At 66.6% G+C, this 55,737-nt stretch carries 58 protein-coding genes (2 of these 58 only partly in view); 21 read left to right on the forward strand and 37 right to left on the reverse strand.

What is annotated here, in order from left to right; genetic code table 11:
* Positions 1-723, reverse strand: the 5' portion of a protein-coding gene (locus ACZYZ7_RS27415) for a dienelactone hydrolase family protein (RefSeq protein ID WP_450070055.1). It extends 78 nt beyond the left edge of the window; 723 of the gene's 801 nt are visible here — the first part of the coding sequence; the start codon lies at positions 721-723; its stop codon lies beyond the left edge, outside the window.
* A 23-nt stretch (positions 724-746) separates the two neighbouring features.
* Positions 747-1,385 (reverse strand): DUF4245 domain-containing protein, encoded by a 639-nt coding sequence (locus tag ACZYZ7_RS27420; RefSeq protein WP_135457548.1) that lies wholly within the window; start codon positions 1,383-1,385, stop codon positions 747-749.
* 55 nt (positions 1,386-1,440) lie between these two features.
* On the opposite strand from ACZYZ7_RS27420, the gene glpX reads away from it, so the two are divergent.
* Both glpX and ACZYZ7_RS27430 read left to right on the forward strand, forming a co-directional pair.
* The gene (glpX, locus tag ACZYZ7_RS27425) at positions 1,441-2,469 is read left to right on the forward strand and encodes a class II fructose-bisphosphatase (protein WP_135457550.1); all 1,029 of its coding nucleotides are present in this window, start codon (positions 1,441-1,443) and stop codon (positions 2,467-2,469) included.
* Positions 2,470-2,496: 27 nt separating this feature from the next.
* Positions 2,497-3,912, forward strand: a complete 1,416-nt coding sequence (locus ACZYZ7_RS27430; RefSeq protein ID WP_450070056.1) for a class II fumarate hydratase — start codon at positions 2,497-2,499, stop codon at positions 3,910-3,912.
* Between the two features lie 86 nt (positions 3,913-3,998).
* Here the strand turns inward: ACZYZ7_RS27430 and ACZYZ7_RS27435 are convergent, their stop codons facing one another.
* From ACZYZ7_RS27435 to ACZYZ7_RS27495, 13 genes are all read right to left on the reverse strand, one after another.
* The gene (locus ACZYZ7_RS27435) at positions 3,999-5,723 is read right to left on the reverse strand and encodes a GAF domain-containing sensor histidine kinase (RefSeq protein ID WP_450070057.1); all 1,725 of its coding nucleotides are present in this window, start codon (positions 5,721-5,723) and stop codon (positions 3,999-4,001) included.
* Positions 5,724-5,766: 43 nt separating this feature from the next.
* Positions 5,767-6,189: a pyridoxamine 5'-phosphate oxidase family protein gene (locus ACZYZ7_RS27440; protein WP_135460228.1), complete on the reverse strand. Its 423-nt coding sequence runs from the start codon at positions 6,187-6,189 to the stop codon at positions 5,767-5,769.
* Positions 6,190-6,278: 89 nt separating this feature from the next.
* Positions 6,279-6,920 carry a hypoxia response regulator transcription factor DosR/DevR gene (dosR, locus tag ACZYZ7_RS27445; RefSeq protein WP_135457556.1) on the reverse strand — a complete coding sequence of 214 codons (642 nt, stop codon included), beginning with the start codon at positions 6,918-6,920 and terminating at the stop codon, positions 6,279-6,281.
* Positions 6,921-6,930: 10 nt separating this feature from the next.
* Positions 6,931-7,380 (reverse strand): universal stress protein, encoded by a 450-nt coding sequence (locus ACZYZ7_RS27450; protein WP_450070058.1) that lies wholly within the window; start codon positions 7,378-7,380, stop codon positions 6,931-6,933.
* 23 nt (positions 7,381-7,403) lie between these two features.
* On the reverse strand, positions 7,404-8,387 hold the full coding sequence (locus tag ACZYZ7_RS27455; RefSeq protein WP_450070059.1) for an Acg family FMN-binding oxidoreductase: 984 nt from the start codon (positions 8,385-8,387) through the stop codon (positions 7,404-7,406).
* Between the two features lie 77 nt (positions 8,388-8,464).
* Positions 8,465-9,349 carry a polysaccharide deacetylase family protein gene (locus ACZYZ7_RS27460; RefSeq protein WP_450070060.1) on the reverse strand — a complete coding sequence of 295 codons (885 nt, stop codon included), beginning with the start codon at positions 9,347-9,349 and terminating at the stop codon, positions 8,465-8,467.
* A 79-nt stretch (positions 9,350-9,428) separates the two neighbouring features.
* The gene (locus ACZYZ7_RS27465) at positions 9,429-10,742 is read right to left on the reverse strand and encodes a PhoH family protein (protein ID WP_135457564.1); all 1,314 of its coding nucleotides are present in this window, start codon (positions 10,740-10,742) and stop codon (positions 9,429-9,431) included.
* 200 nt (positions 10,743-10,942) lie between these two features.
* On the reverse strand, positions 10,943-11,770 hold the full coding sequence (locus ACZYZ7_RS27470; protein ID WP_450070061.1) for an acyl-ACP desaturase: 828 nt from the start codon (positions 11,768-11,770) through the stop codon (positions 10,943-10,945).
* 68 nt (positions 11,771-11,838) lie between these two features.
* On the reverse strand, positions 11,839-13,302 hold the full coding sequence (locus ACZYZ7_RS27475) for a glycine hydroxymethyltransferase (protein ID WP_450070062.1): 1,464 nt from the start codon (positions 13,300-13,302) through the stop codon (positions 11,839-11,841).
* 10 nt (positions 13,303-13,312) lie between these two features.
* Positions 13,313-13,837: a hypothetical protein gene (locus ACZYZ7_RS27480; RefSeq protein ID WP_450070063.1), complete on the reverse strand. Its 525-nt coding sequence runs from the start codon at positions 13,835-13,837 to the stop codon at positions 13,313-13,315.
* Positions 13,838-13,880: 43 nt separating this feature from the next.
* Positions 13,881-14,201: a hypothetical protein gene (locus ACZYZ7_RS27485; RefSeq protein WP_450070064.1), complete on the reverse strand. Its 321-nt coding sequence runs from the start codon at positions 14,199-14,201 to the stop codon at positions 13,881-13,883.
* A 283-nt stretch (positions 14,202-14,484) separates the two neighbouring features.
* Positions 14,485-14,895 (reverse strand): hypothetical protein, encoded by a 411-nt coding sequence (locus tag ACZYZ7_RS27490; protein WP_450070065.1) that lies wholly within the window; start codon positions 14,893-14,895, stop codon positions 14,485-14,487.
* A 230-nt stretch (positions 14,896-15,125) separates the two neighbouring features.
* On the reverse strand, positions 15,126-16,346 hold the full coding sequence (locus ACZYZ7_RS27495; protein WP_450070066.1) for a DUF885 domain-containing protein: 1,221 nt from the start codon (positions 16,344-16,346) through the stop codon (positions 15,126-15,128).
* Positions 16,347-16,376: 30 nt separating this feature from the next.
* Between ACZYZ7_RS27495 and coaA the strand changes: the two genes are divergently transcribed.
* Positions 16,377-17,315, forward strand: coding sequence for a type I pantothenate kinase (gene coaA, locus ACZYZ7_RS27500; RefSeq protein ID WP_135457578.1), 939 nt, complete (start codon positions 16,377-16,379; stop codon positions 17,313-17,315).
* A 59-nt stretch (positions 17,316-17,374) separates the two neighbouring features.
* On the opposite strand, the gene ACZYZ7_RS27505 is transcribed toward coaA, so the two are convergent.
* The 4 genes from ACZYZ7_RS27505 to ACZYZ7_RS27520 all read right to left on the reverse strand — a co-directional run bounded on the left by ACZYZ7_RS27505 (position 17,375) and on the right by ACZYZ7_RS27520 (position 20,651).
* The gene (locus ACZYZ7_RS27505) at positions 17,375-17,788 is read right to left on the reverse strand and encodes a hypothetical protein (protein WP_463742219.1); all 414 of its coding nucleotides are present in this window, start codon (positions 17,786-17,788) and stop codon (positions 17,375-17,377) included.
* Between the two features lie 120 nt (positions 17,789-17,908).
* Entirely contained in the window at positions 17,909-18,334 is a 426-nt protein-coding gene (locus ACZYZ7_RS27510) for a hypothetical protein (RefSeq protein ID WP_463742220.1), read from the reverse strand.
* A gap of 136 nt (positions 18,335-18,470) precedes the next feature.
* Positions 18,471-19,844, reverse strand: coding sequence for a hypothetical protein (locus tag ACZYZ7_RS27515; RefSeq protein WP_463742221.1), 1,374 nt, complete (start codon positions 19,842-19,844; stop codon positions 18,471-18,473).
* 15 nt (positions 19,845-19,859) lie between these two features.
* Entirely contained in the window at positions 19,860-20,651 is a 792-nt protein-coding gene (locus ACZYZ7_RS27520) for a (2Z,6E)-farnesyl diphosphate synthase (protein ID WP_463742222.1), read from the reverse strand.
* Positions 20,652-20,707: 56 nt separating this feature from the next.
* Between ACZYZ7_RS27520 and trhA the strand changes: the two genes are divergently transcribed.
* Positions 20,708-21,451 (forward strand): PAQR family membrane homeostasis protein TrhA, encoded by a 744-nt coding sequence (gene trhA / locus ACZYZ7_RS27525; protein ID WP_463742223.1) that lies wholly within the window; start codon positions 20,708-20,710, stop codon positions 21,449-21,451.
* A gap of 68 nt (positions 21,452-21,519) precedes the next feature.
* Here the strand turns inward: trhA and ACZYZ7_RS27530 are convergent, their stop codons facing one another.
* Genes ACZYZ7_RS27530 through mca form a run of 4 tightly spaced genes read right to left on the reverse strand, consistent with a single transcriptional unit; the run spans position 21,520 to position 25,069 of the window.
* Positions 21,520-21,894, reverse strand: coding sequence for a nuclear transport factor 2 family protein (locus ACZYZ7_RS27530; RefSeq protein ID WP_135457589.1), 375 nt, complete (start codon positions 21,892-21,894; stop codon positions 21,520-21,522).
* Between the two features lie 10 nt (positions 21,895-21,904).
* Positions 21,905-23,944 (reverse strand): thioredoxin domain-containing protein, encoded by a 2,040-nt coding sequence (locus ACZYZ7_RS27535; protein ID WP_463742224.1) that lies wholly within the window; start codon positions 23,942-23,944, stop codon positions 21,905-21,907.
* Entirely contained in the window at positions 23,904-24,206 is a 303-nt protein-coding gene (locus ACZYZ7_RS27540) for a hypothetical protein (protein ID WP_463742225.1), read from the reverse strand. Before ACZYZ7_RS27540 ends, ACZYZ7_RS27535 begins: the two co-directional genes overlap by 41 nt.
* On the reverse strand, positions 24,203-25,069 hold the full coding sequence (gene mca / locus ACZYZ7_RS27545) for a mycothiol conjugate amidase Mca (RefSeq protein ID WP_135457595.1): 867 nt from the start codon (positions 25,067-25,069) through the stop codon (positions 24,203-24,205). The genes ACZYZ7_RS27540 and mca overlap by 4 nt, the downstream gene beginning before the upstream one ends.
* A 104-nt stretch (positions 25,070-25,173) precedes the next feature.
* On the opposite strand from mca, the gene ACZYZ7_RS27550 reads away from it, so the two are divergent.
* From ACZYZ7_RS27550 to ACZYZ7_RS27560, 3 genes are all read left to right on the forward strand, one after another.
* Entirely contained in the window at positions 25,174-25,596 is a 423-nt protein-coding gene (locus ACZYZ7_RS27550; protein WP_135457597.1) for a DUF4307 domain-containing protein, read from the forward strand.
* A 233-nt stretch (positions 25,597-25,829) separates the two neighbouring features.
* Positions 25,830-26,324 carry a transcription elongation factor GreA gene (gene greA / locus ACZYZ7_RS27555; protein ID WP_135457599.1) on the forward strand — a complete coding sequence of 165 codons (495 nt, stop codon included), beginning with the start codon at positions 25,830-25,832 and terminating at the stop codon, positions 26,322-26,324.
* A 35-nt stretch (positions 26,325-26,359) separates the two neighbouring features.
* Positions 26,360-27,031 (forward strand): GOLPH3/VPS74 family protein, encoded by a 672-nt coding sequence (locus ACZYZ7_RS27560; protein WP_135457601.1) that lies wholly within the window; start codon positions 26,360-26,362, stop codon positions 27,029-27,031.
* Here ACZYZ7_RS27560 and ACZYZ7_RS27565 read toward each other — a convergent pair.
* From ACZYZ7_RS27565 to ACZYZ7_RS27585, 5 genes are all read right to left on the reverse strand, one after another.
* Positions 27,028-28,182, reverse strand: a complete 1,155-nt coding sequence (locus tag ACZYZ7_RS27565) for a cystathionine gamma-synthase (protein ID WP_135457603.1) — start codon at positions 28,180-28,182, stop codon at positions 27,028-27,030. The two genes, ACZYZ7_RS27560 and ACZYZ7_RS27565, sit on opposite strands and share 4 nt — an antisense overlap.
* A gap of 12 nt (positions 28,183-28,194) precedes the next feature.
* Positions 28,195-28,932: an RDD family protein gene (locus tag ACZYZ7_RS27570; protein ID WP_463742226.1), complete on the reverse strand. Its 738-nt coding sequence runs from the start codon at positions 28,930-28,932 to the stop codon at positions 28,195-28,197.
* 81 nt (positions 28,933-29,013) lie between these two features.
* Positions 29,014-30,108, reverse strand: a complete 1,095-nt coding sequence (locus ACZYZ7_RS27575) for a hypothetical protein (RefSeq protein WP_450070071.1) — start codon at positions 30,106-30,108, stop codon at positions 29,014-29,016.
* A 267-nt stretch (positions 30,109-30,375) separates the two neighbouring features.
* Positions 30,376-31,770, reverse strand: coding sequence for a cystathionine beta-synthase (locus ACZYZ7_RS27580; RefSeq protein ID WP_463742227.1), 1,395 nt, complete (start codon positions 31,768-31,770; stop codon positions 30,376-30,378).
* 29 nt (positions 31,771-31,799) lie between these two features.
* Positions 31,800-32,837, reverse strand: coding sequence for an alpha/beta hydrolase (locus ACZYZ7_RS27585; protein ID WP_463742228.1), 1,038 nt, complete (start codon positions 32,835-32,837; stop codon positions 31,800-31,802).
* A gap of 192 nt (positions 32,838-33,029) precedes the next feature.
* On the opposite strand from ACZYZ7_RS27585, the gene ACZYZ7_RS27590 reads away from it, so the two are divergent.
* Positions 33,030-34,004: an SGNH/GDSL hydrolase family protein gene (locus tag ACZYZ7_RS27590; protein WP_450070073.1), complete on the forward strand. Its 975-nt coding sequence runs from the start codon at positions 33,030-33,032 to the stop codon at positions 34,002-34,004.
* A gap of 44 nt (positions 34,005-34,048) precedes the next feature.
* Positions 34,049-35,266, forward strand: coding sequence for an acetyl-CoA C-acetyltransferase (locus ACZYZ7_RS27595; protein WP_135457610.1), 1,218 nt, complete (start codon positions 34,049-34,051; stop codon positions 35,264-35,266).
* An 89-nt stretch (positions 35,267-35,355) separates the two neighbouring features.
* Here the strand turns inward: ACZYZ7_RS27595 and ACZYZ7_RS27600 are convergent, their stop codons facing one another.
* Positions 35,356-36,237 (reverse strand): hypothetical protein, encoded by an 882-nt coding sequence (locus ACZYZ7_RS27600; RefSeq protein WP_463742229.1) that lies wholly within the window; start codon positions 36,235-36,237, stop codon positions 35,356-35,358.
* 219 nt (positions 36,238-36,456) lie between these two features.
* Positions 36,457-37,305, reverse strand: a complete 849-nt coding sequence (locus ACZYZ7_RS27605) for a Bax inhibitor-1/YccA family protein (RefSeq protein ID WP_450070075.1) — start codon at positions 37,303-37,305, stop codon at positions 36,457-36,459.
* Between the two features lie 176 nt (positions 37,306-37,481).
* Between ACZYZ7_RS27605 and ACZYZ7_RS27610 the strand changes: the two genes are divergently transcribed.
* The 3 genes from ACZYZ7_RS27610 (at position 37,482) to ACZYZ7_RS27620 (ending at position 41,044) form a co-directional block, all read left to right on the forward strand.
* A complete protein-coding gene (locus ACZYZ7_RS27610; protein WP_135457615.1) occupies positions 37,482-38,531 on the forward strand; it encodes an enoyl-CoA hydratase/isomerase family protein in 1,050 nt (349 codons plus the stop codon).
* Complete coding sequence (locus ACZYZ7_RS27615; RefSeq protein WP_418046051.1) at positions 38,528-39,304, forward strand: enoyl-CoA hydratase; 777 nt, start codon at positions 38,528-38,530, stop codon at positions 39,302-39,304. Before ACZYZ7_RS27610 ends, ACZYZ7_RS27615 begins: the two co-directional genes overlap by 4 nt.
* Positions 39,305-39,385: 81 nt before the next feature.
* On the forward strand, positions 39,386-41,044 hold the full coding sequence (locus tag ACZYZ7_RS27620; RefSeq protein WP_450070163.1) for an alpha/beta hydrolase: 1,659 nt from the start codon (positions 39,386-39,388) through the stop codon (positions 41,042-41,044).
* An 11-nt stretch (positions 41,045-41,055) separates the two neighbouring features.
* Here ACZYZ7_RS27620 and ACZYZ7_RS27625 read toward each other — a convergent pair whose 3' ends face one another.
* A complete protein-coding gene (locus ACZYZ7_RS27625; RefSeq protein WP_450070076.1) occupies positions 41,056-41,424 on the reverse strand; it encodes a rhodanese-like domain-containing protein in 369 nt (122 codons plus the stop codon).
* A gap of 2 nt (positions 41,425-41,426) precedes the next feature.
* A complete protein-coding gene (locus ACZYZ7_RS27630; RefSeq protein ID WP_450070077.1) occupies positions 41,427-41,951 on the reverse strand; it encodes a cysteine dioxygenase in 525 nt (174 codons plus the stop codon).
* Positions 41,952-42,069: 118 nt separating this feature from the next.
* On the opposite strand from ACZYZ7_RS27630, the gene lpqV reads away from it, so the two are divergent.
* A complete protein-coding gene (gene lpqV / locus ACZYZ7_RS27635; RefSeq protein WP_450070078.1) occupies positions 42,070-42,528 on the forward strand; it encodes a lipoprotein LpqV in 459 nt (152 codons plus the stop codon).
* Here the strand turns inward: lpqV and ACZYZ7_RS27640 are convergent.
* Positions 42,525-44,234 (reverse strand): SulP family inorganic anion transporter, encoded by a 1,710-nt coding sequence (locus tag ACZYZ7_RS27640; protein ID WP_450070079.1) that lies wholly within the window; start codon positions 44,232-44,234, stop codon positions 42,525-42,527. The two genes, lpqV and ACZYZ7_RS27640, sit on opposite strands and share 4 nt — an antisense overlap.
* 66 nt (positions 44,235-44,300) lie before the next feature.
* Between ACZYZ7_RS27640 and ACZYZ7_RS27645 the strand changes: the two genes are divergently transcribed.
* Positions 44,301-45,275: a patatin-like phospholipase family protein gene (locus ACZYZ7_RS27645; RefSeq protein WP_450070080.1), complete on the forward strand. Its 975-nt coding sequence runs from the start codon at positions 44,301-44,303 to the stop codon at positions 45,273-45,275.
* An 83-nt stretch (positions 45,276-45,358) separates the two neighbouring features.
* On the opposite strand, the gene ACZYZ7_RS27650 is transcribed toward ACZYZ7_RS27645, so the two are convergent.
* Together ACZYZ7_RS27650 and ACZYZ7_RS27655 are read right to left on the reverse strand one after the other, a co-directional pair.
* Positions 45,359-46,216, reverse strand: a complete 858-nt coding sequence (locus ACZYZ7_RS27650; protein WP_463742230.1) for a patatin-like phospholipase family protein — start codon at positions 46,214-46,216, stop codon at positions 45,359-45,361.
* A 35-nt stretch (positions 46,217-46,251) separates the two neighbouring features.
* The gene (locus ACZYZ7_RS27655; protein ID WP_463742231.1) at positions 46,252-47,106 is read right to left on the reverse strand and encodes a class II glutamine amidotransferase; all 855 of its coding nucleotides are present in this window, start codon (positions 47,104-47,106) and stop codon (positions 46,252-46,254) included.
* A gap of 72 nt (positions 47,107-47,178) precedes the next feature.
* On the opposite strand from ACZYZ7_RS27655, the gene ACZYZ7_RS27660 reads away from it, so the two are divergent.
* A complete protein-coding gene (locus ACZYZ7_RS27660) occupies positions 47,179-48,234 on the forward strand; it encodes a zinc-binding dehydrogenase (protein ID WP_463742232.1) in 1,056 nt (351 codons plus the stop codon).
* Between the two features lie 4 nt (positions 48,235-48,238).
* Here the strand turns inward: ACZYZ7_RS27660 and ACZYZ7_RS27665 are convergent, their stop codons facing one another.
* Both ACZYZ7_RS27665 and ACZYZ7_RS27670 read right to left on the reverse strand, forming a co-directional pair.
* Positions 48,239-49,288, reverse strand: a complete 1,050-nt coding sequence (locus tag ACZYZ7_RS27665) for an NAD(P)H-dependent amine dehydrogenase family protein (RefSeq protein WP_135457637.1) — start codon at positions 49,286-49,288, stop codon at positions 48,239-48,241.
* A gap of 77 nt (positions 49,289-49,365) precedes the next feature.
* Positions 49,366-50,280, reverse strand: coding sequence for a trypsin-like serine protease (locus ACZYZ7_RS27670; protein ID WP_090427779.1), 915 nt, complete (start codon positions 50,278-50,280; stop codon positions 49,366-49,368).
* 372 nt (positions 50,281-50,652) lie between these two features.
* Between ACZYZ7_RS27670 and ACZYZ7_RS27675 the strand changes: the two genes are divergently transcribed.
* From ACZYZ7_RS27675 to ACZYZ7_RS27700, 6 genes are all read left to right on the forward strand, one after another.
* Complete coding sequence (locus ACZYZ7_RS27675) at positions 50,653-50,922, forward strand: hypothetical protein (protein ID WP_090428913.1); 270 nt, start codon at positions 50,653-50,655, stop codon at positions 50,920-50,922.
* Between the two features lie 93 nt (positions 50,923-51,015).
* The gene (locus ACZYZ7_RS27680) at positions 51,016-51,465 is read left to right on the forward strand and encodes a hypothetical protein (protein WP_090427776.1); all 450 of its coding nucleotides are present in this window, start codon (positions 51,016-51,018) and stop codon (positions 51,463-51,465) included.
* Positions 51,466-51,924: 459 nt separating this feature from the next.
* The gene (locus ACZYZ7_RS27685) at positions 51,925-52,386 is read left to right on the forward strand and encodes a helix-turn-helix transcriptional regulator (protein ID WP_463742233.1); all 462 of its coding nucleotides are present in this window, start codon (positions 51,925-51,927) and stop codon (positions 52,384-52,386) included.
* Positions 52,387-52,551: 165 nt separating this feature from the next.
* On the forward strand, positions 52,552-53,349 hold the full coding sequence (locus ACZYZ7_RS27690) for a helix-turn-helix domain-containing protein (RefSeq protein ID WP_450070085.1): 798 nt from the start codon (positions 52,552-52,554) through the stop codon (positions 53,347-53,349).
* Between the two features lie 4 nt (positions 53,350-53,353).
* Positions 53,354-54,235 carry a DUF4436 family protein gene (locus tag ACZYZ7_RS27695; RefSeq protein ID WP_450070086.1) on the forward strand — a complete coding sequence of 294 codons (882 nt, stop codon included), beginning with the start codon at positions 53,354-53,356 and terminating at the stop codon, positions 54,233-54,235.
* Between the two features lie 422 nt (positions 54,236-54,657).
* Positions 54,658-55,737, forward strand: the 5' portion of a protein-coding gene (locus ACZYZ7_RS27700) for a lipid-transfer protein (RefSeq protein WP_090428904.1). 111 nt of this gene lie beyond the right edge of the window; 1,080 of the gene's 1,191 nt are visible here — the first part of the coding sequence; its start codon is at positions 54,658-54,660; the stop codon falls past the right edge of the window.

Raw genomic sequence — 55,737 nt, forward strand, 5'->3', positions numbered from 1 at the left:
CACCTGATCGGTGAGCACCGAATGCGCGGACGCCGGGATGCCGTCGGCGTTGCCCTTCTTCGAGTCGATCTCGATGACCTCGAATGCGTCGCCGAGCCGCGCCTTGAGGGTGGCGAACCGCTCCCCCGGCGCCAGCCGGTCCTGGCTGAAGCGCAGCGCCAGTGCGCACAGGCCGTCATTGGCGGCGCGCTGTTCGATGATCTTGAGCTCGGCCTCCGACATGCCCGGATCGCGTTTCTGCGCCGCGGTCAGGGCCACCGGCACCGACGGCTGGCTCAGCACCGGGGCCAGCACGCTGTCGTCCACCGCGGCGGCAAGTGCGAACCCGCCGGTGAAGCACTGCCCGATGACGCCGACGCCCTTACCGGGTGTGTTGGCGTTCAGATCGCGGGCCAGCGCCCGCAGGTAATGCGCGACGGGCCGGTCGGCGTTCGTCGCGAAGGCGGCGAATTCCTTTGTCACACAGGCCTTCAGCATGACTGGGATGGCACCCGGACGCACCGCGGCCGCGCCGGGGGTGCCGAACAACGACGGGGCGGCCACCGTGAAGCCGTTTTCCACCAGGTGGTTGCCCAGCGCGAGCACCCCGGGATGCAGGCCGGGAATCTCGGGAATCAGGACCACACCGGGGCCTTCGCCCTTGCGGTACACGTCGTAGGTCTGATCGGCGGCGGTGAATGGGGCGGCGGTCCACCCGGTGAGATCTGCAACTGGCGACGACAACACGGGCTCCATCCGTTAGTGCGTCACGGCCTCTTGGTCGGCAGCGGCGACTGCTTCTGCGTCGCACTCGCCAGCGTACGGTACTCATCAGTACCACCGGCGCCTGTGATCGCAACCTGTGCCGGTCCGCTCAGCCTCGTCGTCCACACCGGTTCCGGGTCGCTGCTCTCGTAGACCACCCAGGTCACCCCGTCGACATCCTCGGTGCCCGACGCATACGAATCCGGCTTGATCGAGGCCACCAGGGCGGCCTCGTCGGCATTGCTCTGGGTCAGGCTCAGATACTTGCCATTGGGCGCCAGATAGCCGATACGCGAGGACACCGCGCGGCCATGCTGGCCGCCGGGCAGCGTCATACCACCGTCGATGCCGTGGCGACTGCCGGAGTTGGGATGCCAGCCCTCGGGCAGCTGAGGCAGCCGGATCGGAATCTTCAGGGCGTCCGCGTCAGCCTGCAGTGCGGCCGGCGCATCGAATTCCGGAGGCGGACCCGCTCCGGGCCCACCGGCCTGAAACGAGCACATACCCAGCATTCCGGCCAGTACGATGCAGGCCACGACCAGCGGAGCCATCGACCAGAACATATCCCGGCCGTCCTGCAACAACCGCGACTTTTCCGGCTTGGGGACCGGGGTTGGCTCAGACGTCGGCTCGGAGGACATGCTCGTCAGTATCCCAGCTCCCAAACGTTGACCACGTTCTGGGACAATCTGGGCCATGAGTCCCACGCGGGGAGAAGCCCCGGATCGCAACCTTGCCCTCGAACTCGTCCGGGTGACCGAGGCCGGTGCCATGGCAGCAGGCCGCTGGGTCGGCCGCGGCGACAAGGAAGGCGGCGACGGGGCCGCTGTCGACGCCATGCGTGAGCTGGTCAACTCGGTATCGATGCGCGGCGTCGTGGTGATCGGCGAGGGCGAGAAAGACGAAGCACCGATGCTCTTCAACGGTGAAGAGGTCGGCAACGGCGACGGACCGGAGTGCGATTTCGCCGTCGACCCGGTCGACGGCACCACGCTGATGAGCAAGGGCATGCCCAACGCCATCTCGGTGCTCGCGGTCGCCGAGCGGGGCGCCATGTTCGACCCGTCGGCGGTGTTCTACATGAACAAGATCGCCGTCGGCCCGGAGTGCGCCGACGCCATCGACATCACCGCCCCGATCGGCGAGAACATCCGGCGGGTGGCCAAGGTGCGTGGAGCGTCGGTGAGCGATCTCACCGTGTGCATCCTGGACCGGCCGCGCCATGCCCAGCTGATCGACGATGCCCGTGCCGCCGGTGCCCGCATCCGGCTGATCACCGACGGCGACGTCGCCGGCGCGATCTCGGCCTGCCGACCCAACTCGGGCACCGACATCCTGGCCGGCATCGGCGGGACACCCGAGGGCATCATCGCCGCGGCAGCGATCCGCTGCATGGGCGGCGCGATCCAGGCGCAGCTGGCCCCGACCGACGACGCCGAACGCCAGAAGGCCATCGACGCGGGCTACGACCTGGACCAGGTCCTGTCGACCGACGACCTGGTCGCGGGCGAGAACGTCTTCTTCTGCGCGACCGGCGTCACCGACGGTGATCTGCTCAAGGGCGTGCAGTACTACCCCGGCGGCTGCACCACCCAGTCCATCGTGATGCGGTCCAAGTCCGGCACCGTCCGGATGATCGAGGCCTACCACCGGCTGACGAAACTCAACGAGTACTCGGCCATCGACTTCACCGGCGACAAGACCGCCGCCTACCCGCTCCCGTAACTCCGAAGTCCTCCGAGAAAGGCACGTATGAGCACCGACAACGCTGTCGAGACCGAATACCGCATCGAACACGACACCATGGGCGAGGTCCGGGTGCCGGTCAACGCCCTGTGGCGGGCACAGACCCAGCGCGCCGTGGAGAACTTCCCGATCTCCTTCCGCGGCCTGGAGCGCACCCAGATCCGCGCGCTGGGCCTGCTGAAGGCGGCCTGCGCACAGGTCAACAAGGACCTGGGCCTGCTGGCCGCCGAGAAGGCCGACGCCATCATCGCCGCGGCCGGTGAGATCGCCGACGGGCTGCACGACGACCAGTTCCCGATCGACGTGTTCCAGACCGGCTCGGGCACCAGCTCCAACATGAACGCCAACGAGGTCATCGCCTCGATCGCCGGCCGCAACGGCGTGACCGTTCATCCCAACGACGACGTGAACATGTCGCAGAGCTCCAATGACACGTTCCCGACGGCCACCCACATCGCGGCCACCGAAGCCGCTGTGCGCCACCTGATCCCGGCACTCGAGATCCTGCACGAGTCGCTGGCTGCCAAGGCCAAGCAGTGGAAGACCGTGGTGAAGTCCGGCCGCACCCACCTCATGGACGCGGTGCCGGTGACGCTGGGCCAGGAGTTCGGTGGCTACGCCCGTCAGGTCGAGGCCGGCATCGAACGGGTCAAGGCCACCCTGCCCCGCCTGGGTGAGCTCGCCATCGGCGGCACCGCCGTGGGCACCGGGCTCAACGCCCCCGACGGCTTCGGCCCCAAGGTGGTCGAGGTGCTGGTCAACCAGACCGGTCTGGCCGAATTGCGCACCGCCGCTGACTCCTTCGAGGCCCAGGCGGCCCGCGATGGGCTGGTCGAGGCGTCCGGCGCGCTGAAGACCATCGCCGTCTCACTGACCAAGATCGCCAACGATGTGCGCTGGATGGGCTCGGGCCCGCTGACCGGCCTGGGCGAGATCCAGCTGCCGGATCTGCAGCCGGGCAGCTCGATCATGCCGGGCAAGGTCAATCCGGTTCTGCCCGAGGCGGTTACCCAGGTGGCCGCCCAGGTCATCGGCAATGACGCCGCCGTCACCGTCGGCGGGCTGTCGGGCGCCTTCGAGCTCAATGTGTACATCCCGATGATGGCCCGCAACGTGCTCGAGTCGTTCACCCTGCTGGCCAACGTGTCGAAGCTGTTCGCCGCCAAGTGCATCGACGGTCTGGTGGCCAATGAAGACCACCTGCGCACCCTGGCCGAGTCCTCCCCGTCGATCGTGACGCCGCTGAACTCGGCGATCGGCTACGAGGAGGCCGCCAAGGTCGCCAAGCAGGCCCTGAAGGAGAAGAAGACCATCCGCCAGACCGTGATCGACCGCGGCCTGATCGGCGACAAGCTGTCGGAGGCCGAGCTGGACAAGCGCCTCGATGTGCTCGCCATGGCGAAGGTCAAGGACGCCGAGTAGCCCTCACCTTCTCTGCGCGAGCAGACGCAAAAGCACCCGAAAACCGGCGTTTTCGGGTGCTTTTGCGTCTGGTCGGCGTATGGCCGCTACTCGGGAAGCGGTGCGGCCCAACGCAACACGGTCCCGCCACCGGGCCGGTCGGTGATCGTGAACTGGCCGTCCGCGCTCAACGCGCGGGCCCGCAGATTCCCCAGCCCGCTCTCGGTGACCTCGGCGGCGATCCCACAGCCGTTGTCGGACACCTCGATGGACAGGTCGTCGGCCACCTCCACGAGAACGGTGAGTTCACTTGCCCCCGAATGACGTACCGCATTGCTGATCGCCTCGCGCAGCACCGCCTCGGCATGATCGGCCAGGGTCGCCTCGACCACTGACAGCGGGCCGACGAACCGCGTGCTGATGTGTATCGGCGCGTCGGCGAACTGGGCGATCACCTTGTCGAGCCGCTGCCGCAGCCGCGTCGTGCCGGCCTGCGCACCGTGCAGATCGAAGATCGCGGTCCGGATCTCCTGAATGACCGCCTGTAGGTCATCGACAGTTCCCATGAGCCGTTGTTGCACCTCCGGAGACTGCGCCCGCGGGATCGTGCCCTGCAGCGACAGGCCCACCGCGAACAGCCGCTGGATCACGTGATCGTGCAGGTCCCGGGCGATCCTGTCCCGGTCGGCCAGGATCTCCAACTCCTGCACGCTGCGCTGAGAGCTGGCCAGCTGCCAGGCCACCGCGGCCTGGTCGGCGAACGCCGCGGCCATGTCGAGCTGCTCGGCGGTGAAGCTCCGGGCGCCGTCGGCGCGCACGGCCACCAGCACACCGGCCACCGTGTCGATGGCACGCAGCGGCAGCACCAGCGCCGGGCCACCCGCGCCGTCCAACTCGAGGCGGTCGAGCCGGTGCGGGGTGCCGTCGCGGAACGCCGCGCCCACCGCGTCCTCCGCTCCGTGCGGGCCCACCGGAATCGAGTCGACCGTGGTCGGACTGCCCGCGGTGGCGGCCACCACGAGGGTGTCGGCCTCACCGGCGGGGACCTCGCTGCCGGGCACGGCGACCACGATCCGGTCGGCACCCGTCAGTTTGAGCGCCTCATCGGCCACCATGCGGAACACCCTGGCCGGATCGGTACCGCCGAGCAGTTCGGTGCCGATATCGCGGGTGGCCGCGATCCAGGCCTGCCGGTCTCGGGACAGTTCGTAGAGCCGGGCGTTCTCCACCGCCACCCCCGCAGCCGCGGCCAGGGCCTCCACGAGCACCTCATCGTCCTCACTGAACGGCTGCCCGTTGGTCTTGTCGGTGAGGTAGAGGTTGCCGAACACCTCGTCGCGGATCCGCACCGGGACACCCAGAAAAGTCCGCATCGGCGGGTGATTGGGCGGGAACCCGACCGAGGCGGGATGTTGGCGGATGTCGTCGAGCCGGATCGGTTTCGGATCGTCGATCAGCACACCCAGCACGCCACGCCCTTCGGGCAGATGCCCGATCACGGCCCGGGTTTCGTCGTCGATGCCCTGATAGACGAACTCGGTCAGCTCATGCTCGTCGCCACGGACACCCAACGCACCGTAGCGGGCGTCGACCAGCTCGATCGCCGTCCGCACGATGGTGCTCAACGTGACCTCGAGGTCCAGGCCCGACGTCACCGCGAGCATCGCCTCGACCAGGCCGTCGATCCGGTCGCGGCCGGTGATGATCTCCTCGACACGGTCCTGGACCTCGGTGAGCAATTCGCGCAACCGCAGCTGCGAGAGCGTGTCCCTCAACTGCGGAGTCCGCTGTTCATCGTCGGGGTGCGCACGGTGACCAGTCACGTCCACCATGCTGGCACTACCGGCCGCAGCGCACCAAGCTCGTCCGGGGTCGTCACTCCGCGGCCGGTTCAGGTCCGAACCGGAAGCGGCGGCCGGTGACCCGGACCGGGGACACCCGCACATAGTGCGTTTTCGACGTCGCAGTCCACGGCAGTAACTGCGCCTGTTCGGCTTCGGCCAGTTCCTCGTCCGTACGCAGGGTGCGTGCAACACCTCGCACGATCACGCTCCAGCCTTCGGCCGCGGTGTGATCGTCGGCTTCGAACACCACCTGGTTGTTGATGGCCGCGCTGATCAGCTTCGTCCCCGCCGCGGTGCGGAACAGGATGGTTCGGTTCTGCACCACGAAGTTCACCGGGAAGACGTGCGCCTCGTCGTCGACTGCGGTGACGAGGCGGCCGAGCGACACACTGCCCAGCAGTTCCCAGCACTCACGCTCGGACAGGATCGTGACCGGCTCACTGCGCGTTGACATTCCGATTCCCATAGCCGTGAGGCTATTGCCGCGCAGTTCGCGGCACCATGGGCGAAAGCCCTATCCGCCGGGGACCAAAGACCCTGGCATCACTGGTGATCACGACGATCGAGCGTGGAGGCGAATACCGCGGCCTGCGTGCGGCGTTCCATGCCCAACTTGGCCAGCAACCGCGACACGTAGTTCTTCACGGTCTTCTCGGCCAGGAACATCCGGGCCGCGATCTGCCGGTTGGTCAGCCCCTCCCCCAGCAGGTCCAACAGCACCCGCTCCTGCTGCGTCAGCCCGGCCAACGGGTCGGAGCGCTCGGCGTCGCCCCGCAGTTTGGCCATCAGCGCCGTGGCGGCGCGGTTGTCCAGCAGCGACTTCCCGGCCCCGACGTCCTTGATCGCCTGGGCCAGTTCCATGCCCTTGATGTCTTTGACCACGTAGCCGCTGGCGCCGGCCAGAATGGCATCCAGCATGGCTTCGTCGGACGTGAACGACGTCAGCATCAGGCAGCGCAGATCAGGCATGCGCGACAGCAGTTCCCGGCACAGCTCGATGCCGTTGCCGTCAGGCAACCGGACATCGAGCACCGCGACATCGGGCGCCAGCGCAGGCACCCGGGCCAGCGCCTGGGACACCGAGTCGGCCTCGCCGATCACGTCCAGCTCCGGGTCTGCACTGAGCAGGTCGATCAGCCCGCGGCGAACCACCTCATGGTCATCGACCAGAAAAACTCTGATCATTCCCCGAGTCTCACAACCGGGGGCGCCGATCGCAAGTGAGCACCGCGCAACCCGAGCGCGCCAACACCGCCTGCAACCCGGCCGAATCCGGGTGGTCGGCACCGAGCACGAGCACCTGGGCCGACTCCGGATGTACCGCCAGGTATTCCGCAACGCTGTCGTAGCCGTCGATGCTCTGCACATCAAGGTCTGGCGAGCGCTTCAGCGCACGGGTCAGCCGGCGCTCGAGCTGTGCGGCCGACAGGCGGTCGCGCTCAGCGACGGCGGTCGCGTCGTACATCTCGCGGTGCCGGGCTCCCCAGGTGGTCAGCACCCGCAACGGCGCGCCGCGCCGCACGGCTTCGTCGATCGCGGTGTGCAGGGCGTCGTTGCTGGAGGTGCGGCCGTCGGCTTCGACCACGACGGCCGCACCAGCGGTGGGAGCAGTGGTGGAGGCGGGATCGATCAGGGTGTCGGTCATGGGTCAGCTCCTATTTGGGACGGTCAGGATTCGAAGGTCAGGAAGGCCTCGACGGCGCGGCGCGGAGTCGGCGGTGGCGCGTCGGTGATCGTCGGCGCGATACCGATCCGGACCAGCAGCTGCGGGCAGGCGTCGCGGCCGATCAGGGTACCGATGATGTCGCGGCTGGCGTGCAGCTCGGTCACGTGGCTCACCGGGCAAGTACTCAGGCCCGAGAGCGTGCATTCCAGCAACAGCGCCGAGAGGGCCTCGCCCGCATCGAGGGCGTCGGCCCGGCTGTACCCGTCCGTGGACAGCACGACCAGGGTCGCCGAATCGTCGCGGACGTTGGGACGCCGATCGGTGTGTGCGGTGACCGGGAACGTGCGTGCCACCGCGACGCGCTCGCTTTCGGCCGCCGACACCAGCGAGCTCTGCGGGATACCGTCTTCGGTTGCGAACGGTGTTGTCCACCAAGCAAGTTCAGCGTGGTAGGCGGAGTCGTAGAGGCGCAGCGACTCGGTCAACGCCGCGGCTTCGGCCACCGTTTCGCGCGCGTCCTCGGCCAGCACGTCCAGATGCACCGGGCCGTCGGGCAACCGCGCCCGCAGCAACGCTTCGAAGGCATCCCAGTCCGCGTACCCGGTCATCGGCAGGCGGTCGGTGCGCCGAGCCAGGATCGCATCGGCCCGCCGGCGGTGGGCGTCGGTGACGAACTCCATCGGCGAGAACTGAAGCGTCGCCAGATGATCGGGGTCATTGGGATTGGGGAAGCGGTCGACAGCGGTGGCCCACCCGGCTGCGGCCATGGCAGCCCGCAGATGGTCCAGCAGCACACCGCAGCTGATGATCGCCTCACGCGAGGAGCGGTCGGTTGCGGTCACCACCCGACTGGGGTCGAGGTGCAGATGCAGACAATCACGTTGAGCCACCAGCCGCCACGGTTGGGTGTTGTGCAGAGAAGGCGCACGCGATGCCAGCTGCACCGCACGGGTGAGGGTCGCTGTATCGAACATCGTGTCGGGCATGCTTCTAGCCTCGTCGTGCCCGAGCCCGTCGGTTAGGGTCTTTGGTCCTCAACCCGACGCGATGTGTATCTCAGTTGTCAGGCCCCGTTGTTGGGGCCACCCGAATTCGCCCCGGGGATGTCGGTGATCGGGAAGTTCGGCATCGGCGCGGGCGAGGGGGTCGCGGGCAACGACGGGGTCTCTTCCGGCGGAATATCCTTGATGGCCTCGGCCGGCGGCACGGGCGGGCCGTTCTCGCGGCTGCCGTAGCTGGTGCCGGGCTCGCGCTCACCGAGCATGTGGCTGACGGTCACCAGGTGGTAGCCGTTGGCCTTGAGAACCGGGATGAACTGCTGCACCAGGTCCACGGTGGACGAGTAGGTGTCATGAAAAAGTACGACGTTGTTGGGCCTGATCTGCGTCATCAGCATGTAGCGGGTCGCAGCGGTGTTGGCGTCGTTGGCCCAGTCGAACGGGATGACATCCCAGTTGATGTCGGCCAGCCCCTGCTTGCGGGCCTCGGCCAGCACCTCGTCGTTGACCAGTCCGCCTGCCGTGCGAACCAGCTTCGGCCGTTGGCCCGTCGCGGCCTCGATGGCGTCACTGGCCTTGCTGAACTGGGCCGGGATCTCCTCGGGCGGAATGGTCGTCATGTTGGGGTGTTCCCAGGTGTGGCTGCCCAGTTCCATCCCGGCCTCGACCACCCGCTTGGCCCCCTCGGGGTTGGCGGCGACCTTGTTGCCGATCTCGAAGAACGTGGCCTTGGCGTCGTTGTCCTTCAGGATCTGCAGGAGCCGGTCGGTGTACGGGCCGGGCCCGTCGTCGAACGTCAGCGCGACGCACCGCTCCTTGGAACAGTCCACGTCATCCGGGTCGTCCCGGCGGATGTGCCCGGTGAGCACCCCCACCACCAGGACCACGACCGCGGCGGTCACGCCGACTGCCGTCCACCGCCACGCCTGACTGTTGGGGAGCCTCGCCACTCCGGCAGCCTACCGGCTGGTGATTTGTGCACCTCCCGTAACGCCTGCCGTTACGGGAGGTGCACAAATCACTCCGAACTCAGGGCAGCGCGCCGGGGCTGAACTCCTCCAGCATCTCGGTGACGAGCGCGGCGATCGGCGAACGTTCGCTGCGCTGCAGCGTGACGTGGGCGAACAGCGGGTGCCCCTTGAGTTTCTCGATCACCGCCGCGACGCCGTCGTGGCGACCCACCCGCAGGTTGTCCCGCTGGGCCACGTCGTGGGTAAGCACCACCCGCGAGCCCGCGCCGAGCCGCGACAGCACGGTCAGCAGCACATTGCGTTCCAGTGACTGCGCCTCATCGACGATGACGAACGAGTCGTGCAGGGACCGGCCCCGAATGTGGGTCAGTGGAAGCACTTCCAGCATTCCGCGGGACAGCACCTCGTCGAGGACCGCGGGGCTGGCCAACCCTTCGAGGGTGTCGAAGACGGCCTGAGCCCACGGACCCATCTTCTCGCTCTCACTGCCGGGCAGGTAGCCGAGATCCTGTCCACCGACCGCATAGAGCGGACGGAACACCACGACCTTGCGCTGAGTTCGGCGTTCCAGCACGGCTTCCAGGCCCGCGCACAGGGCGAGGGCGGATTTGCCGGTGCCGGCCTTGCCGCCGAGCGAGACGATGCCGACGGAATCGTCGAGCAGCAGATCGAGGGCGACGCGCTGTTCGGCTGACCTTCCCCGGAGGCCGAACACTTCGCGATCACCGCGCACCAGCTGCACCCGCTTCTCGGCGTTGACCCGCCCGAGCGCCGAGGAACTACCGCCCAGCAACCGAATTCCGGTGTGGCAAGGCAGATCCCGAGCCTCGGTCAGATCGATCTCGCCGTCGGCGAACAGCGTGTCGATATCTCCTGCCGCCACGTCGAATTCGGTCATCCCGGTCCAGCCGGACACCACGACATCCTGTGCGTGGTACTCGTCGGCAGGCAGGCCAACCGCACCGGCTTTCACGCGCAACGGGATGTCCTTGCTCACCAGCGTGACATGCTTGCCCTCCGCAGCGAGATTGGCCGCACACGCGAGGATCCGGGTGTCGTTGGTCTCGGTACGGAACCCCGTTGGCAACACCGACGGATCGATGTGATTCAACTCGACCTGTAGCGTGCCGCCTTCTGCGCCAACAGGAATCGGCTGATCCAGCCGTCCATGCTCAAGCCGCAGATCATCGAACATCCGCAGCGCCTGCCGGGCGAACCAACCCAGCTCGTGGTGATGCCGTTTGGCCTCCAGCTCGCTGATCACGACCAGCGGGACCACCACTTCGTGCTCGGCGAACCGGGTGCATGCCCATGGATCGGACAGCAACACGGACGTGTCGAGCACATAGGTACGGACAGGAGTATCAGTCACGTGGCGCTCCTAGAACCCGCGCGGCCCCACACGAGTTGCTCGGTGGACACTGCGGCACCAGGACCGGAGCCGGTCCTCTCGTGATCTAACCGATCGGTACCGTCCGGACAGCAGAGCATGTCGCTAGCCATCGGATTCGACGCTACTCCCGCCTCGGCGGGGTTGCTGGCTGGCGCGCCGCGTGTGGGGCGCCCGGCGCGTTACGTGTTGATGAACTCCTGGAGCTGCGGCTCATCGGCCAGCCCCCAGGCGCTGATCCGGTCGGAGATGACCTGCGCCAGAGCGGCCTTGTCGAAGATGCCGACCTCGGCCACCAGAGCGACCTTGTCCTGGTATGCGTCGATGTCGGCGCCGATCACGTCGAGGTCGCGGGCCCGGGCCGCGATGGCCGCCACGGTCTCGTCGCGGTGGGTGCCCAGCAGGTGTGCCACCAGGTTGGCGAAGAACAGCTCGTGGCGCTCTTCGTCGAGGACGATGCGGTCGACCATCGCGCCCAGCACCGGCTCGGCGATCTGCGCCCGCAGGTTGCGGGTGAACACCGCATGCGCACGCTCGAAGAACGCCATGAACACCAGCGTCTCGATCTGGCTGTAGCTGTCGGCGCGGTAGCCCTTCATCACGTGCTCGACGCGGACGTCCTCGTTGGCCGTCGGGTCGATCTCGCGGGTGACGACGAGGTAGTTGCGCAGCGCGACGGCGTGCAGGTGCTCCTCGGCGGTCCAGCGGCCGAGGAACCGGCCCCACTTGTCCTCGAGGATGAAGTGCTCGACGAGCTCGCGGTGATAACCGGACAGGTTGTCCTTGGTGATCAGCAGGATCTCCAAGGCGTCGGTGACGTTCTTGGGAAGCGTCACCTGCGAGGGATCCCAGTCCTGGCCACCGAGGAAGGCGAAATTCTCGCCCTGGTCGAACGGCACGTAATCGTGCGCGTACCAGAGGTCCTCGGTATCCAGGTGGCGGCGCAGCTCGGCCTCGACAACCGGCTCGAGCTCCAGGGTCAGCGCATTAGCTACAGGTTTCTGTGCCATGCGGTAACTGTAACCCGGGTTTACAGGTTTCTGAAACTCAGGTCACGTGTGATGTAGCCCGCTCCGGTTCAGAGGGTGAGGCCCGGGTACAGCGGGTTGGCGTCGAGCAGCTCGGCCGAGGCAGCGCGCACGCGCTCGGCGGTGCCGTCGGCCACCTTGTACTTGGCCTTGGACGATCCATCGGCCTGCGTGTTGGACAGCACGTCGACGATCAGCTCGGCCACGCGATCGAAGTCGTCGGCGCCGAATCCGCGGCTCGTCAACGCCGGGGTGCCCAGCCGGATGCCGCTGGTGTACCAGGCGCCGTTGGGGTCCGCCGGGATCGCGTTGCGGTTGGTGACGACGCCCGCATCCAGCAGGGCGGACTCGGCCTGGCGGCCGGTCAGACCGAACGAGCGCACATCGAGCAGCACCAGGTGGTTGTCGGTGCCACCGGTCACCAGGCCCGCGTCACGCTTGACGAAGCCGTCCGCCAGCGCCTGGGCGTTGTCGGCGACCTGCTGGGCGTAGGCCTGGAAGGCCGGTTGGCGCGCCTCGGCCAGGGCGACGGCCTTGGCCGCCATCACGTGGCTCAGCGGCCCGCCGAGCACCATCGGGCAACCCTTGTCCACCGCCGGGGCGAATTCCTCGGTGGCCAGCACCATGCCCCCGCGCGGGCCGCGCAGCGACTTGTGCGTGGTGGTCGTGGTGACGTGGGCGTGCGGCACCGGGTTCTCGTCACCGGTGAACACCTTGCCCGCGACCAGACCGGCGAAGTGCGCCATGTCGACCATCAGGGTGGCGCCGACCTCGTCGGCGATCTCGCGCATCTTGGCGAAGTTCACCCGGCGCGGGTAAGCCGAATAGCCGGCGACCAGCACCAACGGCTTGAACTCGCGGGCCGCGGCGGCCACCGCGTCGTAGTCCAGGAAACCCGTATCGGGGTTGGTCCCGTAGCTGTGCTGATGGAACATCTTGCCCGAGATGTTGGGCCGGAAGCCGTGGGTCAGGTGCCCGCCGGCATCCAGGGACATGCCGAGCAGACGCTGGTTGCCCAGCTTGCTGCGCAGGGTCTCCCAATCCGCCTCGGACAGGTCGTTGACGTGCTTGGCGCCGAGCTCGGCCAGGCCTGGCGCCTCCACCTTGGTGGCCAGGATGGCCCAGTAGGCAACGAGATTGGCGTCGATCCCGGAGTGCGGCTGGACGTAGGCGTAGGGGGCGCCGAACAGTTCGCGGGCGTGCTCGGCAGCCAGGGCCTCGACGGTGTCGACGTTCTGGCAGCCCGCGTAGAAACGGTGCCCGACGGTGCCCTCGGCGTACTTGTCGGAGAACCAGGTGCCCATGGTGAGCAGCACGGCCGGGGAGGCGTAATTCTCGCTGGCGATCAGCTTGAGCGAATCACGTTGATCGGCAAGCTCTTTGCGGGTTGCTGCCGCGATCCTCGGCTCGACGGATTCGATAACCTGCAGTGCGGCCTGGTAGGCGGCGCTTGAGGTGTCGGCGTAATCAACGCCGGAAGCCGCGGGCAAGGTGGATGACGAGTCTGCTGCCATGGCATTCAGCCTAGTCGGAGCGGTGGTAGCCGTTCATCGGGCCCGGGCCTGGGTAACCGGGCAGATGACCGGGGTACGGGTATGGCGGCTGAGGCGGCTGTGCAAGCGCCAGACCTCGGGTGAGCTTGGTGAGCAGCACGAACCAAGCGGCAACCCCGACGACTACCGATGCCGCCCACAGCAGACTGCTGACGGTTTCCATGCGCGGCCCCTCGCCGATCACCTTCATCAGGACCGACGGGAAGGTGTCGGGGCTGTCTCCGCCGTCGACACAGGCGAGCCCGAACACGAACATCGACACCCACAGGATGACCTGCGCCCAGGCCTGGCCGGAGGTGAGTTCCCGGCCCGGCAGTTTACGCATCATCCTGCTGGTCGCCACCAGGCAAAGTGCCAGCCACGGTGCGGCGAGGACGCCGAACACCACCATCCAGCCGAGCTGCGCAAACAGTCCCCGACCGATCACCATCCACGCCAACAAGAGCATGTTGAGCGGCATCGCCAGCGCGGGGATGTACAGCCGAAACTCAGACACCCTCCGAGCCTAAGCCCGCAATGTCGACGGGATCAGCGGCAGATCACTTGGGGTGGCTCCAAGCGCCGCCGCCCTTGCCGTTGGCGAAAGCGCCGCCCGGCCAACCCTTACTCCAATCGTGACCAGCCCAGGCACCTCCGGGCCACCCCTTGCTCCAGTCCCAGCCGGCCCACGCTCCGCCGGGCCACGGGATCTTGAGACCAGGTGTCGGCGGGGACACCGTGTGGCCATTCAAGACGACGACAGGATCGGCATTGGCCACCGCTGCGGGTCCGACGAATCCGGCCAGCCCCATCGAGCCCGCCACCACGACCACGCCGGCCATCACCTTGATCCGGTTCGATTTCGTCCCTGTTGCAGCCATCTCGACTCCCTTTGCCGCCATCCGGTTTCGCCGCCGCGATTCTCAGCAAATATTTTACGCTTCGCCGAAAGGGCCTATCAAGCAGCCGGCCGGCGCGGGCCCCATGACCCGCGGCAGCGCAAATCAAGGTCAGTATTTGCGCTTTCAAATGGCTTTTCAGCGGAGGAGCTAGACCCGCCCGGACATGCCCCCAGCTGGCGCGAGCGCGGAATCCGGAGCAGTCCACAGCAAAGTTTTGAGCCAGGCGGACAATTGAGTCCGCCCGGCTTCTCGGGTTGTCAGATCAGTCGCGGTGAAACCACGCGCCACCGGCCTTGCCGTGGATGGCGGCGCCGCCGCCCTTGCCATTGGCGAAACCGCCGCCGGGGTATCCCTTGCTCCAATCGTGGCCGGCCCACGCACCGCCGGGCCACGGGCTGACGAGGGGCGGGAGCTGTGTGCCACCAGATACGCCGGGAATGCTGGGGATGCCGGAGATGGCGGACGTCACCGGATCGCTACCGACCTTCGTGAAGGGAGCTTTTTTGCCGCCGGGACTGACCGGCGCCACCGGATCACTGCCGACCTTCGTGACGGGTTCGGCATTGGCCACCGCGCCCGAGCCGAGGATCCCGGCGAGCGCCACCGCGCCGGCCGCCACGATCACGCCGGCCACGCGCTTGATCTTGTCCAGTCTTTCCCTTGTTGCTGCCATGGTTTTTTCCTTTGCCCGACCCGGCACCGTCACCGGGCCCTACGGCAACAATGTTACTGACCGGTAACTAAGCGATTCAAGCGCTTGAGACCACCGTCATATCGGCGAAGAAACGAAACGTAGAACACTGTCAGGCAAATGCCAGGCGCCCCTCAGGGCGGCGTTGAAATCGTGTCTAGGGCTTTGCTGTCGGGCGCCACGCACCGGCGGCCCGCGACTCGGGCGCGAGCCTAGGCCGTCCGCAATGTCGACGGGATCAGCGGCTCGTCGAGCAGCCGACCGAAGCGTTGGGTCAACGTCACACCATCGGGCCGGTCGTCCAACCACGCCCGCAGCAACCGGTAACCCTCGATGTAGGTGCTGGTGTAGGCCCGCCACAGCGGCGAGGACAGGAACCGCAGCGACTGTCTGGCGCGGTCGTCGTCGACCAGCAGCCACCGCTTGAGGAACTCCGCCACCTCGTCGACGTCGCGATGCTCGTCGTGCAGCATCAGCGCCGCGTCCTGGCGCACATCGGCCAGCCCGGCCACCGCCTCCGAGATCGCCTCCGCGCGTTCCCCGTCGAACCGCAGCCCCAGGTCGGCGTAGATGTCGGCGGCCCATGCCCCCCAGCCCGGCCCGACGATGGCATGCAACGCCAGGTCGGCCAGGCCCTCGGCCATCAGGCACTGCGGGGTGTTGACGAGGAAGATCGTCTGTTCCAGTTCGCCGTCGCGAGCCACCAGGCCGGCCTCTTTGCGGCAATGCTCGGTGTGATGGCCCGGGTAGGACTCGTGGGCCACCAGCCGGGGCAGGTTGGCCATCTGTTGTTTGAGGTCGGCGTTGACCGCAACGGTGGACTTGTAATCGCCCAGGTAGTAGTTGAACCCCGACCACGGCTTGTCGGTGACCACCTCATAGGTGATGGTCTCGGTCTCCGGCAGGGGGTACGCGGCACGCACCTTGTCTCGCAGGGCCGACGAGAACGCGTGGATGCACTCCTCCAGCCGGGCCGGCGGGATCTCGTCTCCGGTGCGGTGGGCCTGAATTCGCTCGGTCAACGGGCCGGTGCCGCCGAGTGCGTCGTCGAGTTTGGCGTGCGCCTGGCGGTACTTCTCGGGGTCGCCCTTGCTGATCCGCACGTCGAAATAAGCCTGTACCTCGTCGACGAAACCGACCTGCTCACCGGCGAACTTGCGGCCCGCGCAGTTGAGCGCGCGCAGATGCGCGGCAATGTATTCGGCGCGGTCGTGATCGAGATCGTCAGGGATCTGGGTCAGTAACCGATCAGCCTGGCGGGCCAGCTCGGCCGGGTCCGGCGCGGGCTCGTTCTCCACCGCGCGGCGCAGCTGCGGGTCACCGGTGAAGGAGTCGACGTAACCGTCCTCGACCCGGTCAAAGCGCAGGCCGAGCAGCAGGTACTCGCGGATCAGCTCCGCTGAGTCTGACTTTTTGTCGATCCCATTACCCATGCCGACAACCGTAGATGCAAGACTGACCGAATGCCGCGGCCGAGCGAGCCGAGCCCCTATGTGGAGTTCGACCGAAGTCAATGGCGTGCACTGCGCATGTCGACACCGCTGAAACTCAACGAGGACGAGCTGCTGCGCCTGCGCGGTATGGGCGAGAAACTCGACATCCTCGAGGTCGAAGAGGTCTATCTGCCCCTGGCCCGATTGATCCATCTGCAGGTGGCCGCCCGGCAGCGCTTGTTCGCCGCGACGGCGGAGTTCCTCGGTGAGCCGCAGCAGAATCCGGACCGGCCGGTGCCGTTCGTCATCGGCGTCGCGGGCAGTGTGGCGGTCGGAAAATCGACCACCGCCCGTGTGCTGCAGGCCCTGTTGGCCCGCTGGGGCCACCATCCCCGGGTCGACCTGGTGACGACCGACGGATTTCTCTACCCGAACAAGGAGCTCAACCGCCGGAACCTCATGCACCGCAAGGGGTTCCCGGAGAGCTACGACCGGCGCGGGTTGATGCGGTTCGTCACCGCGGTGAAATCCGGGGCCGACGAGGTCTGTGCGCCGGTGTACTCACACCTGCTCTACGACATCGTGCCGGGCGAGAAGCAGGTGGTGCGGCACCCGGACATCCTGATCCTGGAAGGGCTCAATGTCCTGCAGACGGGGCCGGCACTGATGGTCTCGGACCTGTTCGACTTCTCGGTGTACGTCGACGCACGTATCGAGGACATCGAGAAGTGGTACATCTCCCGGTTCCTGACCATGCGTTCGACGGCGTTCGCGGATCCGGCCTCACACTTCCACCACTACTCGACGCTGACCGATGAGCAGGCCGTGTTCGCCGCGCGCGACATCTGGCATTCGATCAACCGGCCCAACCTGATCGAGAACATCCTGCCGACCCGGCCGCGGGCCACCCTGGTGCTCCGCAAAGACGCCGACCATTCGATCAACCGGCTGCGGCTGCGCAAGCTCTAGCCGGAGCACAGACACCAGATCGCCCAGAACCACAACGGTTCTGGGCGATCGCAGGTCGATCAGGCCGTGATCCGCTTGACCCCGACGTACTGCAGTTCGGCCATCGCCAGCGTGTAGATGCCGGTGCCGATGACGACCACGACGCCCGCGGTGGTCAGCGCCATGGTGAAGACAGCCACCAGGGCGATCACCGTGCAGGCCGCGTTGGCGACCACCGTGCCGATACCCGCGGGACGCACCCGCTCGATCCCGGCCAGGGCGAACACCGCGATGCCGTAGACGACCGAGAACACGCCGACGCCGTATTCGACGGATTTCGGCAGCCCGGTGAGATCGGCGAAGTACCCGGCCGCGGCCAGCAGTGCGATCCCGGCGATGCCGACGAGGACTGCGTCGAGCCGCATGGCCAGGCGCAGCAATGAATCGGTTCCCTTCCTGGTGCCAGCGGATCCGGTGGCGGTGATGGCGGTCATGATTCTCCTTCTCTCTGGTGGCGATAACTTGTCGTGCTTTCACTTCGAGCGGTGGAGCACGGTGCGGGGATACGCGCCGTAACCTCTTGCGGCGGCACCCCGCACCGGCTCGGGAAGGAGTCACGCCAGACGGCGCACTCCGCGGTACTGCAGCCAGGCCAACACGAAGGTGGCGCCGACGAATCCGAGCACCAACTCGTCGCCGGTCCCGGTCAACGACAACCAGCCGGTCACGATGGCGACGACCGTGGTGATCGCGAATGCCACGTTGCCGGCGAGGACGACGATGCCCACACGCCGGACCCGCGAAACCGCGGCCAGGACGTACAGCAGGGCGCCATAGCCGACCAGGGCGGCGCCGACGAACCACCCGGTGGTGGCGGACAGGCCCGCGATGCGGGCCAGTTGATCGGCGGCCATGGCGACCAGCAGGCCGACGCCGGCGCACACGGTGGCATCTGCGCGCAAAGCAAATCGCAGCAGAACATCTTCCGTAGCCGCTCCGGCGGTGGCGTCGGATTGGGGTCGGTTCAGGATCGCGGTCATATCGGGCTCCTCGGCGATGAGGGTGTCGATTGGTGGAACACCTCCGACCCTGCCCAGAAGGTGCTGCCAGATCGACGCCAAACACTGCCAAGCGCTGCCAAGCCCAGGTCAGCGCCGCTTCTGGAGGGGGAGCTCCCTATCGGCCGCCGGAGCCGACCGCCGGCGCCAGGTCACCACGCAGGTCCGCCGCGATCACCCGCGCCGCGGCGTTCTGCCAGTTGTGGAGTGAGCGCTGTGGCACTTCGGTGACAAGCCACTGCCACGCCTGCCGCGCGACCGGGTCGAGACCGGCGGCGGTGGCGTTCTGCGCGTAGGCGCGGACCCCGACGACGTAGGGGAAGTACAGCGAGTTGTAGTGGCGCCATTGCTCGGTGGTGCCGAAATCGCCGCCGTCGCGGGGCTTGAGTGCGGCGATGCGGTCAGCCAGCAGCGCCTTGAGTTCGTTAGCCCGTTCCAGCGGCTGGTCCGGTGCCCCGCGCTGTACCAGCCGGGCGTCGATGGCGGGCAGCGCGGTCAGCGGGCTGGCCACCAGTTTCGACAGATCGGCGTAGTGGCCGAGGGCACGTCGCGTGAGTCGGGCGAAGGCGTCGTCGTCGATGCCGCCCAGCGGATGATCCGATCGCAGCGGCAGCGCGGCCTCGGTCTGGCGCAATGCCTCGCGGTCGGCGCGCAGATCCGGGGACCGGGCGAAGGCCAACCGGTCGAACAGCCCGGCCAGCGGATCGGCCAGCACTTCCACCGCGACCGCGACGGCCAGGCTGGTGAACAACAGGATTGTCATGACCGTGCGGCCGGCTCCGGCGTCGAGCACCGTCATGCCGATCAGCGCCTGGGCCGCGAACGGAACCGCGATCACCAGCGTGCCGATGATCGAGCGGCGCATGTCCGCTCGTAACGCCTGGCCCTCGTCGAAGGCGTCCCAGATCGCGACCGCCACACCGAGCAGTGCGACGTCGAACCCGGTGGAGGCCAGCGCCAACCAGCTCGGCACCAACCCGAGCGGGATCACCAGGATCGCGTTGCCCAGCGCGAAGAACAGCGTCGCGACGATGATGAAGCCCACCACCGATCCGGGTTTCGCGCCGCCGAGCACGGCTTTGACCATGGCGCCGAGCGAGGACAACGAGATCACCGCGAACATCACCCAGTGACCGGTCCGCAGCGGGCCGTCGACGCTGCCCGCGAGCCCCGCCCCGGCGAACGCCAGCACTGCGACGGCGAAGATCGCCGCGATCTCACCCACGCGGGACCGGAAGGTGTCGGCCGGGCGGGCAAGTTCGACCATGACCGCGAACCAGGCGATACCCGGCAATGCCACCAGATAGATCTCGATGCGGCTGAGCACTTCCGAGCCGGTGACCAGCCGGACCGCGTCGAGCGCGACCACGACCGCGAAGCTCGTCAGCCCGATCGCCGCGAGGACGAGGACGGGTTTACGCGGGTCGCGGGCAAGCAGGTATAAACCCAGCCACCAGCTGAGGGTGAAGACCACTGCCGACAGCGCAGCCATGTCTCAAGTTTGGCACTACTTGCCGAATCTGCGGTGCCGGGCCGTGTAATCGCGCAATGCGCGCAGGAAGTCGACGCGACGGAAGGCGGGCCAGTACGCCTCGGTGAACCACATCTCCGAATATGCGCTCTGCCACAACAGGAATCCGCTGAGGCGTTGCTCACCTGAGGTGCGGATGACGAGATCCGGGTCGGGTTGGCCTGAGGTGTACAGGTTCTCGGAGATGCCGTCGACCGTGACCGCGTCCACGAGTTGTTCGGCGGTGGCACCGTTGGCCAGTTCCTTCGACAGCAGCGAGCGCACGGCGTCGACGATCTCCTGACGGCCGCCGTAGGCCACGGCCACGTTCACATGGAACTTCCCGCCCCTGCCGGTGGTCGATTCGACCGCCTCGCGCAGTCGACGGGCCGGCTCCTCCCCCAACAACTCCAGGTCACCGACGGTGCGCACCGTCCAGGTGTTCGACGGGGCGCAGATCTCCTCGACCACGTCGGTGATGATCTCGAGCAGGGCGGACAGCTCTTCGGGATCGCGCTGCAGGTTCTCGGTCGAGAGCAGGTAGACCGTCGTCATCTCGATGCCTGCGGCCTGGCACCAGCGCAGCATCTCGGCGATCTTGGCCGCGCCCATCCGGTAGCCGATGCTGACGTCGTCGTAACCTGCGTCACGCGCCCAGCGGCGGTTACCGTCGCACAGCACCGCGATGTGGCGAGGTAGCTCAGATCTGGACTGCGCCAGTTCCTGACGCAACCGCATCTCGTAGAGCCGATAGGCCGGTTCCTTGAGCCGCGGGGGAATGATGTCCACGAGAGTCCAGACTACTGTGAGCGTCGGGGTACACCATGTTGTTCAACGGAGGTGACATGACCGCGCCGACGGGTAGCACCAAGCCCTACCGCTCAGCTGCCGCACTGAACCGGCCTGCAGAAGATCTGCCTGAGGCGGTCGCCGAGGGCGTCGCCCAGTTCCTGGGCAAGCCACGCGCACGGGGCTGGATCCACGTGTATTCGGCGGTGGTCGCATTCATCGCCGGTGCGGCTCTGGTGTCGGTGTCATGGTCGGTGGAATCCACCCGAGCCGGGCTGGCCACGCTGCTGTACACCTTCACGATCGTGGCGATGTTCACCGTCAGCGGCACCTATCACCGGGTGAACTGGAAATCCGCCTCCGCCCGCAAGTGGATGAAGCGCCTCGATCACTCGATGATCTTCATCTTCATCGCCGGCAGCTACACCCCTTTCGCGCTGCTGGCTCTGCCCGAATCCAAAGGCATGGTGCTGTTCTGGATCGTCTGGGGTGGGGCGATCGCGGGCGTGCTGCTCAAGATGTTCTGGCCGTCGGCACCACGCTGGCTCGGCGTACCGCTCTACATCCTGCTGGGCTGGGTCGCGGCCTGGTTCATCGGACCGATCATGCACGGGGCCGGGGTGGCGGCGGTGGTGCTGTTGATCGTCGGCGGCGCGCTCTACAGCATCGGCGGCGTGCTCTACGCGCTCAAATGGCCCAACCCCTGGCCCACCACGTTCGGCCATCACGAGTTCTTCCACGCCTGCACCGCGGTCGCGGCGATCTGCCACTACATCGCCATGTGGTTCGCCGTCTTCTGATCCGTCAGCACGCCAGAAACACAAAAGCCCCGCACCGTCACACGACGATGCGGGGCCTTCGACCGGAGCTAGAGCGTGACGGTGTCTGCCTGTGACCAGTAGGCCTTCATCGCGCTGATCTTGCCGTCGCCGTCGAACACCATCACGTCGATGGGCTCGATCTGCATGCTGGTGGTGCCGAAGTCCATCGTCAGCCGGAAGTGGAACGCGGCCTCGTGGCCGGCCACCCGGAGCGTCACCAGCTCGGTCTTGCCCTTGATGTTCTCGACGTTGGCGTAGAAGCCGCGGATGGCGGCCCGTCCGATGTGAACCTCACCGCCGCCCACCGGATCCTCGACGGTCGCGTCGTCCGCATACAGCTCGGCGATCTCGTCGGCACTTCCGCTGGCGACCAGGTCGAGGTAGCGCTTGACGGTCTGGGTGATTTGCTCGGCGTTGGGCATGGCCGCGAGGCTACACGGCGCCACTTCCGCCGTCCGGAGGTTCACCACCCAGCGAGACTGCAAGTTCCCCGACGGTGGTGACGGGCAGGTCGCACACCGTGCCGCGACACACATAGGCGGCGTCGGCGCCGTCCACCCGGTCGCGCCCCCGAAGCAACGGCGACGAGTCTGCGGAACCTGGGGCACCCCCGACGACCAGTGCCCCACCGGGGGCCAGCCGGCGCGCGGCGGCCAACAGATCAGAGGACGGATCGCCGGCCACCGCGACCTGGATCGGTCCGCACACCTGCGCCTCCGCGACCGCCAGCCAGTGCCCGCCGGACCGGGCCGCACGGGCCAGGATCGGCGTGGCCGAGGACAACGTCGCCTGTGCTGCATCCACATACCGCTGCGACCCCGTCAGGTAGCCCGCCGCCTGCAGGGCCTCAGCGATCAGTGAGGCGCCCGACGGCGTCGCGCCGTCAATCGGGTCGGCGGGGCGCACCATGAGTTTCTCGGCGTCGTCGGCGGTGTCGAACCAGCGACCCGGCTGATCGGGATCCGCAAAATGGTCGAGGGCGATATCCAACAACCCAACCGCCTCGGACAACCCGAAGCCGGTGAGCTGGTAGAGCGTGAGCAACGCGGTGGCCAGCGCCGCGTAATCCTCCAGGATGGCCGCGCTCTCCCCCACCCGACCGCCAAGGCCGGCACGGCGCAGCCGACCGTCCACCACGTGCAGGTCAAGCAATCGGCGCGCGCAATCGAGTGCCGCAGAAAGCAATTCGGGTTGCTCGAGGGCCACCGAGGCTTCGGCCAACGCAGTGATGGCCAGCCCATTCCAAGCGGTCACCACCTTGTCGTCGCGCGCCGGCTGGGGTCGCAGCGCGCGGGCCGCCGACAACGCCGTACGCACCGACTCGAAACGAGCCTCATCGTCGGGATCGCGATGCAGTTGCAGCACCGAGGCACCGTGCTCGAACGTCCCGTCGACCGTCACCCCGAAAAGTGAAGCCGCCCAATCTCCGTCGTCATCCCCCAGCACCGAGCGCAGTTCGGCGGGGGTCCACACGTAGGTCAGACCTTCGCGCCCACCGGCGTCGGCGTCCAGCGACGAGGCGAACATGCCGCCGGCCCCCAAGTCCGACATGATGAAGGCGGCTGTCTGTCCAGTCACCCTGCGTGCCAACGGATCCCCGGTCCGACGCGCCAGGTGCGCGTAAGCCCGGAGCAGCAACGCGTTGTCGTACAGCATCTTCTCGAAGTGCGGCACCACCCAGTGCGGGTCGATGCTGTAGCGCGCGAATCCACCGGCCAGCTGGTCGTAGATGCCGCCGCGGGCCATCGCCGTACACGTGCGCTGCACGGCCGTCAGCGCCGGCACGGATCCGGTGCGTTCGTGGTGACGCAGCAGCCCTTCCAACAACGCCGAGGGCGGGAACTTCGGCGCGCCGCCAAAGCCCCCGTATGTCTCGTCCTCGTCGTGCAGCACCGCAGCCACCGCGTGATCGCACAGTTCCGGCCCCACCGGCGCCCCGCCGCCCGGCAGTCCGGCCGACATCGACCGCAATTCGGTGGCGATCTGATCCGAGGCCCGCTCGACCTCGTCGCGCCGATCCCGCCAGGTTTCGGCGACCGCGTCCAGCAGTTGCAGGAACCCCAGCTTCGGGTAGTACGTGCCGCAGAAGAACGGCCGGCCGTCGGGGGTCAGGAAGCAGGTCATGGGCCAGCCGCCCTGCCCGGTCAACGCGACGGTGGCGTTCATGTACACCGCGTCCAGATCGGGACGCTCTTCACGGTCGACCTTGATGCAGACGAATCCGTCGTTGAGCACGGCTGCCACTTCCGCGTCGTCGAACGACTCATGCGCCATCACGTGACACCAGTGACACGCCGCGTAGCCGATGGACAGCAGGATGGGGACGTCGCGCGAGGCGGCCTCAGCGAGCGCTTCGGGCGTCCATTCCCGCCAGTGCACCGGATTGTCGGCGTGCTGGCGGAGGTACGGGCTGGTGGACCCGCCGAGGGTGTTACCCGCCACCCGGCTCACGTGGCTGACCTTGGTGGTCATCGGGAGTGCTGTTCGCCGCGTCGCCATCCGCGTCCTCGGCCGTGCCCTCGTCGGCGGCCTGATCGGGCTCGGGGTGTTCCCGGTCGAAAGACTCGGGCAGCTTGCGCAGGTGCCGGTTCATCGACCAGACCAGTGCGAAGGTTCCGATCAGCAGCGCCACCGTGATGAGCAGGCCGAGCGGGGTCGCCTTACCGAACTCGGGTCCGGTGTTGCGGGGCTCGTCGGCGAGCAGTGTGACCACTGCAGTCATTGTGTCGATCATTTCTCAATCCCGGTGAACAGGTCGTCTTCCGGCAGATTCACCGGCACACGCGACCGCGCCAACTCGAACTCCTCAGTCGGCCAGAGCCGCTGCTGCCACTCGATCGGCGCATGGAAGAAATCGCCTTTCGGATCGATCTGGGTCGCGTGCGCGCGCAGCGCATCGTCGCGCTGACTGAAGTACTCCGAGCATTCAACACGGGTGGTGACCCGCTTGGCGAATATGTCGTGATCGGGTTCCCAGTGCTCCAGCCATTTGCCGAAGGGGCCCGTCCTACCGTTCTTGGCGAACTCGTCCTGCAGCAGTTGCATGCGCTGGCGCAGGAAGCCGTGGTTGTAATACAGCTTCGACACGCTCCAAGGCGTCCCGGCCTCGGGATACTGCCGGTGGTCGGCGGCCGCCTCGTAGGCCGCCACCGACACCTCGTGACAACGGATGTGATCGGGGTGTGGGTAACCGCCGTTCTCGTCGTAGGTGGTCAGCACATGCGGCTGGAACTCCCGGATGACCCGGACCAGCCGGCTGACCGGCTCGGCGATCGGCACACACGCGAAACAGCCGTCCGGCAGCGGGGGCAGCGGGTCGCCCTCGGGCAGGCCCGAGTCCACGAAACCCAGCCAGTGATGCTCGACACCGAGGATCTCGGCCGCCTTGGCCATCTCGTCGCGGCGCACCTCGGTGATCCGGCCGTGGACCTCGGGGAGGTCCATCGCCGGATTGAGAATGTCGCCGCGCTCGCCACCGGTGAGCGTCACGACCATGACGCGCACACCTTCAGCCGCATAGCGTGCGGTGGTTGCCGCCCCCTTGCTGGACTCGTCGTCCGGGTGGGCATGCACCGCCATCAACCGCAGTTCACTCATTTCGCTTTCATCTAACTACGGCGTCCTCTTACCTAATCCCTCTACCCGACCTTCAGCCCTGGGCTGCGGTGACGTGTCTGTCTGGCCCTATAGTTCCAGTTCTGATGATCGAACGCCCCGCCGCCCGCTACGGATCCCGCCAATTGTCCCGCCGGACCCGGCGATGGATCACGTTCGCACTGGTCGGCCTGGTGGTGGTGGCGGGTGTGATCCTCGCGGTCGTGGCCTTCCAGCGATTGGGCACCGGCGAGGTGAAAGGCGAGCTCTCGGCCTACGAACTGATCGACAACCAGACCGTCTCGGTGACGATCGGGGTGACCCGTCCCGACCCGTCGAAGCCGGTGGTGTGCATCGTCCGGGCCCGCTCGATCGACGGCAGCGAGACCGGCCGGCGTGAAATCCTGGTCGGCCCGTCCGACCACACGGTGGTGCAGGTGACCACGGAAGTGAAATCCAGCCGGACTCCCGTGATCGGCGACGTCTACGGTTGCGGGACGGATGTGCCGTCCTACCTGGTAGCGCCCTGATTCTGACGTCCGCAACCCACGTCTGACAGCGATTAAATGAAGATTCGTTGGCCGCTCGGTGGTACGATTGTGCGATACACGGTTCCTCGCTGGGGCCGTGTATTGCTGCATTAGCACTCGGTTAGGTGCCGACGCCCGCGGCAATACACGCGCCTTCCCCGGCGGAAACAACGGACTTGGTACGCGAGGAAGGCGCATCAGCGCCTTAGCAAGATAGACAGGAGCGCGAGAATATGACCGACACACAGGTCACCTGGCTCACTCAGGACGCATTCGACCGGTTGAAGGCGGAGCTGGATCAGCTGATCGCCAACCGGCCGGTGATCGCCGCCGAGATCAACGACCGTCGCGAAGAGGGCGATCTGCGCGAGAACGGTGGCTATCACGCCGCCCGCGAGGAGCAGGGCCAGCAGGAGGCCCGCATCCGCCAGCTGCAGGAGCTGCTCAACAACGCCAAGGTCGGTGAGGCTCCCAAGCAGTCCGGCGTCGCGCTGCCCGGTTCGGTCGTCAAGGTGTACTACGACGACGACAAGAAGGACACCGAGACGTTCCTGATCGCCACCCGCCAGGAGGGCATCAGCGACGGCAAGCTCGAGGTGTACTCCCCCAACTCACCGCTGGGCAGTGCCCTCATCGACGCCAAGGTCGGCGAGTCGCGCACGTACACCGTGCCCAACGGCAACACGGTCAAGGTCACCCTGATCAGCGCCGAGCCCTACCACGCCTGACGGGGCGGCCCGGGCGAAGCAGTACAGTCGGGGAAATGGCGCAAATCGCCGAAGACCTGTTCTTGCTGTTGCTGGACAACGCAGCCGCGCAGCCCGGGCTTGACCGTCACCGCAGGGAGAAAGTACTCAGCGCCGCGGTACTACTGGATCTGGCATACGCCTGCCGGATCCGCCCCGCCATGGCCGGCGAACCGATCGAGGCCGGTCGGCTGATCGCGTTGGCCGGTGATTGGCCCGTCGATCCGGTCGGTGACCCGGCGTTCGAACTACTGCAACGCCGGCCGCTTGCGGCCGATACCGCGTTGACCAAGCTGAGCAAGCACATCCAGCCCACCCTGGAGCAGCATCTCGAACGCCTCGGACAGATCCGCCGAGTCCGGATGCCCGGCAAGGGCTTTCCGGGTATGCCGGTGTACTGCTGGCCGCTGACCAACCGGGATCGGGTGAGTCAGACACGGGCGGCCCTGCTGGCCACGTTGTTCGACGGCCACAATCCGGTACCGGCGATCGCCGCGATCATCTGCCTACTGCATGCGGTTGACGGCCTGGGCGCCGTACTGAGTCTCAACGACCGGGGCTGGCGCTGGGTACATGCCCGATCCACCGAAATCGCCACGGGCATTTGGGTGGACGAGACCGCGTCGGCACTGCCGGAGATGAATCTGGCAGTGACGACGTCGGCGTTGCGTCCGGCTCTGATGAGCTAGGACAGGGCCTGCTCCAGGTCGGCCAGCAGATCGGCGGCATGCTCGATACCCACCGACAGGCGCACCAGGTTGTCGGGCACCTCCAGCTGCGACCCCGCGGTCGACGCGTGCGTCATGGCACCCGGGTACTCGATCAGCGACTCCACCCCGCCGAGCGACTCGGCGAGAATGAAAAGCTCAGTACGCGAGCACAATTCACGTGCCGCACGGGGCCCACCGCGCAGCTGCAGGCTCACCATGCCGCCGAAACCGGACATCTGCCGCGCAGCGACATCGTGGTTGGGATGGCTGACCAGACCGGGATACAGCACGGTCTCGACCGCGGGGTGACCGTCGAGGAATTCGGCGATGAGCGCGGCGTTTTCGCTGTGCTGACGCATCCGCAGCACCAGAGTCTTGAGCCCCCGCATGGTCAGGTACGCGTCGAACGGACCCGGCACCCCTCCGGCGCCGTTCTGCAGGAATGCGAATGCCGCGTCGAGCTCCTCGTCGTTGGTCAGCAGCGCACCACCCACCACATCCGAGTGCCCACCGATGTACTTGGTGGTCGAGTGCAACACGATGTCGGCACCCAGGAGCAGCGGCTGCTGCAGCGCCGGGGAGGCAAACGTGTTGTCCACCAACACCTTGACGCCCGAGGTCGCAGCGATCTGCACGATCCCGGCGATGTCGGCGATACTCAGCAACGGGTTGGTCGGTGTCTCCACCCAGATCATCCGGGTACGCGGGGTCAGGGCCGACCGCACCGCGTCCAGGTCGCTCAGCGGGACGGGGGTATGCGTGACGCCCCACTGCGAGAACACCTTGTCGATCAGCCGGAAGGTGCCCCCGTAGGCGTCATCGGGGATCACCACATGATCGCCGGGCCGCAGCACCGCGCGAAGGGCACAGTCGGTGGCGGCCATGCCCGAGCTGAATGCTCGCCCGTAGGCGGCTTCCTCGACCGCGGCCAGTGCCGATTCGAGGGCGGCCCGGGTGGGGTTGCCCGTCCGGGCGTACTCGAATCCGCCGCGCAATCCGCCGACGCCGTCCTGGGCGAAGGTCGAACTGGCGTAGATCGGGGTGTTGACGGCTCCGGTGCCCGGGTCGGGCCGGTAACCGGCGTGGATGGCTTTTGTGGCCAGACCGTGCCACTTGCGCTGTTCGCTCATAACGTAGTGAGCCTATCGGGGCGGGTACACGTACGGATTCGGGCCGCCCTGCGGGCCGGGATACGCGGTGGGCGCGGGAGTAGATACCGGGGCGGGCAGGCACACCGTGGTCAGCATCTTGTCGGCGATGGTCTGACGCTTGCCGTCCCACAGCGGCATCAGGTAACCGATGTAGAAGATGCTGTCGAGGAAGTGTGCGATCTGGCGCAGCAGTGACATACCCAAACCGATCGGCTGGCCGGTCTTCTCGCTGACCACCTTGAACTTCATGACCTTCTTGCCGATGCTCTGCCCGGTCTTGCCCTGTCGGTGGCCGAAGTTCCACACCAGGTAGGCCATCGGCAGCAGACCGAAGAACGCGAAGGTCACCAGGAGCAGTACCGCGACTGCAGCGCCGGAGGGCTCACCCTGTGAATCCTCCGTCGCCGTGGCAGCCATCACGCTTGCCATGAGGACCCCGTACCCGACCATCACGATCACGATGATCGGAATCTGATCGATCACCGAGGCCAGCACGCGGTCCAGCCACGGCGTGTATGCGTTCGGATTCGGCACCGGCTGGCCGTAGTTCCACTGCGGCGAGGGGCCGGGCGCCGGGTAGGGCGACGGTCCGGGTGTCGGGTAGCCGGTGGGCCCGGGGCCGTACGGATTGCCCTGCCCCGCAGTGGGATAAGGGCTGGGGTACGGATTCATCCCCGGGGTGTTGGGGTCGGCGATATATCCAGACCCGGGCGGCGGCTGCAGTGTCATGAACAAATGATGTCACGCAGCACAACGCCCACGGCGCAGACATTTCTGCCGTACGCGCCGTGGGCGTTGAATTCGGTTCTGCTACTGGGACAGCGGTGCCACCGGGCCGCCGCTGAGCCGGCGCCAGGCGTACACCTGGATGAGAAGGATCAGCGGGATTCCCACGATCAAGCCGAGCCCGCACGGGATCGACCCGACAATGGAGATGGCGATCATCACGAGCACCGTGACCAGCACCGTGCCGAATTTGGGCTTGACGAGGTTGAAGCTCGCCTTGACCGCGTCGACACCTTTGAGATTGCGGTCGACAGCTGCCACGGTCGTGAACAGGAACAGCACACCGAGAAGCAGCTCGGCGATCCACGCCAACGGCATGCTCAGGAACACGAGTCCAGGCATCAGGATCGTGGGGAGGAACAGCACCAGGACGACCGCAAAGATGATCAGTCCGACAAGCACAGTCGCGAGGATCACGTTGCCGACGTTGCGCGGCTTGAAGAACGATCCGATCGTCACCGGCTGCCCGTTGGCGATGTCGAGCAGGCCCGCGGTGTAGGCCGCCGCGATCCATCCGCTCATGATCAACAGCACGATTCCGCCGATGAACATCACGACGCCGCCGGCGACACCGAGATTGCTCGACGCCGAGACGCCGAAGCCCGAGTCATAGGACTCGTAGCTGCTGGTGGTGTCGGGCGAGACGGCGGTCGCGATCACCATGAAGATGGCGTAGACGGCACCGATCGCGGCTCCGAACACCAGCCCCGGCACGATCAATTCGACCGGATGCTTGAGGAACTTGTTCCAGGCCCACGAGAAAGCGTCACCGACGCTGTACGGCGCACCGCCGAAGCCGGGGCCACCTGCGGGCGGGTATCCGGGGGCCGGGTATCCAGGCGGCGGATAGCCGCCCGGAGGCTGGTAACCACCGGGAGGGGGAAATCCACCAGGCGGCGGGTAGCCGCCACCCTGCGGCGGGGGCGGGGGCGGGTAACCACCCTGTTGCGGCGGAGGTGGGTAACCACCGGGAGGGGGAAATCCACCGGGCGGCGGGTAGCCACCCTGTTGGGGCGGCGGCGGTGGTGGATAGCCGCCCTGCTGGGGCGGCGGCGGGGGCGGATACCCACCCTCTGGCGGCGGCGGGTAACTCCCGGGCGGGGGCGGTTGATCGGTCACGTCGAAAGCTCTCCTCATCTCGGATAGCGGTCCGCGAATGGACGCTACTTTCTGCCAGCACCTAGATCTACAGACTGCTTCACAGGCAGATTACGCACCGTCAACCCAGTTGGACAGGTCAACACGAGCGCATTCGCTGGGTGCAGAAGGACGTTCGTCGCTTTGGGCGGTGATGGTGACTGAGTTTGCCGGCCCTAGGCCAGCTCACCCTAGCTGAGAAGTTGCTGGAGGCAAGGTATTCCACGCGGCGCGATGCCCCCGATGTGTCTAGTGCCGACCGCCGCCCTCGGACAGGAACCCGAGCAGATCGTGGCGGGTGAGCACGCCGACAGGCTTGCCCTCCTCGACGACCATCACCGCGTCGCACTCGCGCAGCGTCTTGGCGGCCGTGGAAACCAACTCCCCCGCACCGATAAGCGGCAACGGCGGGCTCATGTGTTCCGCGACCGCGTCGGCCAACTTCGCCCGGCCCTCGAACACCGCGGACAGCAGTTCCCGCTCTGACACGCTGCCGGCGACCTCGCCCGCCATCACTGGAGGCTCGGCGCCGACCACCGGCATCTGGGAGACGCCGTATTCGCGGAGGATGCCGATCGCGTCGCGCACCGTCTCCGAAGGGTGGGTGTGCACCAGGTCGGGCAGCGCGCCGGACTTGCCGCGCATCACGTCTCCGACGGTCGACTGCTCGATCGAACCGTCCAGCCGGTTGCGCAGGAATCCGTAGGACGACATCCATGCGTCGTTGAAAATCTTTGAGAGATAACCGCGTCCGCCGTCGGGCAACAACACCACGACGACCGAGCCCGGGCCGGCCTTGCGGGCCACCTCGAGTGCGGCCACCACGGCCATGCCGCAGGATCCGCCGACCAGCAGCGCCTCTTCGCGGGCCAGCCGTCGGGTCATGTCGAACGAATCGGCGTCGGAGACGGCGATGATCTCGTCGGGGACCGAGGGGTCGTATGCCGACGGCCAGAAGTCCTCGCCGACGCCTTCCACCAGGTAGGGACGGCCCGTCCCGCCGGAGTAGACCGAGCCTTCCGGATCGGCGCCGATGATCTTCACCTTCCCGTCCGATACCTCCTTGAGGTACCGGCCGGTGCCGGTGATGGTGCCGCCGGTGCCGACGCCGGCCACGAAATGCGTCACCGTTCCATCGGTGTCGGCCCAGATCTCCGGGCCCGTGGTCTCGTAGTGGCTCTCCGGCCCCATCGGGTTGGAGTACTGGTCCGGCTTCCAGCCGCCGTCGATCTCCTCGACGAGGCGGTTGGAGACGCTGTAGTAGCTGTCCGGGTGGTCCGGCGGTACCGCCGTCGGGCACACCACGACCTCGGCACCGTAGGCGCGCAACACATTCTGCTTGTCCTCGCTGACCTTGTCAGGGCAGACGAAGATGCACTTGTATCCGCGCGTCTGGGCCACCAGCGCCAGACCCACCCCGGTGTTGCCGGACGTCGGTTCGACGATGGTGCCGCCGGGCTTGAGCTCACCGCTGGCCTCGGCGGCGTCGATCATCTTGGCCGCGATGCGGTCCTTTGAGCTGCCACCGGGGTTCAGGTACTCGATCTTGGCCAGGACCACCCCCGAGCCTTCGGGGACAACTGAGTTCAGCTGGACCAGCGGGGTATTGCCGATGAGCTCACTGATGTGCCTGGCGATGCGCATACGTCAATGGTCTCAGGCCCGCCGAAAGCTCACCAGGTGGCCTCTCGAATGTATTCGCCGATCTGACGCAACGAGCGCTTCGCTTCCGACGCCAGAGGCGCCGCGAGCTGGAAGACATGCATCTGACCGGGCCAGATCCGGAGCTCGACGGGAACCCCCGCCGCGGCCAGCATGTGCGCGGCTTTTCGCGCATCGCTGAGCAGAACCTCCGAGCCCGACGCGTGGATCAGCGTGCGCGGCAGACCGGGCTCGACATGATCGAGCGGCTCGTAGACCTGCTCACCCTTGCGTCTGGCCGCGGCCTCGATGAGCTCGACGAGGGCTTCGAACGCCTTGGCCGGGAACATCGCCTCCGAGTGCATGTTCGGGTGGTTGGCCCGGGACTCGTTGTCGATCTCGAACAGCGGCGACATCGTCACCAGCGCGGCCGGCATCTCGCCCTCGTCGACCAGGCGCTCGGCCAGTGCCAGCGACAGATAGCCGCCTGCCGAGTCGCCGGCCAGCACGATCTGGTCCGGCTGGTAGCCGGCCAGCCGCAGCCAGCGGTACGCGTCGTAACAGTCGTCGATCGCGGTGCCCACCGAGTGCTTGGGCAGCATGCGGTAATCGACCACGAGCACCGGGCTGTCGGCGTATCCGGACAGAGCCGTGACGATCCCGGAGTGGGTATTGGCCCCGCAGGCCAGGAACGCACCGCCGTGCAGATAGAGGATGACGCTGCGTTTTCCGTCGGCGGGAAGGACGCCGTCGGCCCGCACGAGCTGCGCCTTGCAGTTGGGCAGCGCGATGGTGGCCTTGATGGTCCCGGGCGCCGGGCGGATCAGCCGGGCGGCGAAATTGACCAACCCGAACGGCCACGGCAGATGCGGTACGTGGCTACCAATTACCAGGGTCGGCTTGATTGTCAGCATGGCCGCCAGCGAAACCAATCGGCCTGCCAGGCTCGGGCCGTCCTCGACCACCTCGACGGGCGCGCCGTCACTGACCGGGAACCTACGCCCGCGGTGGGCCCTGGCTGGGCTTATGCCGGCATGATGCGACCTGGATATCTCGCTCGGTGCAGTCATCGTCACCACTTCCTACGTCTTTGTAGTGCTAGGTGAGCTTCGTCACTCAGACAACCCGGGTAACTTAGCTTGACATCCGTAAACAGTTCAACAGTCAAATAAACTGATTTGATACCGGACTTGATACAGCACCGTGATCGCCACGCTGAAGCGCCACGCGGAGAACCCGTCTGACCCACCTAGACTGGTCACGTGGGTTCAAGCCGAAGTGCTCCTCACGTGCGCGTCCCGCGCCGTTCGACCATCGCCCTCGCCGCTGCGGCGACGCTGGCGTCAACTGGATCGGCTTATATCGGAGCACGCAACCTGCTCAGTGGGCAGGCTGACAAGGCCCGTCAGGTCATCCCCAAGTCCTGGGACATCCCACCCCGCGCCGATGGCGTGTATCTCCCCGGCGGCGGGCCGGTCGAGAAGTGGGAACGCGGAGTCCCGTTCGACCTGCACCTGATGATCTTCGGCGACTCCACGGCCACCGGATACGGCTGCCGCGTGCCCGACGAGGTGCCAGGAGTGCTGATCGCGCGCGGTGTGGCCGAGCAGTTCGGCAAACGAGTCCGCTTGAGCACCAAGGCGATTGTCGGCGCCACATCCAAGGGGTTGTCCGGCCAGATCGATGCCATGTTCGTCGCGGGCCCACCGCCGGATGCCGCTGTGATCATGATCGGCGCCAACGACATCACCAAACCCAACGGCATCGGGCCGTCGGCGCGACGGGTCGGCGACGCTGTGCGCCGGCTACGGGCGGCGGGAGCCGTCGTCGTGGTCGGCACCTGCCCCGACTTCGGGGTGATCACCGCCATCCCTCAACCGTTGCGCACCGTCGCGCGCAACCTCGGCCTGCGCCTTGCCCGCGCCCAGGCCGGCGCCGTGCGAGCGGCCGGCGGCATACCCGTGCCGTTCTCCGATCTCCTGGCCCGGGACTTCCACAAGGCCCCTGACCTGCTGTTCTCCGAGGACATGTTCCATCCGTCGGCGGCCGGTTATGCACTGGCGGCCAAGCAGTTGCTGCCTGCGCTGTGCACTGTCCTCGGCGAGTGGGACGGCGACGAGGCGCTGGAATCCGGAGCCGCCGACACCCGGACACTGTTGACCCGGCTCGGCGGAGTCAGCAGGCTGTGGCGCCGCTCAACCGGGGTGCCCGCACCCATCGTGGTGCACGCGGGCTAGTTTCAACCTGAGTTTTCTAAGCCATTCGATTAGCAGGAGCCGTCATGCCTGAAGCCGTCATCGTTGCCACTGCCCGCTCGCCGATCGGCCGGGCCGTCAAGGGCTCACTGGCCACCATGCGTCCCGACGACCTGGCCGCGCAGATGGTCAAGGCCGTTCTCGACAAGGTGCCCGCACTGGATCCGCGCGACGTCGTCGACCTGATGATGGGCTGCGCACAGCCCGCCGGTGAGGCCGGCTACAACATCGCCCGCGCCGTGGCCGTCGAGCTCGGCTATGACTTCATGCCGGGCACCACCGTCAACCGCTACTGTTCCTCGTCGCTGCAGACCACCCGGATGGCGTTCCACGCGATCAAGGCCGGCGAGGGCGACGTGTTCATCTCCGCAGGCGTCGAGACCGTGTCGCGCTTCGGCGTCGGAGCCGCTGACGGCGCCCCGAACAGCAAGAACGCGTTGTTCGCCGACGCTCAGGAACGAACCGCCAAGCAAGCCGAGGGCGCCGACTCCTGGACCGACCCGCGCGAGAACGACCTGCTGCCCGACGTCTACATCGCGATGGGCCAGACCGGCGAGAACGTCGCGCTGCACACCGGCATCAGCCGCGAGGACCAGGACCACTGGGGCGTGCGGTCGCAGAACAAGGCCGAGGAGGCCATCAAGAACGGCTTCTTCGAGCGCGAGATCGTTCCCGTGACGTTGCCCGACGGCACCGTGGTCTCCACCGATGACGGCCCGCGTGCCGGCACCACCTACGAGAAGATCAGCCAGCTCAAGCCGGTGTTCCGGCCCAACGGCACCATCACCGCCGGCAATGCCTGCCCCCTGAACGACGGCGCGGCCGCCGTGGTGATCATGAGCGACACCAAGGCCAAGGAACTGGGCCTGACCCCGCTGGCCCGCATCGTGTCCACCGGCGTTTCCGGCCTGTCGCCGGAGATCATGGGCCTCGGCCCGATCGACGCCGTCAAGCAGGCGCTCGGGAACGCGAAGATGGAACTCTCCGACATCGACCTCTACGAGATCAACGAGGCGTTCGCGGTGCAGGTCCTCGGTTCGGCCCGCGCACTCGGCATGGACGAGGACAGGCTGAACGTCTCGGGCGGCGCGATCGCGCTGGGCCACCCGTTCGGCATGACCGGTGCCCGTATCACCGCGACGCTGCTGAACAACCTGCAGACCTACGACAAGACCTTCGGCATCGAGACCATGTGTGTCGGTGGCGGCCAGGGTATGGCGATGGTTGTGGAGCGCCTGAGCTAGTTCGCCTTTGCACCTTTGCACCTTTGCCGAGTCTGCGTACAGATCGGGATTTCACCCGATTTCGCGATCTGTACGCAGACTCGTTGCACTCACGGCAGGGTGACTTGCCTACCAGCGAGTGCGTCGCGGACCCGCCGCAGGATCTCGGACGGCCGGTCCTCTGCCACCACTCTGATGATGATCCAGCCCATCCGCTCCAGCTCGGCGATCCGGCGGATGTCCTTCACGTACTGCATGCGATCACTGCGATGTTGGTCGCCGTCGTACTCCACCGCGACCATCCATTCGGCCCAACCCATATCGAGGTAGGCGAACGGATAGCCATTTGCCCCCACCACGGGGATCTGAGTCTGCGGGCGCGGTAGACCGTCGTCGATGAGGAGCAGGCGCAGCCAGGTTTCTTTCGGGGATTGGGCCCCTGCATCGAGCATCGGAAGCACCCTCTCCAGTTGGCGCAGTCCGCGGGCTCCGCGATGCCGTGCCGCCACTTCTTCGACATCGCCAACCTTGAATCCTGTTGCCCTGGCGAGGGAATCGAGCCGGGCCACCGCGCGACCGATCCCCGGGGTGCGGCCGATGTCGAAGGCAGTCCGCTCCGGTGTCGTCACGGGAAGCTCGTGGACCTGTCCGATCTCGGTCGGCTGCAAGCACATTGCGGATGTCCGCACGCCGCGCGGGCACCGGGCATTGACCCACATCAACTCGATCGGTGCGGAATCGTCGACCCATTTCGCCCCGTGCAAGGCCGCCGCGGTGATACCTGCCAGCACTCCCTGGCGGTGCGACCACAGCCATGCCGCCCTGGCCCGATCAACCAGCCCCGGGCTGAAGTCCCGGGCCACATAGACATCAGGGAAGACGGCGCGGAAGTTGGCACGCAACTGGTGCTTGCGGATCAGACCGGCCCGCAACGCTTCTGAGCCGATGAACGGACTGTCGAAGATGCTCACGGCGCCTACGGTGCGAGGCATCCCCGACAGCCACCATTCATGAAAGCGTCGGCGAGCCACGGCTGTGGATGAAATCGACTCTGTGTACAGGCCTCCGAGCCTGCGCTCAGAGCACGGTTTCGCGCGATTTCGCGCTCTCAGCGCAGACTCGGCGCTCTCAACGCAGACTCGGCGCTTGCCCGAAAAATGCAAAAGAAAAAGGCGCCCGCAATCGCAGACGCCTTTCTCGGGGCAGGGTTGCTAGTCGTTGTTGAAGTACGACAGCAACCGCAGGATCTCGATGTACAGCCAGACCAGGGTGACGGTCAGGCCCAGGGCGATGCCCCATGCGGCCTTCTCCGGAGCACCGGCGCGGATCATCTGGTCCGCTGCGTCGAAGTCGATCAGGAAGCTGAACGCAGCCAGGGCAATGACGAACAGCGAGAACGCGATGGACAGGCCACCGCCCGAACGCAGGCCCAGGCCTTCACCGCCGCCAACACCGAACATTGCGAGCACGAAGTTCACCAGAACCAGTGCCAGCACGCCGAACATCGCTGCGACGATCATCCGGGTGAACTTGGGCGTCACGCGGATGGCGCCGGTCTTGTAGACCACGAGCATGCCGATGAACACACCGATCGAGGCCACCACGGCCTGGAAGATCATGCTGGGCCCGCCGCTGGACACCAGGTTGGCGAAGAGGAACGACGCCGCGCCGAGGAACAGACCCTCCAGCGCCGCGTACGTCAGCACGATGGCCGGGTTGTCCTGCTTGCGGCCGAAGGTGGCGATCAGCACCATGACCAGACCGCCGAGGCCACCGATCATGGTGAACGGCATCATCAGGGCCGTGTTTCCGGCCACCAGGAAGTAGGACACGACCGCGACGGCCGACACGACGGCCAGCGTGATGCCGGTCTTGGTGACGACGTCATCGATGGTCAGCGGCCGAGAAACACCGGTCTGGGGCTGCTCCAGGTACTCCTGCGCGTAGGGCTGCGCATGCACCTGCTGTGCACCGAAGCCGGCGGCTCCGGTACCGAATTGTGCGTATCCGCCCTGCTGCTTCGGCAGGCTGCGGAATACCGGGTTGCTGGTTTCGCGCACCGTCGGGTTCCTCTCCTATGAGATGTTCGGTAACGAACTATCTGGCTCAACGATCGATGTCCCTGGCGGGTTCCCGTCGAGGCCAAAAAGACTCTCAGGAAACTTCCAGGTTTGATCTTGAGGCAAACCCTACCCGTAGCGCACCGTCCCTGGGAGGCCGAACTAGATTGCATCTCGTGACAGAAAACGAGGACGTCCTAGTAAGTGTCCGCAACGGCGTCGGGATCCTTACGCTGAACCGGCCCAAGGCGATCAACTCGCTCAACGATGCGATGGTCGCGGGCATGTCCGAGGCACTGCACGCCTGGGAGAACGACGACTCCGTTCACACCGTGCTGCTGACCGGCTCTGGCGAACGCGGCCTGTGCGCGGGCGGAGACGTCGTGGCGCTCTATCACAGCGCCCGGGAGGGCGGCGCCGACGCGCGCCGGTTCTGGTACGACGAGTACCTGCTCAACGCCTACATCGGCAGCTATCCGAAGCCGTACGTGGCGTTGATGGACGGCATCGTGATGGGCGGCGGCGTGGGTGTGGCCGCGCACGGGACGGTTCGGGTGGCCACCGACACCACCAAGATGGCGATGCCCGAGGTCGGCATCGGCTTCATCCCCGACGTCGGTGGCACGTACCTGTTGTCGCGGGCTCCCGGCGCGCTCGGATTGCACGCCGCGCTCACCGGTGCACCGTTCTCCGGTGCCGACGCGATCGCCATGGGTTTCGCCGATCACTACGTGCCCCATGACAAGTTGGCCGACTTCATCGAGTCCGTCATCGCCGACGGCGTCCAGAACGCGCTGGCTACCTATGCCATCGAACCGCCCGCCAGCCCACTGCTCGAGCAGCGCAGCTGGATCGACGAGTGCTATGCCGGCGAATCCGTGGCAGACATCATCGCCGCACTGCGCGGTCACGGCGCAGGACCAGCCGGCGATGCCGCCGACCTCATCGCCACCCGCTCCCCCGTTGCGCTGGCCGTCACGCTCGAAGCGGTGCGCCGGGCGGCCAAGCTGGAGACACTGGAGGACGTGCTGCGCCAGGAATACCGGACCTCGTGCGCATCGGTGAAGTCCCATGATTTCGTCGAGGGCATCCGGGCTCAGCTCGTCGACAAGGACCGCAACCCGCAGTGGTCACCTTCCTCGATCGCAGCGGTCACCCCCGCTGACGTCGAGGCGTACTTCGTTCCGGCAGACCCCGACCTGACCTTCCAGGAGGAGAACAAATGAGTGAGTTCGAGACCATCCTGGTGACCCGCACCGATCGGGTCGCCACGATCACCCTCAACCGGCCCAAGGCGCTCAACGCGCTCAACACCCAGGTGATGACCGAGGTGACCACCGCCGCAGCCGAACTCGACCGTGACCCAAGCGTCGGCGCCATCATCGTCACCGGCAACGAGAAGGCCTTCGCCGCCGGTGCCGACATCAAGGAGATGGCCGAGCTGTCGTTCGCCGACGTGTACTCGGCCGATTTCTTCGAGCTGTGGTCGAAGTTCGCGGCCACCCGCACCCCGACGATCGCCGCGGTCGCCGGGTACGCGCTGGGCGGCGGCTGCGAGCTGGCGATGATGTGCGACATCCTGATCGCCGCGGATTCGGCGAAGTTCGGTCAGCCCGAGATCAAGCTGGGTGTACTGCCCGGCATGGGAGGTTCGCAGCGGCTGACGCGGGCGATCGGCAAGGCCAAGGCGATGGATCTGATCCTCACCGGCCGCACCATCGACGCCGTGGAAGCCGAGCGCGCCGGCCTGGTTTCCCGCCTGGTGCCCGCGGACTCACTGATCGACGAGGCCCTTGCCGTGGCCGAGACCATCGCCGGGATGTCACTGTCGGCCTCTCGGATGGCCAAGGAAGCGGTCAACCGCGCCTTCGAGTCCACCCTGGCCGAGGGATTGCTCTACGAGCGCAGGCTGTTCCACTCGGCGTTCGCTACTGCCGATCAGAAGGAAGGCATGGCGGCGTTCTCCGAGAAGCGCGCCGCCAACTTCACGCATCGCTAAAGTCGACGGGTGACCGACACCGACTCACCCACTCCGGCCACCGAGACCGCCGAGGCTCCGCCCAAGCCTCCTGCTGAACCGGTGGCCGGGCCGGCGCCCCAGCCAGTGTGGTGGTCACGCCACTACACGTTCTTCGGCACCGCGCTGGGTCTGGTGTTCGTCTGGTTCTCGCTGACGCCGTCGCTGCTGCCCCGCGGCCCACTCTTCCAGGGCCTGGTCAGCGGGGCGGCCGGCGCGACCGGTTACGGGATCGGCGTTTTCGGGGTGTGGCTGGTGCGCTACATGCGTTCGGCGGACACCAGCCCGCGGGCGCCGAAGTGGGCCTGGCTGTCGCTGCTGGTCGTCGGAGTCATCGGCCAGGTCCTGATGATCGTCTACTTCCACGTCTGGCAGGACGAGATCCGTGACTTCATGGGTGTGCCCCGGCTGAAGTTCTGGGATCACCCGTTGACGGCGGTGCTGTCGCTCGTGGTGTTGTTCGCGTTCGTCGAGGTGGGCCAGCTGATCGGCAGGCTGGTGCGTTTCCTGGATCGCAAGTTGGATCGCTTTCTGCCGCCACGGGTTTCGGCCGTTGTGGTGGTGGCGTTGCTGCTGGCGTTGAGCATCGCACTGCTGAACGGTGTGGTGGTCCGGGTCGCGATGGACACCATCAACCGCACGTTTGCGGCCGTCAACGACGAGAACGATCCTGACTTCCCCGCCCCGATGTCACCGCTACGCTCAGGCGGCCCGCAGTCCCTGGCCAGCTGGGAATCGCTGGGCCATCAGGGCCGGGTTTTCGTCTCGGCCGGCCCTACCGTGCAACAACTTTCGCGGTTCAGCGGCAAACCCGCGGTCGAACCGATCCGGGCCTACGCGGGCCTGCATTCCGCTGACGGCATCAAGGCCACCGCGGCCTTGGCGGCCAAGGAATTACAGCGCACCGGCGGGCTGAACCGTGCGGTGATCGCAGTGGCCACCACGACGGGCACGGGCTGGATCAACGAGGCCGAGGCCTCGGCGCTGGAGTACATGTACAACGGCAACACCGCGATCGTCTCGATGCAGTACTCGTTCCTGCCGAGCTGGCTGTCGTTCCTGGTCGACCAGGAGAACGCGCGCCAGGCCGGACAGGCGCTGTTCGAGGCCGTCGACGCGTTGGTCCGTGCGATGCCCGAGGACAAGCGCCCGAAGTTGGTGGTGTTCGGGGAAAGCCTGGGATCGTTCGGCGGCGAGGCCCCGTTCCTGTCGCTGAACAATCTGGTCGCCCGCACCGACGGCGCGCTGTTCTCGGGACCGACGTTCAAGAACACCATCTGGACGACGCTCACCCGAGATCGCGACGCCGGTTCACCGGAGTGGCTGCCCATCTACGACAACGGCGAGAACGTGCGATTCGTCGCGAAAGACGAGAATCTGAACCGGCCCGACGCGCCTTGGTCCCATCCCCGCGCGGTGTATCTGCAACACGCGTCCGACCCGATCTCCTGGTGGACGCCCGACCTGCTGTTCGCCAAGCCGGACTGGCTGCGAGAACCCCGTGGGTATGACGTGTCCCGCCGCATGGAGTGGATTCCGGTGGTGACGTTCCTTCAGGTGTCAGCGGACATGGCAGTGGCCGTGGACGTTCCCGACGGACACGGCCACGTCTACGTGCAGAACGTGGCCGATGCGTGGGCCGCAGTACTGCAGCCCACGGGCTGGACCCCGGAGATGACCGCAAAGCTGCGCCCCATGCTGAGCAGCAACGAGAACGCCTGAGCGACCGCGGTTTACACCTGGCCGGCAGCAACCAACGCGTGATAGCCGCCGACGACGTCGGTGGACCGGTGCAGACCGAGGTCGATCAGCGAGGCGGCGGCCAGGCTCGAGGTGTAGCCCTCCGAGCACAGGATCACCCAGTAGACGTCGTCGTCGACGGCCTGCGGGATCCGCGCGTCACTGGTCGGATCGCAGCGCCACTCCAGCACGTTGCGCTCGATGACCAGCGCTCCGGGCACCGAGCCCTCGGCTGCACGTTGGGCGGCCGGGCGGATGTCGACCAGCACGGCACCGGAATTCAGCGCCTCCGGAAGCTCGGTAGCGGGCAGCCGGCGCAGCCGGGTGCGGGCCTGCGCCAGCGCGGTGTCGATGCGGCTCATCGCTATCCCTCCGGCGCGTCGGTGAGTTCGGTGCGGTTGCGCCGCAATGTGTTCTGCGGTGTGACCTCGTAGTAGGACATCGCGGTCAGCGGCGGTGAGTAGGCGTGCACGCTCAGCGTCGGCCCCGACACCGCCACCGGCCCGGGTGCATGCACCACGTCGTGAACCCAACCCAGCGGGAACGCCGCCTGATCCCCCGCCGAGAGCCGGCGCTGCCGCAACAACTCGCCGTCCCAACGGGTTTCGCGCAACGAACCGGACACCACGGTCAGAGCACCCAGGGATCCGCCGTGGTCGTGCAGTTCGGTCGACTTGTCGGGCACCCAGCTGATCAGCCAGACCTCAATTTCGTCGTCACCGGACAACCGGGTGTACCACCGGTCCTCCTTCGGCAGGCCCCGCAGCAGCCGGTCGTAGCGGCCGGACAACACGTCATCAGCGGCGCGGTCGGTGGCGTGCAGCAGGTCGGGCAGTCGCAGCCGGGTGGGCGCGGAGACAGCAGGGACGGGCGCGAGCGTGGACAGCATCAGAGGAACTCCAAGGACGGCGGCGGAACAGGGCAGACGGGCGCGCTAGCAAGCCCGACAACACTCCTGGAATCCGGTCCTTTCCGTCACGGCCGCCAGTGTTGCATAGATTGGCGGCATGCGCCGTTACACGTGGACCACACTCCTGACCGCCGGAGCCGCAGCAGCAGCCGGCCTGAGCCTGCTGATCGGATGCTCGACGGAGGCCGGCAAGGACCAGTCCGGGGCATCCACGGCACCTTCCCCACAGGCGACGACGACCACCGAATCGCCGACTCCGAAGCTCAAGCCCGGCGAGATCGCGACGTCCCCCGCCGGGGTCACAACCGCCATCGGCGCCGACGCACAGTCCACCGAGGAGGAGTACTTCCAGGCCTGTCACGTCGCCAAGCTCTGGATGCAAGCGAAGGGCGGGGATCTGAAAGCGCAGATCGAGCCGTACCTGGCGAGCGTGCAGGCACCCGACGCAGCACCAGGACCGGGCACGTACAACGTGGCCTGGGCCCAGCTCGAACCGGGCCGTCAGGCTGCCGTCATCGTCGCGGCGCAGGCAGCGGCCGACGAGCTCTGCAGCTAGTTCGAATCACGCTGCGGCAAATCCCCCGATTCGCCGCCCTGGGCGGCCACCCAGGCGCGGCCCCGCTCGACGGCCTCGTCGAGCGCGCCGAAGATGCGGTCTGAAGCGGGCACGACACCGTCGTCCCCCAGCAGGTCATCGAGGCCGCCGCGCCGCAGCACCTCCGCCGTGCCGGGGTTGACCCCGGAGATGATCAGCCTGCCGTTGTTGGCCGTCAGTTGGCCGGCCCATCGGCGCAGCGCCTTGATCGTCACCGACGACGGCACGTCGGGCAGCGCCCGCAGGCTGAGCACCACAACGGCGTTGGCGGTCCCTTCGGCCCGCGGCCAGGTTTCGTCGATCCGGGCCACCTCGGCAAACAGCCCCACCCCGGCGTAGTGCAGCACGGTGACGTCGTTGCTGGCGCACCGCTCGGGCACGGGAGCCTGCTGCCAGCCGCCGTCCGGCGCCGGTGTGAGCGCGACCAGTTGCGCGGCCTCGGCCGCCTTGGCGCAGTAGAGCACCAGCGAGGTGATCACGCCGATGACGATCGCGGTGTGCAGCGGCAGCTGGGTGGTGGCGGCGAAGGTGACCAGCATCGCCACCGCCGACAGCGGCGCGACCCGCAGCACCAGCTTGATGTCGGGCAGCCGGCCGACGACGAGTTCGGCGCCGATCACCAGGATCAGCCCGCCGATCACGGGCATCGGGATGATCTCTGCGGCCGAGCCGGCGACGAGCACCAGCACGGCAAGCCAGAGCCCGGCGAAGATGCCGGCCCACCGGGTCTGGGCGCCCGCCGAGGTCGCCACCCCGGTTCGTGACAGCGAGCCGCCGGCCGGCAGCGCACCGAACAGTCCGCCCGCCACGTTCGCCGCGCCCTGCGCCAGGAAATCTCCGTTCATGTTGGTGCGGCTGCCGTCCGGGTTCGGTACGGCCGCAGAGATTCCCGCGGCTTGAGCCAGCGCGACGAGTGCCACCGCCACACCGCCGACGATCAGCTCGGGCATCGCGGCGAAGTTCGGAACCGTCACCGGGGGAAGCGCATTCGCGATGGACGCGATGTCGCCGACGGTTTCGACGTCGATGTGCGCGACGGCCACCACCGCTGTCACCACGACGAGCGCCAGCAGCGTCGCGAAAGATTCGAGAGGCTTGATGAAGTGGAAGACCGCCCACACCGCGACGGTGCCCAGCGCCACCGCGACGGCAGCCGGATGCCACAGGCCGATGTGTGCCAGCGAGTCGATGAACTTGCCAATGGTGTTGCCGCTCTGCGGTTTGTAACCGGTGGCGTCGCCGAGGACACCGGCCACGATCTGCAGGGCGATGCCGGTGGAGAAGCCGGTCATCACAGCGTTGGAGACGAAGTTCATGATCGAGCCGAACCGCAGCAGACCGAACAGCAGCATCACGGCACCGACGACGAGAGCCAGCGCGGCTACGTTGGCCGGATCCTGCGGATCCAGCCCGGCCTCCTTGAGCACACTGCGCGACGTGAGTGCGATCGCACTCGTCAGCGTCGTCACCATCAGCACCGTCCGGGCGAACAGTGACCCGATGATGCCGGGCATGATGCCGGCGTAGATGCCGGTGACCGGGTTGAACCCGCCGATGCTGGCATAGGCCATGCCCTCGGGTATGGAGAACAGGCCCGTGACCAGTCCGGCGACGACATCACGGGGCTTGGGACGGCCCAGCTTCCGAGCGAATGTTGGCGCACCCACGGGGCAACCCTGTCACGAACGGGGTCGTCTGGGGCGGCACTTCACCGGTTGCACCACAATGGACGTATGCGTGTTGCTCTGGCCCTCGGCAGTGGTGGGGCTCGCGGCTACGCACACATCGGGGTGATCAACGAACTGCACGACCGCGGTTTCGAGGTCGTCGGGGTGTCCGGGTCATCGATGGGCGCGCTGGTCGGTGGCCTGCATGCGGCGGGCAAGCTCGACGAGTTCGCCGACTGGGCACGGACTTTGACTCAGCGGGCGGTCCTGCGGCTGTTGGATCCGTCGATCACCGCGGCTGGAATTCTGCGTGCCGAGAAAATTCTCGACGCAGTCCGCGACATCATCGGCGACGCCACGATAGAGGAACTGCCGATCCCGTACACGGCCGTGGCGACCGACCTGATCGCCGGCAAATCGGTGTGGCTGCAACGCGGCCCGCTGGACTCGGCGATCCGGGCGTCGATTGCCATCCCCGGGGTGATCGCGCCGCACGTACTCAACGGCCGGCTGCTCGGTGACGGCGGCATCCTCGACCCGCTGCCCATGGCGCCGATCGCCGCGGTCAACGCGGACCTCACGATCGCGGTCAGCTTGTCCGGCGGGGATCCTGGAACAGCTGCGATACCGGTCGCCGACCCCGAGCCGCGGCCCAGCACCGAATGGCTCAACCGCATGATGCGCAGCACCTCGGCGGTACTCGACACGGCCTCGGTGCGCAGCGTGCTCGACCGGCCGACGGCCCGGGCCGTCCTCAGCCGGTTTGGCTCCTCGGTACCCGACGCCGATGAGGACTCAGCCGACACAGAAGATTCGGGCGGGCCGCAACCCGCCGATACTCCGCGACTGGGCAGCTTCGAGGTCATGTACCGCACCATCGACATCGCCCAGGCAGCGCTGGCCCGGCACACACTCGCGGCGTACCCGCCTGACCTGCTGATCGAGGTTCCCCGCACGGTGTGTCGCAGCCTGGAGTTCAACCGCGCGGCCGAGGTGATCGCCGCCGGGCAGGAGTTGGCCGCGCGAGCGCTCGACGGCTGAGTCCACCTCACCTCACTCGCCGAAATGGCATTCCAGCAGGAAAAGTACGAGAAGCGGCCTGTTGGAATGCAGTTTCGGCGGAGCTAGCCCGCCAAGAACGCGGCGACCTCAGCCGCCACCCGCCGGCCCTGCGCACGTCCGGCCTGCGCCGACGGCACCCGGCAGTCCGGGTCGAGCGGGTTCGTCCCGAAGGCGGCCAGGGCGTCGTCGTCGGCGAAGATCCCCAGTGACCGTCCGTCGAAGCCGTCGACCTCCTGCGCCGCGCCGGTGCCGAACGGTGATGGTGTCGAACGGCCCTGCGGCACCAGCGCCACCAGGGTGTCGCAGTCGGCGGCCAGCACCGTGTTGACCGCACTGCCGATCCCGCCGTCCATGAACCGGCGGCCGGCGATCGTCACGACCGGCCACACCGCGGGCACCGCGCAACTGGCGGTGACGGCGTCCACCAGGGACACCCCGGAGTTCCGGTCAAGGGTCACCAGCTCGCCGGTGTCTATATCGACGGCTGAGATCCGCAGCTCCCGGTCGGGCCAGTCGTGCGAGGGCAGCCGCGCTTCGATCACCTTGCGCCGGACCGCCGGGTCGATGGTGGCGGTGTTGAGCGCCACGGCACCGATCTGCTGCAGCTTCTGCGCCTTGGTGGTGTTGGGTGTCAGTACGGCCTTGACGAACAGGTCGGTGACGGTGTCGATGCTCACCCCGGGGTCCAGCTCGGCTGATTCGGCACCGATCTGGCGCTCGAACAGCTCGTCCAGACGCAGCCCGCTGCCGAGCTGCGCGGACACCGTCGAACCTGCTGACGTGCCCACCAGCACGTCCGAGGCGAGTAGCGCGTCAGCGGTTTGGGGAGATTCGTCGGCGATGCCCTGCAGGATGCCGGTCTCCCAGGCAATCCCCGCGATACCGCCGCCGGCGAGCACCAGTGCACGTTTGGAAGTCACGAAGGTCGAGTGTGCCAGGGCCCCGAAAGCCGGAGCTAAGCGTGCTGCGACGCGGCCGCCTGCGCGGACAGGTCGTCGCGGCGCAGCAGATGCCGCGGTGGGTCCGGAAATGCGACCCGGGTGCTGATCCGCAGGTCCGCATCGATGTGCACCAGCTCGCCCGGGGCGATGGACTGCCACTTCTCGTCGTCCATCGCCTCACTCGCGAAGACCACCGACGGCTGCGACGTCAGATGCTCGGATTCGGCGCGGATCCGCGCGCTGCGCAGCCGCAGGCGCCGCTCATCGGGGTGCCTGCGGTCGAGCATGTACAGGTCGTGGGTGTCCGGGTAGCGAAGGGCCCACATGTCGGTGGCCGTGCTGAGCAGGATGTTGACGGCGTAGATCGGCACATTGTCGGCCAGCCAGCCGATGGCATCGACGACGCCCGCGCCCACATCGCCGTCACGTGCCCGGGCGGCCGCGGTGATGAGCGCGAAGACGCGTTCGGAGTCGGTCTGACCTTTCACGAGGTCCGTCACCCTCAGCTCACGGAGCCGGTCGTCGAGGCCGCCCAGCCCTTCGACCACACCGTTGTGCGCGAAGATCCGGCCATCCTGGAGAAAGGGATGGGTGTTCACCACGTCAAGCGCGCCGGTCGAGGCGTAGCGGACGTGCGCGATGAAGGTTGTCGCGGTGACATCGTGTGCCTCGGTGGCGAATTCGGAGTCCTGCCACGCCGCGACGGGTTCCTTGTGCAGCTCTGCGACGCCGTCGGCGCCGAATACGCCCAGCCCGGTGCCGTCGGGGTTGCGCCTGCTCTGCTCGGCAAGATTGTCCGGCGCGTCCAGCAGCCAGAAGGTCGCCGGCACCAGCCGGCGGCCGGCGTGCAGACCGAACAATCGGCACATGGCCTCAGCCCACCCGATGAAGTGCCATGATTTTCGATAGTAGCCGGGTAGAAGACAAGAAGGGAGGATGCGATGACATCCGATCTCAGGCCGACCATGCGGGCGGAGCGCTTCTACGCCGACACCAAAAGAATTGTGGTGGAAGATATTCCGATTCCGGAACCGGGCCCGGGCGAGGTGCTGGTCAAGGTGGCGTTCTGCGGGATCTGCCATTCCGACCTGAGCCTGATCAACGGCACCTTCCCGGCCCAGGCGCCGGTGGTGACGCAGGGCCATGAAGCCTCGGGCACCATCGCCAAGCTGGGCCCGGATGTCACGGGTTGGACCGAGGGCGATCGCGTGATCGTCGCGGCGGGCCGGCCCTGCATGGAATGCGCCAATTGCCGGCGCGGCGATATCGCCAACTGCTTGCGAATCCGGTTGATGGCCTTCGCCTATGACGGGGCGTGGGCCGAGTACACGTTGGCGCAGGCGGTCGGGCTCACGCGGGTGCCGGACAACGTGCCGCTGGAGCAGGCCGCGATCCTGGCCGATGCGGTGTCGACGCCGTACGGGGCGGTGGTGCGCACGGGCAAGGTCGGTATCGGCGAGTCGGTCGGGGTGTGGGGCCTGGGCGGGGTCGGCACCCACATCGCGCAGCTGGCCCGGCTGGTCGGTGCGGTGCCGGTGGTGGCCGTCGACATCAAACCAGAGGTGCTGGAGCGCGCGTTGGAACTCGGCGCCGACTATGCGTTCGACGCCGGTGACGAGCGGCTCGGCGAGAAGATCGCCGAGGTCACCGGGGGTCGGGGGCTGGATGTGGCGTTCGATGCGGTGGGGCTCAAGTCGACGTTCGAGCAGGCGCTGAGCCAGCTGACCGTCGGGGGGCGGCTGGTGGCCGTCGGGATGAGCGCCCAGGAACCGACCGTCGGCCCGACGTCGATGTTCGGCCTGACTCAGAAGCAGGTGCTCGGCCATCTGGGGTACCAGAACGTCGACATCTCCACGCTGGCGACGCTGGTATCACTGGGCCGACTGGATCTGTCCCGTTCGGTCAGCGAGATCGTGTCGCTGGAGGACGTGGCGGTGGGCATCGACAAGCTGGAGCGCCAGGAGGGTAATCCGATCCGGATCCTGGTGCGGCCCTAGGGTTTCAGCGCAACCCGGGCGCGGCCTTCCCGCTGATGAGCGGCAGGTCCGGGTAGGTCACCACCCCGGGTGCCGCGGCGCATACCGCGGGCACCGAGTTGACGCAGTGCGCGGCGGTGGCGACGACACCGGACTCCGGGCCTTCCTCGCCGGCCTCGGATTGAAAGCCTTTGATGATCACGGTGAAGTCCGGGTTGCCGCGGACCTCCATCTCGTAGCGCTGCCCGGCCGGGCCGAAAGTCCATGCGGGGTCCAGGTTTTCCTCACCCATCAGCCAGTTCACCGTGACGCGCACGACGGGCTCGCCGTCGACGAGGGCCTCCCAGTGGAACTTGCGGCCGGCCACCTGACCGGGTTCGATCACGCCGATCGGCGAGTCGATGGGTGCGGTGGCCACGGCGATCTCCTGGGTGGCCCGGATCCGCGGATCGATCTTGAACCCGACGTGATCCACGACCATCTTGACGGCCTGGATGAATCCACCGTCGAGCATCTTCTGCATCGGTCCGCTCAGCGCGGTGTCGGGGGTGCCGCCGAATCCCATGACGTGGCGCACCACATCGGGCGCGTCGTAGGTGCGCAGGTCGGAAAACTCCTCGGCGCGAACGAAGTTCACCCCGGTGGCCATCGCAGACAGCACCAGCGGGAACTTCTCGCTGATCCCGCCGGGAGCGATGCCGGTGCCGTGCAGCGTGGCGTTGCCCTCCAGAGCGGCGGCCCGCATCGGCGCGGCCTGCTTCTCGCTGGGGTACAGCCAGCCGACGGGGGTGATGACGTTCTTGCCCGAGCGCAGCAGCGCGGCGACCTCGTCCGGGTTGGGGATGAGCGGCGAGTAGATCACCGCGTCGGCGTCCAGCGCCAGGATGTCCTCGGCGCTGTTGGTGGCGATGACGCCGATCGGGTCGGTGCCGATGATCTCGCCGACGTCCTTGCCGTTCTTGGCGTCCGAGTGCACCCAACAGCCGACCAGTTCCAGGTCAGGATGTTCGAGCACGCCCTTGATCGCGGCCACGCCGACCCCACCGGTTGCCCACTGCACGACGCGTAACGTCACAGACCCTCCTCGGCAGAACTAGAACACGTTCTACTTCAGGTCTACACCACCGTGGTCGTCAGCGGAAGCACGATCGATCAGTTGGCCTGGCCTGTTTCACAAGCCGGGTCGCAGACCAAAGTGGTACGGGTCGCATCGAGCACGGGCGCGATCAGCGTGAACTCGCTGTAGTCGTCCTCACCCTCGGGGGACCCACGAAGAATCCCGACGGCGGCGACCTCGTCATTCCCGAGCTTCACATACGCCGGCGAACCCGAATCACCCTCGGCGGAGTAGACGTCCGCCTGCACTTGCGTGCCGGTCACCACTTCGACCTTTCCGCACGTCTCACCGGAGACAAAGCCGAACTTGCAGAGGGTCACGTTGTTGTTCAACAGATAGTGATGATCGAGAACCTTGGTCACCCTGTACACGCCCGCGATCCGCGCGTTCGGCGAGACATCTTCTGCCAGATCAGGATCGACGGCGATCACCGCGAAGTCCGCCCAATCATCCTTACCGGTCTGCACGACCTTGCTCGGTTCGGCCCCGGTCTGACTGGTTGTGAACTCTCCCAATTCGACGTGGGTGTCCGGATCAGTTGCTCGGGTGAAGTACGGGCGATCACCGAATCCCTCTTTGCGACAGTGGCCGGCGGTGAACGCGATCGCGGTATCGGTCGCATCGCGGCCGAGAAACGCCAACGTGCACTCGTGGGAGTCGACTTCATCGGTGGTGGCGTCGACGCTGTCGGTGGCAATTGCGGTGCCCGGCACGAAGTCGTCGAAGGACAGCCAGTCGTTGTTCGTCCCGGTAGCGACCGGAGTCATGTTGGGCTGATCTGCCGGCACCGTCGGATTGGGCCACAGGATCAGGACCACGAACGCCACCACGATGACGACGACGAGCCCCACAACGGTCAACAGGATGCGGCGAAACGCCCGGCGGGGCGGATTGACCGGTGCCGCCGGTGGATAAGCCGTGGACCCATCCGGATCGAAAACGTCGCTCATGCCAGGCCGACCAAGCAGAGATCGGCTCCGGCGATGTCTCTCGTTGTCATATCGACTCCCGTTGGATGGATCAACGGTCGTCACCGTATCCCACGAACCGGTTCGGGACTGAGTTGCTGAGGAGCAATTTCGGCGTTGCCTCGGCGAACTCTTCATCCGCCGAGCACGTCCCCGAAATGCCTAGACTGCGGCGATTGCCGATGCCTTCGGTATCGAAATGTACTGATGCCCAACGTGTAAGAGATGGACCGTCCCCGCACCGGCCGTTTATTGAAACCCTGTGAATTTTCTGGAAGCATCTTGTACGTTCGCCAGGTACTGTCCACTCGGTTTGCTCGGGACGGTCCCGACCTCGAGTGGGAGGAAATCTCTGTGCTGAAGAGGATTGCTGTCGCCGGCGCATTGGCAATGGGCGCCGCGTTGGCCAACACGACAGGCGTCGCCCACGCCGACGACATACTGGTGGTGGGTTACGACGGCGTGGAGGAGTTCTACTACACCGAAGCGGAGTGCCGAGAAGACGGGCCGACCGTTCATCTGCAGATCAACGACCACTCATACCCGTACTGGTACTGCCGGATCGGTGATGACCGCGGTGACACCGAGCACTGGTACCTCTGGAATTCCGACAATCCCAACTAGTTCGGTGCGGGCGCGGCCGAGGGGTCCGCGGCCGGAACACCGACGAGGCGGCGCCGCAGCGCGGGACTCTGGCGGCGAAAGCGAGGAGCACGCATGGATTTTGGTGGTCGGGTTCTGATCGGCACTGCCGCAGCGGGTGCGATCCTCGGCGGATCGCTTGCGCTACCGGGTATCGCCGCAGCTGACGAGATCCTGCCGACGGGGGCGGGCGGGGTCACCTACATCCGCACCGAGTCGGGACGGACATTGTGCGGCATCCAAGGAGACGCGGTGAACTGCACGGTGCAGTTCGTGAACCCGCCGCTGACGGCATCGGGTGACGTCGCCAATTCGGTGACGCTCGACCAGAACGGGAAATTCACGTATCTGGCTGCCGACCTCGGCGTGACGGACCCGCTCCACACCATCCGTTACGACCAGACCTACATCGCCAACGGTTGGGCGGTTGAGGCGTTCAGCGATGGCACGCGGTTCACCAACAACCGCAGCAACGAGGGATTCTGGGTCAGCGTCACCGATGTCAACGCCCTCGGCCAGATGTGATTCTTCGCGAAATTCGCTGAAGGGCAACGGCTATCCTCCCAGCATGAGACGAAGTCCGCCATCACCGCCGGAGTGTTGGTAATGGGAGACGCGCGCCGGAATGTGACCGGCGGACCGCCCAAGGAGAACCGCCGCCGAGGATTCCGCACCTGGTTTGTCGCAGCCTTGGGTGCCGCCCCCTTCCTCGAACACCCAGACTGGGACGTCCACGCCCCGCACCGAATCACACTGTGTGCGAGCATCGGATCGTTGCGGCCCTCGCAGGGAGATGCCCCCACGCTGGTGCCGCTGAATCGGGCCGATCTGTGGGTATTGCCTACGACGGAGCGTCCAGCCGCCGGCACATACGGACCGGTCATCGAGCATTGCGAAATCGCCCTACCAACAACATTGTTCGCTGGGCCAGACCTACCGATCGTACGGCCTCGTCATCCGTTCACGCTCCAGCTCATCGAGCGAATGCGACAACTCGCACCACGAACCGACGGGACCGCGCAGCTGCTCGCCGCGGCGCTCAACGAATCGATGCGGTTGCATCTCATCGATTCGTTCACAGAGCGAGGCACTCCCAGAGTTCGTAGCGATCGCCTACTCGGCGAGGACGAGCAAGCACGGTTGGTCGACTACATCGACGGGGGCAGCGTCGAGTTGGGGAGTACCGTTGCGGCCCTGGCTGATCAGGTCGACATGACGGTCGACACGTTCAAAAAGGCATTCGCCGCGACGTTTCACACCACTCCACGCCAGTTCGTGCTCGACCGGCGGATTGCGATGGCGAGGGCACTGCTCGCCGACCCCACCTACTCGATCGCCGACATCAGTGCCCGCCTGGGCTTCTCGAGCACCAGTCATTTCACGACGGTGTTCAAGAAGCGCGTCGGCGTGACCCCCGCCGAGTACCGGCCACGTTGGCCGAAGTAGCACCCGTGCCGACGAAGTAGTCGTCGATACCGGCGTTGCGGCCGTTGGAGCCGGCACGACTCGTACTCGAATAGTTAGGATCCGTACGTCGCGTAGTCCGATGACTGAAGTAACCGGTGTGACGGGTGGACGGGAATCGGCGAGACGGATAAGGGGCAGTGCGACGTGAGCATTGATGTCGAATTTGTGGACCTGCCGCTGCGAGGTGGTTCGGCCGATGCTGGGTTCTTGGCACCCCACCACACCATCATCGTGTATCGCGGCGGCGGAGTACTGGCCAAGGAATATGAACTGGAAAAGGGTCAGTCTCTCCTGGTTGAGAAACCGAAGTTGGGCAACGCGTGGGTTCTTCCTGCCGAACATCGCGCTGCCGTCCTGTGCCGTGGTGCCACCATCGCGCAGTATTGCCAGCTGACGGTGCCCACCGCAGCGCTGGGCTCACAGCCACTGCGCCCGTCCGTGCGCCGTGACCCTCTCTTGCACCAATTGATCGAGCGCATGAACAGCGTTGCCGGCCGCAACGACGTGCTTGCCAGGATCATGCAGGAGACATTGACCGAAACAGTGCGCCTGCACCTGACCGATCAATACGGTCCGCCGATCCTCGAGCGACGGTCGGTGGCGGCGCCCCGTTCACTCGACCAGGCGACCCAGACGTTACTAAAGGAGTACCTCAACGACAGTCTCGATTCCCGGATCAGCCTGGCCGCCATGGCCGAGTTGGCCGGAATGCCGGCCGGGGTATTCACCAGGGCCTTTGCCGCGGCGTTCCACACCACACCTCACCAATATCTGCTGAACCTACGTATCGCTCGGGCTCAGTCACTGCTGGCCAGTGCGCCGTTGACAATGTCCGAGATCGCATTCGCGGTCGGTTTCTCGACTCCCGGCCATTTCTCGACGACATTCAAGGATCGTGTGGGCATCACACCATCGCAGTACCGTCAGCAATCCGCGAGTTGACCGCGTGCCAACGGCGATAACACCGATCAAGGGGCGGGCGGTCAGGTCGGGCGTGCGCGCTGCGCTCATCGGCGGCGTCATTCTGGTCATGATGTTGGCGGCCAGCCTGGGTATGTACTACCCGACCCGCACAAGTGAGAACACTGCCCAGGTATCGGGGGATGACACCAATCCAGACCGGGTTGATTTGACGGCCTGGGTAACCCACGTCGACACCACCAACGGCACCGTCTCGGTGAGCATCTCCAGTCTGGAACCACGCGGTTCGCTGGCCGATGAGAGTGGCCTGTTTCGTGACGATGCCCACCTGAACGCCTCAACATCGCTGACCGCCGTGTCGGTCCCGGTCAAGCACGCCGAGGTGGCACCCAACGTCGATGAGCGTTTTGGGTTGACCGGTGTTGTCACCGACTATCCGTTCGACCGGTACACGGCGACTCTGGACATCCGCATCCTGGATGCAGCCGGCAGCGAGGTGCCCACCGCGATCACGCTTTTCAGCACCGACCCTTTCTTCACGATGAGTTCGTCTGCTGATGACGCGGGGCTGATCAATCTGACATTCACCCGAAGCGCTCCCACATTGGTATATGCCCTGTTCGCCATGGTGCTGATGCTCGGGCTCGCGATCGCCGCCGCAACGGCTGCGTATTACATCTTGCGCGGACGAAGGGGCCTGCTGTTTCCTGCATGTTCCATGATGGCGGCCATGTTGTTCGCGCTGGTGCCGTTGCGCAATGCAGTGCCGGGCAATCCGCCGATCGGGTCGGTGATCGACTTCGGCTCATTCTTCATCGCCGAGATCGCCATCTCGGTGTCCCTGATTGCCAGCGTGATGATCGGCCACCATTTCGAGCGGGCGAACGAACGGTCCAAGACCACATAGGCCGTGGGCAATCAGGCCGCCGAACAGCTCTCCATTCCGGCGCACCCGTCAACAAACATGATCGGGTTCGCACTCCGAAGGCGGGCAGTCACGTTCGGCCACCCGTTTGCTGCAAGCCCAGGGAAATTTGGAAGCGTTCAGGTCAATGCCCTGGCTACACTCCTGGCGCACGCTGCGCAATAGGCGGCGCTAACGTGTGGCCCGATCGCCCGATGACCTCCCTCTTCTGCGGGCGGGCGATCGGGCTTTCAACACCCCTGCACGCGGCCAATCACTTCCTCGACCGAGACCGCGGTAATCCGGCGAACCGGTGGCAGCTCAGGGTGTTCGCACTGCTGGCCGCCGCAGGGTTGGTGGTGCGCTTGCGTCAACTCCAGTTGAAGACGGTTGCCCCGATTTCGCGATGAAGTATGTTCCGTTGCATGGCTAACAAAGTGTTTGTCGTCGGCGTGGGGATGACGAAGTTCGAGAAGCCCGGTCGGCGTGAAGGTTGGGACTACCCGGACATGGCGCGCGAGTCCGGCACCAAGGCGCTCGAGGACGCGGGCATCTCGTATGACCAGGTGCAGCAGGGTTACGTCGGGTACTGCTCGGGTGACTCGACCTCCGGTCAGCGCGCCCTGTACGAGCTGGGCATGACGGGCATCCCGATCGTCAATGTCAACAACAACTGTTCCACCGGGTCGACCGCGCTCTTCCTTGCCGCACAGGCGATTCGCGGCGGTCTGGCGGACTGCACGATCGCGCTGGGTTTCGAGAAGATGCAGCCCGGTTCGCTGGGCGGCGGCGCGCAGGACCGCGAGTCCCCGCTGGGCAAGCACGTCAAGGCCCTGGCCGAGATCGATGAGTTCGCCTTCCCCGTCGCACCGTGGATGTTCGGCGCGGCCGGCCGCGAGCACATGAAGAAGTACGGCACCACCGCCGAGCATTTCGCGAAAATCGGCTACAAGAACCACAAGCACTCGGTCAACAACCCGTACGCACAGTTCCAGGACGAGTACACCCTCGACGACATCCTGGCCGCCAAGATGATCTCCGATCCGCTGACCAAGCTGCAGTGCTCCCCCACCTCCGACGGGTCGGGCGCGGCGATCGTGGCCAGCGAGGCCTTCGTCGACAAGCACGGGCTGGCCGGTCAAGCCGTCGAGATCGTCGGGCAGGCGATGACCACCGACTTCGCGTCGACCTTCGACGGCAGCGCCGCCAACATCATCGGCTACGACATGAATGTGCAAGCCGCCCAGCAGGTTTACGCACAGTCCGGCCTCGGGCCCGAGGACTTCCAGGTCATCGAGCTGCACGACTGCTTCTCCGCCAACGAACTGCTGCTGTACGAAGCCCTCGGCCTGTGCGGCGAGGGCGAGGCGCCGCGGCTGATCGACAACAACGACACCACCTACGGCGGACGCTGGGTGGTCAACCCCTCCGGCGGGCTGATCTCCAAGGGCCACCCGCTCGGCGCGACGGGCCTGGCCCAGTGCTCCGAGCTGACCTGGCAGTTG

It is taken from the genome of Mycobacterium sp. IDUB_17, from assembly GCF_055419465.1.

Excerpts from the sequence above, each read along its gene's own strand:
- ACZYZ7_RS27420 (WP_135457548.1), bottom strand. The coding sequence starts at position 1,385 with ATGTCCTCCGAGCCGACGTCTGAGCCAACCCCGGTCCCCAAGCCGGAA.
- glpX (WP_135457550.1), top strand. The coding sequence starts at position 1,441 with ATGAGTCCCACGCGGGGAGAAGCCCCGGATCGCAACCTTGCCCTCGAA.
- ACZYZ7_RS27430 (WP_450070056.1), top strand. The coding sequence starts at position 2,497 with ATGAGCACCGACAACGCTGTCGAGACCGAATACCGCATCGAACACGAC.
- ACZYZ7_RS27435 (WP_450070057.1), bottom strand. The coding sequence starts at position 5,723 with ATGGTGGACGTGACTGGTCACCGTGCGCACCCCGACGATGAACAGCGG.
- ACZYZ7_RS27440 (WP_135460228.1), bottom strand. The coding sequence starts at position 6,189 with ATGTCAACGCGCAGTGAGCCGGTCACGATCCTGTCCGAGCGTGAGTGC.
- dosR (WP_135457556.1), bottom strand. The coding sequence starts at position 6,920 with ATGATCAGAGTTTTTCTGGTCGATGACCATGAGGTGGTTCGCCGCGGG.
- ACZYZ7_RS27450 (WP_450070058.1), bottom strand. The coding sequence starts at position 7,380 with ATGACCGACACCCTGATCGATCCCGCCTCCACCACTGCTCCCACCGCT.
- ACZYZ7_RS27455 (WP_450070059.1), bottom strand. The coding sequence starts at position 8,387 with ATGCCCGACACGATGTTCGATACAGCGACCCTCACCCGTGCGGTGCAG.
- ACZYZ7_RS27470 (WP_450070061.1), bottom strand. The coding sequence starts at position 11,770 with ATGGCACAGAAACCTGTAGCTAATGCGCTGACCCTGGAGCTCGAGCCG.
- ACZYZ7_RS27475 (WP_450070062.1), bottom strand. The coding sequence starts at position 13,302 with ATGGCAGCAGACTCGTCATCCACCTTGCCCGCGGCTTCCGGCGTTGAT.
- ACZYZ7_RS27485 (WP_450070064.1), bottom strand. The coding sequence starts at position 14,201 with ATGGCTGCAACAGGGACGAAATCGAACCGGATCAAGGTGATGGCCGGC.
- ACZYZ7_RS27490 (WP_450070065.1), bottom strand. The coding sequence starts at position 14,895 with ATGGCAGCAACAAGGGAAAGACTGGACAAGATCAAGCGCGTGGCCGGC.
- ACZYZ7_RS27495 (WP_450070066.1), bottom strand. The coding sequence starts at position 16,346 with ATGGGTAATGGGATCGACAAAAAGTCAGACTCAGCGGAGCTGATCCGC.
- coaA (WP_135457578.1), top strand. The coding sequence starts at position 16,377 with ATGCCGCGGCCGAGCGAGCCGAGCCCCTATGTGGAGTTCGACCGAAGT.
- ACZYZ7_RS27505 (WP_463742219.1), bottom strand. The coding sequence starts at position 17,788 with ATGACCGCCATCACCGCCACCGGATCCGCTGGCACCAGGAAGGGAACC.
- ACZYZ7_RS27510 (WP_463742220.1), bottom strand. The coding sequence starts at position 18,334 with ATGACCGCGATCCTGAACCGACCCCAATCCGACGCCACCGCCGGAGCG.
- ACZYZ7_RS27515 (WP_463742221.1), bottom strand. The coding sequence starts at position 19,844 with ATGGCTGCGCTGTCGGCAGTGGTCTTCACCCTCAGCTGGTGGCTGGGT.
- trhA (WP_463742223.1), top strand. The coding sequence starts at position 20,708 with ATGACCGCGCCGACGGGTAGCACCAAGCCCTACCGCTCAGCTGCCGCA.
- ACZYZ7_RS27530 (WP_135457589.1), bottom strand. The coding sequence starts at position 21,894 with ATGCCCAACGCCGAGCAAATCACCCAGACCGTCAAGCGCTACCTCGAC.
- ACZYZ7_RS27535 (WP_463742224.1), bottom strand. The coding sequence starts at position 23,944 with ATGACCACCAAGGTCAGCCACGTGAGCCGGGTGGCGGGTAACACCCTC.
- ACZYZ7_RS27540 (WP_463742225.1), bottom strand. The coding sequence starts at position 24,206 with ATGATCGACACAATGACTGCAGTGGTCACACTGCTCGCCGACGAGCCC.
- mca (WP_135457595.1), bottom strand. The coding sequence starts at position 25,069 with ATGAGTGAACTGCGGTTGATGGCGGTGCATGCCCACCCGGACGACGAG.
- ACZYZ7_RS27550 (WP_135457597.1), top strand. The coding sequence starts at position 25,174 with ATGATCGAACGCCCCGCCGCCCGCTACGGATCCCGCCAATTGTCCCGC.
- greA (WP_135457599.1), top strand. The coding sequence starts at position 25,830 with ATGACCGACACACAGGTCACCTGGCTCACTCAGGACGCATTCGACCGG.
- ACZYZ7_RS27560 (WP_135457601.1), top strand. The coding sequence starts at position 26,360 with ATGGCGCAAATCGCCGAAGACCTGTTCTTGCTGTTGCTGGACAACGCA.
- ACZYZ7_RS27565 (WP_135457603.1), bottom strand. The coding sequence starts at position 28,182 with ATGAGCGAACAGCGCAAGTGGCACGGTCTGGCCACAAAAGCCATCCAC.
- ACZYZ7_RS27570 (WP_463742226.1), bottom strand. The coding sequence starts at position 28,932 with ATGACACTGCAGCCGCCGCCCGGGTCTGGATATATCGCCGACCCCAAC.
- ACZYZ7_RS27580 (WP_463742227.1), bottom strand. The coding sequence starts at position 31,770 with ATGCGCATCGCCAGGCACATCAGTGAGCTCATCGGCAATACCCCGCTG.
- ACZYZ7_RS27585 (WP_463742228.1), bottom strand. The coding sequence starts at position 32,837 with ATGACTGCACCGAGCGAGATATCCAGGTCGCATCATGCCGGCATAAGC.
- ACZYZ7_RS27595 (WP_135457610.1), top strand. The coding sequence starts at position 34,049 with ATGCCTGAAGCCGTCATCGTTGCCACTGCCCGCTCGCCGATCGGCCGG.
- ACZYZ7_RS27600 (WP_463742229.1), bottom strand. The coding sequence starts at position 36,237 with ATGCCTCGCACCGTAGGCGCCGTGAGCATCTTCGACAGTCCGTTCATC.
- ACZYZ7_RS27615 (WP_418046051.1), top strand. The coding sequence starts at position 38,528 with ATGAGTGAGTTCGAGACCATCCTGGTGACCCGCACCGATCGGGTCGCC.
- ACZYZ7_RS27625 (WP_450070076.1), bottom strand. The coding sequence starts at position 41,424 with ATGAGCCGCATCGACACCGCGCTGGCGCAGGCCCGCACCCGGCTGCGC.
- ACZYZ7_RS27630 (WP_450070077.1), bottom strand. The coding sequence starts at position 41,951 with ATGCTGTCCACGCTCGCGCCCGTCCCTGCTGTCTCCGCGCCCACCCGG.
- lpqV (WP_450070078.1), top strand. The coding sequence starts at position 42,070 with ATGCGCCGTTACACGTGGACCACACTCCTGACCGCCGGAGCCGCAGCA.
- ACZYZ7_RS27645 (WP_450070080.1), top strand. The coding sequence starts at position 44,301 with ATGCGTGTTGCTCTGGCCCTCGGCAGTGGTGGGGCTCGCGGCTACGCA.
- ACZYZ7_RS27655 (WP_463742231.1), bottom strand. The coding sequence starts at position 47,106 with ATGTGCCGATTGTTCGGTCTGCACGCCGGCCGCCGGCTGGTGCCGGCG.
- ACZYZ7_RS27660 (WP_463742232.1), top strand. The coding sequence starts at position 47,179 with ATGACATCCGATCTCAGGCCGACCATGCGGGCGGAGCGCTTCTACGCC.
- ACZYZ7_RS27670 (WP_090427779.1), bottom strand. The coding sequence starts at position 50,280 with ATGAGCGACGTTTTCGATCCGGATGGGTCCACGGCTTATCCACCGGCG.
- ACZYZ7_RS27680 (WP_090427776.1), top strand. The coding sequence starts at position 51,016 with ATGGATTTTGGTGGTCGGGTTCTGATCGGCACTGCCGCAGCGGGTGCG.
- ACZYZ7_RS27685 (WP_463742233.1), top strand. The coding sequence starts at position 51,925 with ATGCGACAACTCGCACCACGAACCGACGGGACCGCGCAGCTGCTCGCC.